The organism is Shewanella sp. BJSY2023SW007 (assembly GCF_047314525.1).
GTDB classification, from domain to species: Bacteria; Pseudomonadota; Gammaproteobacteria; order Enterobacterales; family Shewanellaceae; genus Shewanella; species Shewanella chilikensis.
In genome coordinates, this window is sequence record NZ_JBKORL010000020.1 from 1 (window position 1) to 43,654 (window position 43,654).

Consider the following 43,654-nt stretch of genomic DNA (forward strand, 5'->3'; position numbering starts at 1 on the left):
GGCGAGGGCGCGGCATAATAACCTCCTTGTTAAATGCTTAAACAAAGGATAGTCGGAGGCTAACTACCGCGCTATTAACGTTGGGTGTCCATATTTTTACAGTAAAACAATTAGCTTAAGGTCAAGTTTTTTAACAAAGGCAATAAAACCCTGATTTTGTGGGGGGGTGGCAACATAATTAGCTATTAAAACAACTTTGCCCGGCAAATCATATGAGCAATATTCCAATTGTTAAATTGCCTGTTTCAGTGCTTGATGGCTGGGGGCTATTTCAGTTGTTATCGCCGACCAATACCGCTAAGTCTACTTGGGTTTGTGTGCTCGTTGAAAACGGCTGCCAGGATGGGCATGAACGGGAACTGGCTTGGGGGAGGGCAGCTTAAAGCTGCTGCCAGAGAAGCTTTTCTATGTTAGCCTTGCCTTGTTTAAGAAGTTTATTGTCGTTTTGCCTTTGGCAAATAGTAAGATTTCAACTTGTATTCAGGGATGAAAAATGCAAATACGTTTGGCTACTGAAATGGATTTGGAACAACTGATCCTGCTGTTTGACGAGTATCGGCAGGAGATGGGGCAAGAGTCGGATCTCGTTTGCTGCCGTGAATTTTTACGGGCCCGCTTGCAGGAAAATGATTCGATGATCTTTATCGCCACCGAAGGCGATTTCCCATTGGCCTTCGCTCAGCTTTTTCCTTCGTTCTCTTCTTTATTACTCCAACCCTTGTGGTATCTCGATGATCTCTTTGTATTGCTCGATTACCGAGGTCAGGGAATTGCCAAAGAACTCACTCATAGAGCCCGCACTCTGGCTCAGGATGCCGAGGTGCTGGTGGTGAAACGCCAATTTGGTGAGCCCTCCATGCCGGCAACCGGGGATGACACAGAGCAAGGTCTGTATCACGCACTACTTTAATCTGCTGCCCCCTGTTTGCTACCATTAGCGGGTTTTAATTTCAGGGGATTTTAGATTGAAAACAGCAGTACAACAGACACCCGTGCTCGACAAGAGCGCCGTTACCAACCTATTGGCGCTGGCCATTATGCTTACCGGCTATGGCATGCACTCAGATGTGTTATTCAACATAGGCCTATTCGCCGTATCCGGCGCCATTACCAATTGGTTGGCGGTGCATATGTTGTTTGAAAAAGTACCGGGTCTCTATGGCTCAGGGGTGATCCCGGCTCGTTTCGAGCAGTTCAAGCAAGCGATCAGCGAGTTGATGATGGAGCAGTTTTTCTCCGAAGCGAATATCGACCGTTTTCTGTCGACTCGCTCGGACAAGCAGAGCCTGGATCTCTCCGGTGTTATCACCAAGGTAGACTTGGCTCCGGCCTTTGATGCTCTGGTGGCCACTGTGGCCCAGTCATCATTGGGGGGCATGTTATCTATGTTTGGCGGCGAGGAAGCTCTCACGCCGCTCAAGCAACCTTTTATTGAAAAGATGCAGCAGTCGCTGGCAGATATTGCCAAGAGTGATGATTTTTACGAGCTGCTCAAGGGTGAGCTGGAGCAGCCAGGAGTGATGGCCGATATGCGCAGCCAAATTCAGGATATCGTCGAGCAGCGGTTGGCCGAGTTAACGCCGCAGTTGGTCAAAGAGATGGTGCAGCAGATGATTAAAACTCACCTGGGCTGGCTGGTTGTCTGGGGCGGTGTCTTTGGCGGTTTGATAGGGCTGGTCAGCGTATACCTGCAGCGCTTGCTATAACTATAGATAGGTGAATTGTGGGCTGAACCTAACCTGCAGCTCAGCTAAATAATTGCTATTAAGTCGCCCAAGCGGCGGGAGGAAAGCCATGGCGTTACATCATACGATTAACTATCTTGAACTTCCCGCCCGGGAGCTGGAAGCCACCAAGGCGTTTTTTCAGGCGGTGTTTGGTTGGGGCTTTGTTGACTATGGCCCGGACTACAGCTGTTTTACCCAGGCCGGGATTGATGGCGGTTTTTTCCGTTCATCGGTGAACTTCGATACCCTCAATGGTTGCCCGCTGTTGGTGCTCTACTCAAACGATTTGAATGCCAGCCTGGAGGCCGTCAAGACCCATGGCGGTGAGATTAGTAAAGATATTTTCAGTTTTCCCGGTGGTCGGCGCTTTCATTTCCGCTGCCCGAGCCAAAACGAGTATGCCGTCTGGTCTGAATAAACCCGGACGTTTCTCCCTTTACAAGGAAGGATTATGCCTCACTGTATTATTGAGTATTCGGCGCCCCTGGCGCAGCAGTTGCCGGTTGCCAAACTGGTTCAGGCGGTGCACCAAGGTGCCATAGACTCAGGCTTGTTCACACCATCTGCCATCAAGAGTAGGGCACATGCCTGTGAGCATTTCCTGGTTGGGGAGGACAGCGCGCAAAGCTTTATCCATGTGCGTTTGGCCATTATGCCGGGACGCACCGATGAGCAAAAGCAAGCCCTGACCCAAAGCGTGTTTGCCGCACTGGAGCCGATTGCGGCCAAAGCCGACAGTGTATCGCTGGAGGTTACTGAGCTACATCAACCAAGCTACCTTAAGCGCGGTAGCTAAGAAGCTAATATGTCAGGGCAGCCAAAGCGCAGTAACAGGGTGGACTCTCCCTGTATTCGCCACTGCTGCCTGGACTTGCAGGATGTTTGCCTGGGGTGCTTCAGGACGCTGGAAGAAATTCTGGCCTGGCATCAGGCAACGGACAGCGAGCGGCAGGCTATTCTCGAGCGCTGCCGGCAGCGACAAGTTGATCGCCACCAAGCCGCTGCCGGGTTTAGAGTGATGAGAACAAGGCGCAAGTGAACAAGCTCAAAGCAAATAAAGCGGCACAGAAGCGAAGCTCCTATTTCCGCTAATGAATAAAGGCGCCATTTGGCGCCTTTATGGTTTTTACTTAAGCTCAATAAGATGCGGTATGCACAGAGCGCACCGCTCGGCCGGAAGGATCTATGATGCCTGACAGGCTCTCATCCCAGGCCAGCGCTTCCGGGGTAGAGCAGGCAACCGATTTACCCCCCGGTACAGTCAGTGCTGCCGACTCCAGCGGGAAGTGTTCTTCAAAGAAACAGCGATAGAAGTAGGCCTCCTTGGTTTCCGGCGTGTTGTGCGGGAAGCGGAAACGGGCGTTGGCCAGCTCTTTATCCTCCACCTGGGCGGCGGCATGTTCTTTCAGGCCATCAATCCAGGAGTAACCCACACCGTCACTGAACTGCTCTTTCTGGCGCCAGGCGACTTCGGCCGGGAGCTTATGCTCGAAGGCTTCACGCAGAATATGCTTTTCAATCCGGCCATCGCGCGACATCTTGGCTTCTGGGTTCAGGCGCATTGCCACGTCCATAAACTCCTTGTCGAGGAAAGGTACCCGGGCTTCCAGGCCCCAGGCTGCCATGGCCTTGTTGGCCCGTAGGCAGTCGTACAGGTGCAGCTTGTCGAGTTTACGCACCAGTTCCTCGTGGAAGGCGCGGGCGTTTGGTGCCTTGTGGAAATAGAGGTAACCGCCGAACAGTTCATCGGCTCCTTCGCCTGAGAGCACCATCTTGATCCCCATAGCCTTGATCTTGCGCGCCATCAAATACATGGGGGTTGCAGCGCGAATGGTGGTGACATCATAGGTTTCCAGGTGATAAATCACCTCCTTGATGGCATCGAGGCCTTCCTGGAAGGTGAAGTGCAGCTCATGGTGTATGGTGCCTATGGCATCGGCGACCTTTTGCGCCGCTGCCAGATCCGGCGCCCCTTTCAGGCCCACGGCAAAGGAGTGCAGCTGTGGCCACCAGGCATCGGAGGCATCGTTGTCTTCAATACGGCGCTTGGCAAAGGTTTGGGTAATGGCGGAAATCACCGAGGAATCCAGCCCGCCAGATAGCAAAACGCCATAGGGCACATCTGACATCAACTGGCGTTTTACCGCGGCTTCCAACGCTTCGCGCAGCTCTTCGCTGGAGGCGCTGTTTTGGGCTACCGCTTCATAGGCGCGCCAGTCACGCTGATAGTATTGCACCGGCGCGTCATCTTCACTGTATAGGTAATGCCCGGGGCTGAATACTTCCACAGTTTTACATACGGGGACCAGCGCCTTCATCTCGGAGGCGACATAGAAGTTGCCACTGGTATCGCGGCCGGTGTAAAGCGGGATGATCCCCATGTGATCCCGGCCTATGAGGTAGCAGTCCTTGGCCTTGTCATAGAGTACGAAGGCAAAAATACCGTTGAGCTTATCGAGAAAGTCGCTGCCATATTCCTGATACAGCGCCAGGATCACTTCGCAATCCGAGTTGGTCTGGTAGCTGTACTTGTTGCCGAGCTCGGCCTTGAGTTCTTTGTGGTTGTAGATTTCACCGTTGACTGCCAATACCAACTGGCCATCTTCAGATAACAGCGGCTGGGCGCCGTGTTCGATATCGACAATGGCCAGCCGCTCATGGGCGAGAATCGCTCTTGGAGTGGTATGAATACCCGACCAGTCCGGGCCGCGGTGACGCATCAGTTTGGACATCTCCAGCGCCGTGCTTCTCAGAGCGGCGGCATCAGACTGGATATCGAGAATGGCAAAAATTGAACACATGGTAAGACTCCAAACTTGGTGTTTCTTCAGCAATGGCTCCACTTTGCCTGTAGAATTCTCAAAAGCCAAGCTTTATTTTTGAATATAAATCATGAAATGGCTAAATTTGTAAATTATAATGTGTTTTTCGACCTATTTTTTTAAGGGTTAAACAATTTAATCGCTTAATTGGTGAAAGATCTGCATTTTAGCTCGCTGTAACAGCGTGCAAATTGGCACTTTCCTAAAGCCGCTGCTTTTATCGGCGATTGATTTATCTGCCCGGAAAACAACGCAAAAAGGCGCCGGAGGCGCCTTGGGGGATGGGGAAATGTGTCTGGTTAAATCGCCGGAGCAACGCCGGTTTCCGGCCGCAGGTTATAAAACTCTGTGCCCTTGAAATAACCCGGGCGGTCGGCAGAATCCGCCAAGCCTTTGGCGGCCTTGTAGTACACGGCCAGATCTTCCAGCGCGCCGGAGAGATCCCAGTTGGCATGATACTCATCGCAGAGGTTGTGATAGCAGCCTTTCATCTGCTGCTTCATCGCCGCTTTGTAGTCAGCGGTGGCCTGATCCACAGGTTCGCTGCCGCCACCGGCAAATACCGCAGGTACGCCATACTGGGCAAAACTGAAGTGATCCGAGCGGAAGAAACCGCCGGACTCGGGGTGTTTCTCTGCTGTGGCATAGCGGCCCTGGGTCTTGAGCGCGGCTTCCAGATAACGCTCCAGCTCAGACTTGCCTTTGCCCACTATGGTGAAGTCTTTGGTGCGGCCATAGATATTGGTGCTGTCGAGATTAATCACCCCTATGGTGTTTTCCAACGGGTAGGCCGGTTGAGCGGCATAGAAACGTGATCCCAGCAGACCTTGCTCTTCGCCTGTGGTGGCGATAAAAGTCAGCGAGCGCTTGAGGCGCTTGCCAGCCTTGGCGTCGGCGGCAAACTCACGGGCGATGGCCAGCATGCCGGCGATGCCGGAGGCGTTGTCCATGGCGCCATTGAACACCTTGTCGCCTTCGGCCGAACTGCTCATGCCCAGATGATCCCAGTGGCCGGTAAACAGAATATGCTCATTGGCGCGGCTGCTGCCCGGCAGAGTGGCAACCACATTGTAGCTGTCGCCATACTCGGCCTTGTTATCGAAAGCTATGCTGGCGGTTTGCCCCAGCGTCAGTTGCAGTGGACCGTGGGCAGCGCGGCTGATGGCGCTGTCCAGTTCAAGCCCGGCCTTGGAAAACACCTTTTTGGCGGCATCCAGGGTTATCCAGCCTTCCACTGCCACTCGCTCGTTGCCGGAATCCGAGGCCAGATCCTGCTGTGGGCCGGTCCAGCTGTTTTCCACTACAGACCAGGGATAAGCGGCAGGAGCCGTGTCGTGAATGATAATGGCGCCCAATGCGCCCTGACGGCTGGCTTCTTCATACTTGTAGGTCCAGCGGCCGTAGTAGGTCATCGCCTTGCCGTTGAATTTACCGAGATCCGGGCGGGCAAAGCCGGGGTCATTCACCAGAATAAGGGCGATTTTGCCCTTCATGTCCAGGCCCTGGTAGTCGTTCCAGTCGTACTCGGGGGCGTTGATACCGTAACCGACAAACACCAGTGGCGCGTTGGTGATATCGACGCGTTCGACATCATGGCGACTGCCGAGCACCAGATCTTGGGGATATTGAAAATCGATACCGGCTAACTGTATTTCCTGGGTTTCACTGGCGGTATAGCTCACCATGGGCACTTTTTGCAAAAAGCTGCCGCTGGCGCCGGGCTCAAGCCCCATAGCGGCAAAGGCCTTGCTGAGATAGTCCAGGGTCAGCTGCTCGCCGCGGGTAGTCGGCGCCCGGCCTTCAAATTCATCCGAGGCCAAGGTTTGGATGTCCTGGCGAAACTCATGTTCATTGAAGCTGACAACGCGGATGGGGTCGTCGACAGTATTATTTTGGCTGCAGGCACTCAAGAGTGCCAGGGTACACAGGGGGATCATCAAGCGCATAAGGGATCCTGTTGTTGCTTTTATTGTCAGGTATGAAGTGGCAACGGCTTTGCCCTTGCCTGTGCGCTATCATGGACGAAAAAACGCCCCCGGCACAAGCGGAGGCGGTAAAAGGAATGTTACCAATGGTTTCAGATCACGTCGATGTCGGCGGCGCAGGCAAACACATGGTTGGGACGGAAGGGCTCTTTCTCTATATCCTCCAGCTTGCTGACCCCACTGGTGACCAATATGGTTTCCAGCCCAGCCTGAAAACCGGCCAGAATATCGGTACGCATGTTATCGCCGATAATCACGGTATTTTCGGAATGACTATCTATATGGTTCAGCGCCGAGCGGATGATCCAACTGCTGGGTTTACCCACGTAGAAGGGTCTGCGACCGCTTATTCTCTCTATAGGCGCGCAGAGAGCGCCACAGGCGGGGCTATAAGCCGGGCCATGGGTATCCGGGTTGGTGGCAATAAAACGGGCGCCATCGGCAACAAAGCGGGCGGCCTTATGGATCATGTCCCAGTTGTAGGAGCGAGTTTCGCCGACGATAACAAAGTCGGGGTTGATATCGGTAATGGTAAAGCCGGCCTTGTAAAGTTCGTGGGTGAGGGCACCTTCACCTATGACAAACGCCTTGCTGCCTTCCTGGTGCCTGAGAAAGTCGGCGGTCGCCATGGCCGAGGTATAGAAGCACTCTTCGGGAATATGCAGCCCGGCGGCGCCGAGGCGGTTTTGCAGATCTTTGCCCGTCTGTACCGGATAGTTGGTCAAGATAACCAAGGGGTTTCCCTGTTCCAGCACCCGGGCGATAAACTTGTCACTGCCGGGGATTAATTTGTTGTCGTGCATCAGCACGCCGTCTATGTCGCAGATAATACTCTTCATGCGCGTCTCGTTCTGTCCTGAAAACTGCCTCTATCTAACGCCATTGGTCATAAAATTACAATTGGCCGCTGAAAAAAGCCGGTAACGGAGCGTCATATTCGGGTAAATTAAGCGGATAGGTAAGCTTGCGCCACGGACGTAATAGCCATTGTTGTAATAAAAAAGGAGCCGCACGGCTCCTTTTTGATGAATTAATCAACCTAAGTTTACTCAGAGATCAGTCCGGGGCGTAGCCGTTGGGGCCGATGGCTTCATCGTCGAGCCAGGCCTTACCGTCAACCATCTTCAGTCGGCCCTGGCAGAACCAACGCACCACTATCGGGTAGATGGCGTGTTCCTGCTCGTGCACCCTGGCCGCCAGAGTTGCCACTGTGTCATCGGCAAACACGGGGACTTTAGCCTGCAAAATCACCGGGCCACTGTCCAGTGCCGGGATAACAAAATGGACGCTGGCGCCATGTTCGCTGTCACCGGCTTCGATGGCGCGCTTGTGGGTATCCAATCCAGGATACTTGGGCAGCAGTGACGGGTGGATATTGAGCATCTTGCCCTGGTAACGGCTGACCAGCTCATCACTGAGAATACGCATAAAGCCAGCCAATACGATGAGGTCGGGCTGATATCTGTCGATAGCCGCCTGCAGTCTGGCATCATATTGGGCGCGGGACTCCTCTTTGCGGGCGATGACGCAACTGGTGTCTATTTCGGCATGATGGGCCCGGATCAGACCATAGGCATCGGCCTTGTTGCTGATCACTCCGACCACGCGCCCTGGCATCTTGCTATCACAGCTGTCGATAACAGCCTGCAAATTACTGCCATTGCCCGAAATCATTACCAATATGCGACAACTCTCCTGCATTAAAGGATCTCCACTTGCTCTTCTTGTTGATTACGATTGGCGATAGTGCCTATCTGCCAGGCGTTTTCACCTTTGGCCTTGAGTAGCTCAATGGCGGCTTCGGCTTCGGCCTGAGGCAGGGCAACTATCATACCGACACCACAGTTAAAGGTGCGGTACATTTCATGTTCTGTGATATTACCGGCTTGCTTGAGCCAGTTGAATACGCTGGGCCACTGCCAGGACTCGCCTTGGATAACGGCCTTGGCACCTTCTGGCAGTACCCTTGGAATGTTTTCCCAGAAACCGCCGCCTGTGATGTGTACCATGGCGTGAACCGGGTGTTTGTCCAGCAGTTCCAGCAAAGGTTTGACATAGATGCGGGTTGGTTCCAGCAGGTGATCGATAAGCGGCTTGCCGTCCAGATCTTGCTGTGGGTCAGCCTGGCTGACTTCCAGGACTTTACGGATCAGTGAGTAACCGTTGGAATGAGGACCACTGGAGCCCAGGGCTATCAGTGCATCACCGGCCTGTACCTTGCTGCCGTCGATGATGGCTTCTTTCTCCACCACTCCGACACAAAAACCGGCCAGATCATAGTCAGCGCCTTCGTACATGCCGGGCATTTCGGCAGTTTCACCACCGATCAGGGCACAACCGGATTGGAAGCAGCCTTCGCCGATACCTGTAACCACGTCGGTCGCCACATTGACGTCCAGCTTGCCGGTAGCATAGTAGTCGAGGAAAAACAGCGGCTCGGCGCCTTGAACCAGCAGGTCGTTGACACACATGGCCACCAGGTCGATACCGACAGTGTCATGCTTTTTGAAGTCAATGGCCAGGCGCAGCTTGGTGCCCACACCATCGGTACCGGAAACCAGCACAGGGTGCTTGTATTTGGTTGGCAGTTCACACAGGGCGCCAAAACCACCCAGGTTGCCCATGACTTCAGGACGGTGAGTGCGTTTGACTACGGACTTGATGTTATTGACGAGTGCGTTGCCTGCATCGATATCGACACCGGCGTCTTTATAGCTCAGTGGGGTAGGGGTACTCACTTGATCCTCTCGGGTACATCGTTATGGATTTTATGCGGCGATATTCTAGCAGTTTGCCGGGGGGCTCGAAAGCCAAGATTGCACTTTATTCATAGGGATATAAGTCACGATTTACCAGATTTATAAAACTTTCTGTTTTACCGCTGGAACAAATCAACTAAAATCTCACAAATTTGCCCAAATCCGGCTGGTTTGTGCTCTGCACGCCGGGAGCTGCCAGTCTGATTGCTCGTCCCGCCCGCAAGATCAGGAGAAAAAGAATGAAAGTTGTCGAGGTTAAACACCCGCTGGTACGCCACAAAATTGGTTTGATGCGTGAAGCTGAGATCAGCACCAAACGTTTTCGTGAGCTCGCCGCCGAGGTTGGCAGCCTGTTAACCTACGAGGCAACCGCAGGTTTGGAAACCGAAACTGTGACCATTGAGGGCTGGAATGGTCCGGTTGAAGTGGAACAGATCAAAGGCAAGAAAGTAACAGTAGTGCCTATCCTGCGTGCCGGTCTTGGTATGATGGACGGCGTACTGGAGAACATTCCCAGTGCCCGTATCTCTGTTGTCGGTGTTTACCGTGACGAAGAAACTCTGGAGCCAGTGCCTTACTTCGAGAAGCTCGCCAGCGATATGGAAGAGCGTTTGGCACTGGTTGTTGACCCCATGCTGGCTACTGGCGGCTCCATGATTTGCACCATAGACTTGCTGAAAAAGCGTGGCTGTAAGCATATCAAGGCGTTGGTGTTGGTTGCGGCGCCTGAAGGCGTTAAGGCACTGGAAGAGGCGCATCCCGATATCGAACTCTACACGGCTTCCGTCGATCAGTGCCTGAACGACAAGGGCTATATACTGCCTGGTCTGGGTGATGCCGGTGACAAGATCTTCGGTACTAAATAAGTCTCTTTAGTGAACATAAGAAAAGGCGCCTTCGGGCGCCTTTTTGCTTATTTCGACCTTACTTATTCCTTCTGTTCTTAGGCGGTTTTCATGGTGATAACCGCGGCGATAACCACGGCTATGCCGACCCAGCCTATGGGCTTGAGTCTTTGTTTGAACAGCAAGGCGCCGCCGATAGCCGTTCCCAAAATACCTATGGCGCCCCAGGAGGCGTAGGCGATGGCCAAGTCTATCTCTTTCACTGCCTGTGCCAGCAGAGTAAAAGCGCTCAGCACCAGCAGGATTGCCAGCGCGCCCCACAATTTACGCTTGAACCCATTGGAGCGGGTGAGCGCCATATTGGCGGCAATATCAATCAAAGCGGCCAGCACCACATAGCCAAAGGAGAGCGTCAGAAACTGGTTCATGTTCGCCTCCGTTACAGGTTACCGGCGGTGCTGTTTGCTCCCAAGCCGGTATCCTGAACTTTGGTTTTATCACCTTCATGACTCTCGCCCAGAGTCACCAACACTATACCCAGGATGGCCAAGGCCAGTCCGGCAAGCTCCTGCGGGTTGAGCCTGGAATCAAACAGCAGCATGGATACCAGGGTGATCAGGGCTATGCCTAAACCTTCCCAAACCGCATAAGCAACACCTATGGCAATCTTCTTCGCCGCCAGTGATAAAAAGAAGTATGACACACCAATCAAGAGGTACATCAACAGGTAGCCCCAGATAGAACCCTCAGGTCCCAGTAGGTTCATGGTACTGGTACCCGCCACTTCGGCGGAAATTGCAAACAATAGAAACACCCGTGCAAGGATCATAATTCACCTTCTACATGAAATGAAAAATATGCATAACGGAGAATCGCACATTACACCTGAATCTATCTGGCCAGATAAGTCATAAAAAACGGAGTAACAACAAATTAAGCGGCAATTCCAAACTTACACTGCTAGGTTAACTGTTCGGGTTTTAACTTGATAGGTAATTGAGATATTCAAATATGAATATCTATGACGTTCTAAACAGATATTGGTGTTGGTTGAAATGTGTTTTGTATAACTCTGTGCAAGTGTTGATGTAACGGATGATTACGGTAGGTCTGCAAAAAGCCGCCGGACACCACGAAGTGGCTGAACTCCCGATTGACCTGGGGCATGGGGAAGGAGGCCAGTTCCGGCATCAACCTGGCAGTACCTTGACTGGCGTACATGATGGCGTCGGTTTCCAGCAACATCTGGCAGGCGACCCTAAGATTGTAGGACTTGAGTAATACATGAGGCTGATAACCCATACGCTGATACTCAGATTCCACAGTACACTGAGGATTGTAGGAGGCCGGTGCAGGCAGGGAAACTATCGGCAGCGTGGACACTGTCTGCCAATCATTTTCATCGCCGAGCAGCGGATGATTTTTGCGTGCCAGGATTACCCGTTTTTCGGTGAACAGCGGCCGCATATAGATATCCTTGGACAGCTCGGTTTCCTGATCCAAAATGCAATAGTCATGTATGCCTTCGAGCATCTCATCATGGCTGTAACCATTCCAGCTGGAAAAGGTGAAGCTGGCTTTGGGAAAGGCCTGGTGACAGCTTTGCAGCAATCTTTGTCCCTGTTCATCCATCAAGTAGGGATCTGTCACTATGGCTATTTGACCTGTGTAGCTGTCGGCGCTGAAGTCTTCGAATTCCAGCAGCACTTTTTCGATAGGGGCCAGAATATTGTCAAACTCTTCTGCCAGGCGCAGCGCCATGGGTGAGGGTTCTACACCATGGGGTTTACGAACAAACAGGGGATCCTGGAAGGTTTGCTTAAGGCGCATTACACCGCGGCTGGCACTGGGCTGAGAGATCCCAAGTTGCATGGCGGCCAGCTTGATACTGCGATTGTCGACAACCGCCTTAAGCAGCCGCATCAGATTGAGATCCAGGGTGTCCAGTTCGTGAGCCATTTATCTATTAACCATAGTGTTATCAGGTGCCGCCTTGATTTGAGCGAACGGCAGAAGATAAAACATCCAAACCTGCAGTGGCAATGACGACAGAGAGCTTCAGAATAACACAACCCGTTTTAAAAGCGTGAAGCCAGGATGGTTTCATGCCGGACTTCACATCTATCACTAAGGAAGGTGATGACACAGTTGGCATGGGATTCAAATGGCTCCAGAGGCGTCGCTTAATCTTGATTGTTTTTGTAAAGGGAAAGGGGACATTCCCATAATAAGTTTAAGGGCTCCTTTCGCGGAGCCCTTGGTTTATCAGCGATTAAGTGCGATTAAATGTGAGGCGTTGGCCCAGGGTATTGTCGATAAAGCGACTGCCGTCAAACAGTTGTTTACCATTGACCCAGGTACCACTGATAGAGGCGGCAAACTTGTGGCCGGTGAAGGGTGACCATCCGCAGTGATAACGGGTGTTTTCCAGCGTGGCCTCGAAGGGCTTGTTGAGATCCACCAGTACCAGATCCGCCAGATAACCTTCGCGCAGATAGCCCCTGTCTTTGAGTTCAAAGCGCTCGGCCACCGCATGGCTGGTCTTTTGGACAATTTTTTCCAAACTGAAGTGCCCCTTGGCATGCAGATCCAGCAGGCCGAGCAGTGCATGTTGCACCAGCGGCAAACCGGACGGCGCCTTGAAGTAGCTGTTGGCTTGCTTTTCTTCCCAGGTGTGCGGCGCGTGATCTGTGGCGATAATGTCAATGATGTCGCGATTGACGGCATCTATCAGTGCCTGTTGATCGGCAAGGGTCTTGATGGCCGGGTTACACTTTATCTGGCTGCCGAGGCGGGCGTAGTCACTGTCGTTGAACGAAAGATGGTGTACACAGACTTCGGCGGTAATGTTGGCACCCTTGAGTTGTGCCAGTTGCTTGGCCGGCTCAAACAGATAGAGCTCGTCGGCGGTGGTTAAATGCAGTACATGCAGGCGCGCCTTGTGACGAATGGCCAGTTCGGTTGCCAGTTGAGATGACTTGAGGCAGGCTTCACGGGAGCGGATTTCGCCGTGCAGCTCCATAGGTATGGCATCACCGTATTTTTCACGCATGGCGGCTTCATTGGCGGCTATGGTGGGGCTGTCTTCACAGTGAGTGGCAATGACCACAGGAGAGTTGGCGAAGATGCCGTCCAGAGTGGCACTGTTATCCACCAACATATTGCCGGTAGAGGCGCCCATAAAGATTTTTACACCACAGGCCTGGTTGGGATCGAGACGTTTAATCTCTTCCAGGTTATCGTTGGTGGCGCCGAGATAGAAAGCAAAGTTGGCCAATGAACTTTGAGACGCGCGGGTATACTTGTCTTCCAGCGCCTGCAGATTGGTGGTTTGCGGGTTAACATTGGGCATTTCCATAAAGCTTGTGATACCCCCGGCCACGGCGGCGCGGGATTCACTGGCGATGGTGCCCTTATTGGGGAAACCCGGCTCGCGGAAATGCACCTGATCGTCGATCATCCCCGGCAGCAGGTGTTTACCCTGAGCATCTATGACCTGAGCCCCTGCCGGAGCCGTGATCTGGGAGGCAATCTGGCTGATGCGGCCGTTGTCGATCAGCAGATCCTGAGTACGGATTGTTCCTTCATTAACCAATTGGGCGTTGCAGATGAGGGTTTTCATAGGATACCTGATTAGCGTTATTAATATTGGCAGTGACTTGCGTATAATACCGGAAACTCAAGCAAAAAGCTGTGGAGCTTTTGGACAAGATCACAGACTTTTTGCGAAAGATACGTCAAGTGCCGATACCCTGGCCGGTATCGGTTCAATCGGTGCCAATATCGGCCGGCCGATAACACATGGGTGGACTGTTTATCTGCCTGGGAGCGAGAATGCAATTATTTGTCAAAGATTTAACTGTGGTTGATTTTTCTTACCTGTGCCCGTTTCGCGGCATGGTAGGCGAAAGTTGGATAGTCGATGTGCTGCTCGACGGTGGCCTGGATGAGCAAAACATGTTGCTCGACTTTTCCAAGGTCAAGCGCACTATAAAGCAAACCATAGATGAGGTGGCCGATCACCGTTTATTGGTGCCCACCGCCTGTAGCCAGGTACGCTGGCAACAGCAGGGCGACAAGGTGTGGATGGACTTCCATAGTCTGCGCGGCAGCATTCACCTGGCTTGCCCGGCGCAGGCTTTCGCCCTTATCCCCAGCGAGATTATCGACTTTGACAGCGTGAACCAGTTTTTGCACAAGGCGCTGACAGATGCCTTGCCGGACAATGTTCAGGGTATCAGCCTGACACTTCGCAACGAGGTGCTGGAAACGCCCTATTATCATTACAGTCACGGCTTGCGTAAGCACGACGGTAACTGCCAGCGTATCGCTCACGGCCACCGCAGTCCTGTCAATGTGTTTGCCGATGGTATCGCCGCGCCCAAATGGGATGAATACTGGGCCAAACGTTGGAAAGATATCTACCTTGGCAGTGAAGAAGATGTGGTTGGTGTCAGCGAGCTTGAGCTGTCACCCCAAACCAAGATAGATGACCAGAGCCATATAGGCTTCAGATACCAGGCGCCGCAGGGTGATTTCCAGTTGGCGATGCCAAGAGACTGCTGTGATTTGATCCCCCACGACACCACGGTCGAACTGCTGGCTCATTTTATGGCCGACAGCATGGCGGGCTTTGAGCCGGGCAAACATTTTAAAGTGGTCGCCTTCGAGGGCATAGGCAAGGGCGCCATCGCATCGGCGCAGCATCAGGGTGACTGATAGATACTGCCTGGCCTGAGAAGGGCCAAGAATAAAGCTAACCTAAAGGTATCTAAAGGCATCCGCAAATAGGCCGCACCTTGGGGTCTATGGGGCGTAAAGATAAAGAGGAGCAAGAGTGAAGTTCAATAACAGCAAGATGCCAATCCCATCTTTTAAGGCGCTGCCGCTGATGCTGCTGGGCACTTTGGTTGTGAGTCCTATGCTGCAGGCCGAATCCAAGTCTGAGCCTCAGCCCAACATGAAACCCGAGTCATCACGGGTGCAGTTTCAGGGCAAGTTTGAGCAGGGGGCTCTGATCAGAGCAAGAACAGAGCCGGGTACTGAGGTACAGCTCAATGGCAAGAGTATCACCCTGACGCCGGATGGCCGGTTTGCCTTTGGTTTTGAGCGTGAGGCCGCGCTCGAGCAAACGCTGACACTCAGTTACCCGGATGGCAGCAGTGAGAGCCGTAACCTCAAACTCGACAAGCGGGATTATCGCATTCAGTATGTTGAAGGGATCAGCAAGAAAATCATGAAGCCGGACCCCAAGGCCCAGGAGCGCGCCGCCAAAGACAGCGCCCAGGTCAAGGCGGCCCGCAGCCATTTCAGTACCCAGCAGGCGTTTGCCGACGACTTTATTTGGCCGCTGACCGGGCGAATTTCAGGGGTTTATGGCAGCCAAAGGGTATACAACGGCAAGCCAGGCACACCACACTATGGTGTGGACGTGGCTGCGAAAACCGGTACTGTGGTGGTTGCGCCGGCCGATGGCGTTATCAGCCTGTCGGTACCGGATATGTTCTATTCCGGCGGCACCATGATTATCGATCACGGCTATGGCGTCAGTTCCAGTTTTTTGCACTTAAGCAAGCTCTATGTCAAAGAGGGCGATAAGGTGAAACAGGGCCAGGCGGTGGCCGAAGTGGGGGCGACCGGACGAGCCACAGGGCCACATCTGGATTGGCGGGTCAATTGGTATCAGATGCGTCTGGATCCAACCACTTTAGTGCCTCCAATGAGTCAGGTATTGCAGCAAGCCAAGAGTGACGCGAAAAAGTAGCGCTTTACTTTGACTGACTCATTGGACTGACTCACCCTCGATGTCATACGCCGCCGGACTTAACCTCTGGCGGCGTTGTTTTTTTCTTTGGCTGCTACAGGGGTAGAACGGCTTGGCTATACTCATTTTTATGAATATTGCCGGAAGAATAAGTGACTGATTTGAAACGTTGGGGGCGAGCCGATTGGCTACTGCTTTTGCTTGGAGGGCTGCTCTGCTATCTCAGCGGCCGACTGGGCATGGCCACTCTGGTATTGCAGCCGAGCAATATTACCCTTCTATGGTTGCCTTCGGGGATAGGGCTTATTCTGTGCTTGCGTTTTGGGGCCGTGGCTATTATCCCTTTGGTTATCGCCTCCTTCCTGGCCAATTTCCCCGGACTCAATAACAGCAATCTGCAGCAGGCACAGTTACACACCTGGATATCCGCTGCAATTGATGCCCTGATGCCGCTATTGGCCGCCCGAATGTTACGCTGGACCCTGCCCATGGGGCTGCAAAGAGCCAGGGAGTTATTGCTCTTTGGTTTCTATGTTTGTGTTATCCCTGTGGCGCTGTCCAGTATTTTGCTGGCACTAAATCTTGTTTGGGGCGGTTATATCGACCAGAGTTACTGGCCAACGATGGCTGTGATGCTATTTTTGGCCGATTCTCTGGGGATTGTCTTGGTTTATCAGGTGTATCTGGGCTGGTCGGAGCGGTTTTTTATCAATCAACGGCAGATCCGGGCATCTCTTCTGTCAATTCTGGCTTTAGTCGTTATTTTTACTTTGGCATTTGGCAATCAACCCTGGGTCTTGTATTTACTGCTGCCTGTGTTGGTGATGCAGGCATTTGAGGGCAGTTTCCTGCTCACCTGCAGTCTCAGCAGTGGGAGCTTTGCTGTGGTTATTTATGTAAGTGCCAAGGGGCTGGGGCCTTTCGATGCCGGATTGTATTCGGCAGAAACGGCGGAGCTGGCTGCGTTTTGTTTTGCCAATGCTTTGGTTTTACTGGGGATTGCCCTGCAAAACCGCCAGTTGCGCCTATCTGAGCAGCACAGGGATGCCTGGCAGCAGGTAGCCTTTCGCGATCCGCTGACAGGGTTACTCAATCGCCGTGGATTCGAGCCGCAATTGGAGCTGGTGGATAAGCAGGCCAGGCTCAATCGTGAAGACTACAGCCTGGCGCTTTTGGACCTGGATCATTTCAAGTTAATCAACGACAGCTTTGGTCATGCCACCGGCGACAAAGTATTGAAGCAACTGGCCGGTTTGATGCAGGCTCAGTGTCGCCAGTCGGATGCCATTGCGCGAATTGGTGGTGAGGAGTTTGCTATCTTGCTGCCAAATTGCGCGCCGGCTCAGGCTGTTAATCTGATGGATCGGCTGCGGGCCAGAGTGGCCGATGAAGATTTCCATGATGACAGCGGCCAACCTATCCGCCTCAGTATCAGCGTCGGCCTGGTGTCCGGTCCTGCAGGTTGCCGCTCGGGTAAAGATCTGCAGGATAAAGCCGATCATTTTCTTTATGTTGCCAAGGCAGAAGGGCGCAACCGGGTCGTTCAAGGGTAAAGCGGCATCAGAGCCGCTTACTGCTCGCTGGCGATGATGGCCTGAATGCTGTGAGGGTGCACCTTGACGCAGACACCGCCAGCCTTGAACGCCAACGTCGGGTTGGCCAAGCGTTCGGCTTCGCCTTTGGGGCTGCTGGCCTTGAGTTTAATATCCGTGTCGCCATCGAGTGTGGCTTGGGTCCGGGGGCAGAGAGTACGCAGTTGCTCAGCCAGTTCATCACAGCTTTGGGCGCCACGGGGCAAAACCAGCTCCAGATGTTCCCATCCCTCTTCGGGATAGTGTTTATCGCCGGGGAATGGCAGCTCGACACAGGGAATTTGCCATTGACCCAATAGCAGAGGCTGCTGCAATCGTATGATCAGGATAGGGCGGCCGTTGATGATATTTTCTGAGATAATTTCACCACATTGAGCAAACTCGGCCTTGAGCTTTTCTGCCGCGGCGACAGAGTTGACCCTAAGCGCGGCGTGATCGCACTCGCCTAAACGCTCGAGTCCGAGACGCTTAATCAGGGGCATGATTTTGTCGGCAAAGGCTTGCCAGTCTGCCAACAACTGCGACAGAGATTGAAGGTTTTGCATATTTGATTCCTGTTTCAGGGCCAAATTTCTATTGGCGTGCCCGGCTCAATCAATTGCCAGAGTTCATCCATCTCTTTATTGGTGAGGGCAATACAGCCGTTGGTCCAGTTAAACTGCTGCGCCTCTTCCGGAGTTAATCCAGAGCGGGGATTTTGGCCGTGGATCATGATTTGGCCGCCAGGGCTAACCCCAAGCGCCTTGGCCCTGAGTCTGTCCTCGTCATTGGGGTAGGAGATGTGAATTGAGCGGTAAAAGGCGCTGTCGGCTTTTTTGTAGTCCAGCAGATAGCGCCCCTCGGGAGTGCGTTGATCGCCTTCCTGATATTTGTGGCCCTTGGGCATATCCCCCAAGGCGATGCGATATTCCTTGATGACTTTACCGGCCTTAATCAGGCTCAGACGTGAATCTGACTTGTTGACCAGCACCAAATCCACCTGTGCCGAGGCAAAGGGGCTGTACAACTGGGCAAACGCCAGCAGAAATATTGCATAAACTATATGACGAAACGATGGGCCCATGACCACTTGGCTCTGATTATGGTTATTTTGACGGGATAATAACTGATAAAGGGGGCGCTCTTGAAGCCCTTGAACAAGATTGTTGCCGAGAGTCGCAGAGCGTCAGCCAGAGAATATTTGGCACACTCGCCAATGCGTGGCAGACTTACGCCCCTGCCTTTGGGGCGCGGCGTCAAGAGACTCGAATGCATAATACCCGAAAGGGTAAAGATTGAGGTGCCGTTTGGTTGGAAAGTAAGGGAAGCTTAGCGCATGAATCAACATAAGGTGACAGATACGCCGCCGGAGCCGGAGCTCAAGCGTAAGCTCAGGATCATCATCTTTGGTACAGAAACACCCGCCGGCCGCTGGTTTGATATCGGCTTGATCATCTGCATTATTCTCAGTGTTGCTTTGGTTTTTCTCGATACAGTGGCCGATATCCATGCCCGTTTCGGACATATCATCCTGGCACTGGAATGGACCTTTACCTTGGTATTCACTTTGGAATATCTGCTGCGGCTCTATTGTTCCAGCAATCGTTTGAGTTATGCCCGCAGTTTTTACGGTGTAGTGGATCTGCTCAGTATCCTGCCCAGTTATCTGGCGCTGTTCTTCCCCGGGGCCAATTTTACCCTGGTGATCCGTATTCTGCGGTTGTTCAGAGTTTTTCGGGTACTCAAGTTGCTCAGATACTTGAGTGAGGGGAATCTGCTGCTCAAGGCGATGCTGCAGTCGAGTCGCAAGGTGTTCATCTTCTTTTTCTCTGTGAGTCTTATCATTATGGTGCTCAGCGCCATCATGTATGTGGTCGAAGGCCCGGACAACGGCTTCAGCTCGATCCCCAAGTCTGTCTATTGGACCATAGTGACCATTACCACAGTAGGGTACGGTGATATCACTCCCAAGACAGAACTCGGCCAGGCGATAGCGGCGTTTACCATGCTCTTGGGTTACTCGATAATCGCCATCCCCACAGGGATCCTCACCGCCGAAATCTCCCAGGAGATGGGCCGTAACCGCGATCTGCGCCGCTGCGCCAACTGCTTGAAAACCGGGCATGATCACCATGCTCTCTACTGTAACCGTTGTGGCAGTGAACTGGAGCCACCTCCGGAAGAAAACAAGGACTAGGGTGTCAAACAACCAATCATCTGCTAAGGCAGCCACTCAAGCCGTCACTCAGGCTAAGTTTGTTGAAGGCAATATACTGCGCCACATTTTGGTGATGAGCTCTACTGCGGCCGTTGGGATCTCGGCACTGTTTGTGGTGGATCTGCTGGATATTTTCTTCCTCAGCATGCTGGGAGAGCTGGAATTGGCGGCGGCCGTGGGCTATGCCGGTACTATCTCTTTCTTTACCACTTCCATAGGTATCGGCCTGTCGATTGCGCTGGGGGCACTGGTGTCCCGCGCCGTAGGTGCCAGAGACACAGAAGGGGCCAAGCGCTTGCTGCTGAATGCCGCCATGGTAACTCTGCTGGTATCCAGTCTGATGGCGATAGTGGTGACGGCTCTGATCCCTGAACTGCTGGCGCTGGTGGGCGCCAGGGGACATACCGCCGAGCTGGCCGCCGATTATCTGTATATTCTGGTGCCTTCGCTGCCGGTCATCTGTTTGGCGATGGCACTTGGCAGTGCCCTGCGCGCCGTGGGTGATGCCAGGCTCTCCATGCTATCGACCCTGGCAGGCGGCGCGGTCAATGCCGTATTTGACCCCATTTTTATTTTCTTGTTTGCCATGGGCATAGAAGGCGCGGCTACCGCCTCGGTATTGGCGCGCCTCAGTGTGCTGCTGATCGCGGCAAGAGGGGTGTTTATCAAACACGGCCTTTGGAGCCGTTTCGAACTTGCGAGCTTTCGCGGCGATCTACGCGCCATTTTTGCCATCGCCGGGCCGGCCATGCTGACCAATGTGGCCACCCCTATAGGCAATGCGGTAGTGACCCGGGCGATTGCCGACTTTGGTGACAGCTTTGTGGCAGGTTGGGCCGTCGTTGGGCGTTTGACCCCTGTGGCCTTTGGAATGATCTTTGCGCTTTCCGGCGCCATAGGGCCCATCATAGGGCAGAATTATGGCGCCAGGGCCTATGACAGGCTCAGCGAATGCCTGACAAGGGCGCTGCAATTCTGTATCGCCTATGTGCTTGGGATGTCATTGTTGCTGTGGCTGCTGCGCGAACCTTTGGTATTGGCATTCGACATGCGCGGGGATTCTGCCGAGCTGGTACGTTTCTTCTGCCAGTATATGGCGCTGTTTTTCCTGTTCAACGGCGCGCTGTTTGTAGCCAACGCCTCATTCAACAATCTGGGTAAAGCCAAGTATTCAACCGCCTTCAATGTGGGCAAGGCCACTATCGGGACGCTGCCATTTGTTTATCTGGGAGCCGAGCTAGGTGGGGTATATGGGGTCTTGATTGGTCAGGCACTGGGTTCAGTGCTCTTTGGTGTACTGGCGGTGATCACCGCCTATCGCTTGGTAGCCAGAGTGGCCGCCAATGGCCGCCAGCAAGGTCTTGAGGCCGACAGGCTTGATGAGGAGGAACTCTCCATGGCCTCCAGCAGTCCATTGTCGTCTTCCTGTACCCAGATGGGGCAGATGACTGAAGAACTGGAGCCGATAGCCAGTGCCCAGGCTACCTCGCCCCAGCGGGAGAGGCCTTAATGGCGGGAACTGCTCAGGTACTACTAAGGGGCGAACAAGTCTTATCTGTGGTCGGCGTCGACTTACAGGCCTGGGTGCAAGGTGTGGTTCGTAGTGATTGGCCCAAGCCCTTTGCAAGAAGTATTTCCTGAGGAGGGACTTGGCTACGCTTTATTGGGCGTCAGATTGGCAAGTCGCGGCAGTAGCGTTTTCAGCTGCGCCGTTACCTGGCTGCTCAACTGTATTGTTTTCTGCCTGCTCGGCGGCAGCGATTTTGGCGCGCTCAGCCTTGGATATGTAACCCTGTTTGGCGGGACCTGAATTGGGGATCTCTTTCTTGTTTTCCCGGGCTTTGGCACGCTTGGCCAGTTTTTTGGTCAGTTTTTGTCGCTTATTCATGCAAAATTTCCTGGTACTTCCCACTTGGGATAGGCAAAGGGCTGGCATTTTAGCCTGCCCGCGGCCGGGCAACAAGCTCAACCTGCTTCGTAGCAGGTTTTGATACTGTGGCGAAAGGGATTTTCTTAGAGGAACAGGGTCATAAAGACACCGATATAGCTCATGGAAACCGCGACTCCTATACTGAGTAGCGCCATATCCAACATCAGTGGCCTATCCGGCGTTTTGGCGGCCTTGATAAGCTCTATCACACTAGTGGGGATTACTATTAACCCCGAGACTATCAATAATAAAAAACCAGGGCGAAACAGACTGAGTTGCAGTGCACTTTGATCCTGCCAAAGGTGAGCATATTGATTGCCAAACAGCAATAACGCCATAGCAACCAGTGCCGATAGGCTGGTGGCCAACAACAACTGACGATTTACCCTGCTGCGGCTAATCGGCTCTTCTATCTCCTGAATAATTCCTGTGGGTTCCATCTCAAATACACCTAAAGCAGTAAACTGCGGCAAAACTAGCAAATTTGAAGCTCATATTCAAAAAAATTACTTGTTGTTGAAGCGGATCCTGTCCATTTCACTGGCGCCATCGTGGCATTCACCGCGGATTTCTCCCCAACTGGAATGAAGCACGCGGCTGAGTTCGTAGAAGCCCTCTTGGCAGTACTGATTCATCTTGAGGGTATTGTTGAGTCCAAGAACCAGCTGTTGTTCAAAGACGGCAAGCCGGGCTTCTCTGATAGCCAGTTGTTGGCGCATCTCCTTTGCCGTACGGGGAGCGGGGACACCGTCCTTGTCATTGCGGTCTATTCCTGGCGCAACCAAGCGCGCCTTATAGGTGAAGAGTTTCAAGCCATCAGTTTTGATATCTGTCTGGAAACTGTCTTTGATGGCACCGGCAAAATCGGCCGGATCTATGTTGGGTTTTGAGCTGCAGCTACAAAGCAGTAGGGGCAGTAATGACAGAAAAAGCGTGCGCATAAGCAGGGGCAGTTATCCTTATTATTTTTTGAGATACAAACTACCGTTAACTTACTGCAGAATAAGCATAATTGCATTAACTGCGTGATAAGTTAGCATAACGTCGTCGTTTACCGCCTTTAGTTTGATAACTGGATGGTCAATTATGTTCGAGTATCTTCAACCTCTTTGGGATCAAATCCAGTGGCAGCCGGATCTGGCTGATATCTTCTATTTGCTTGTGCTCATAGGTTGGTTTGCCTGGATTTGGCCTCAATGGGACTGGCAGCAACTGCTGGCTGACAAGAGCTTGCAATGGCGAGCGTTGTTTTGCACCTTGGCTGTTAATGGCCTTTGGCTGCTCAATGCCAGTGTAACCGAAGGTATTTATGTACATTTTCTGGCCTTAGTGACCCTGATGCTGATATTTGGCTGGCGTTTGGCGTCCGTATTGATGCTGCTGCCGGTGAGTTTCTTTTGCCTGTTTGTCTGTCACCAGCCTTGGATGTTGGGGCCCATGATGTTGTTTGGTGTTTGTCTGCCACTACTGTTGGCATTGACAGTACACAGTTTGAGCTATCATAAATTACCCAAGCATTTATTCGTTTTTATTTTCGTAGCAGGTTTTTTTAATGCAGGTCTTTCTGTGGTGAGTCATATCCTGGCATGGGCCGTTTATCTATGGTTTGATATGGATTACGGCGCAGCTTATCTGGTGGATAATTATCTGCTGCTTATTCCGCTGCTGGGGTTCCCTGAAGCCTTGCTTAACGGCATGGCAGTGACGCTGTTGGTGGTTTATCGGCCCGAGTGGCTCTACGATTACTCGGACCGGGTCTATCTCTGGCGCCAAAGATAGCCTGCATTCTTCCCTTATTGAGCGTTTCTAATCCTTGGGGGCGCGGATCACTAGGGTACCCGCCAGTTTGTCATGCCAGCTTTGTTTACGGGGATCGAAGGCCACCCAGATATAACCCAGGCCAAATAGCAGAGTTGAGGGAATATAACCCAGGTAACGTATTATCAGGCTGGCGCTTGATGGTTTTTGTAAAGTGTCGGCATCGACTATGATGGCTCTTAAGGCCATTTTCCCCGGAGTCGCCGACTTATAACGCCAAAATAAGATGACCAGAACTACAGGCAATAGGTAATTGATCAGCAGATCAAGTGGTCCTTTAATCAAGGTATTGCCCGTCATGATAGGGTCGATACCATAGACATATAGGGTCAGTGGCACTGTGATGCACATCAGCATGAGAGAGTCCAGCAGGGTTGCTGCAAGCCGCTCCCAAAACCCGACGTAAATGGGATAGCTGGATTCTGGAATTGATGTCTGTGCCGGCGCTTTGGCGTCAGGGGATTGTTCGTGATGAGCCAAATCTGGCTCGATACTCCGTGGGGTGGGTTCAGCTGTCATTCTCTCAGTCCCTGATTAGCAGTTATCTACTTGAGGACAATACACAGGAATAACAGCTGCAACAAGCATGACCTACCTTTGGTACCGGTAGGTCGAGGTTTGTTAACCGAAACGCTGATTAAGATAAGCTATGATGTCGTTGGACTCATACATCCATGTGACTTCGCCGGCTTGCTCAATTTTCAAACAAGGAACTTTCATGGTACCGCCTCGGTTTTGCAGTTCACTTCTGTGTGGCTCTTGTTTGGCATCCAGAGTCGTAATATTCAAGCCGTGTCGCTTCATGGCGCGCCTTACCTTGACACAAAAAGGGCAGGCCGGATATTGATACAGGCTTAGGGTACGACATTGTTCATCGATATCCGCCTGCTGTTCGGGTTGACGTTTAATACTCTTGGGGGAGAAAACAAAATTGAGCAGCAAAATGATCCGTCCCAGGATCCAACGAATAACAAACATAAGTATCCTCTATATAAGCTTGAAACGGCAGGCAGTTTAACTCAGTGGCAGCGAAACTCAAGCTCGGACTCAGCATGTCGGGATGATGAGGATTTAAAGCTTATCTTGGGGGAAGATAAAAACTGAGATCATAAGGCGTAGCGATAAAAATAGTTATCAGTTCCTTGATTCAGTGCCTGTTGAATCTCGGTTTCTTTTTCAGCCCCGCCAAAAGAACAGTCAACACTGCTCTTTTGGGGGATTGTGAGCCAAGTATCAGTTGGGCTCGGGGCTAACCACTATATGTTCCAACTCTACAGGCGCCACTGCGTGCAGGGCGTCCATGCTGGCTCCCACCAGTGAGATTTTGCCATCGGCCGATTCCAGCAGCAATGCCCGTTTTATTTCGCTGAAGCTGCGGTTATGGCGCAGCAGAGTCGACAGTGCCATCTGCATCGGCATCATAGAGGGGTTAAAGGCAGCGTTTTCGGCGTAACGGCCACAGAAGGTGGCGCCATCAGCCGTTTCCAGTACTACCGCACAATGACTCTTGCTGTACGGGGCATAGCTGAGGCTGGCGTGATCCAGCGCCTCAATCACCATAGGATCGGAGCTCTCAAGCGCCAGGTTTACCTGTTGTTTACTTAGCAAAGGCGTAGTGACATTGAGATCTTTGGGGCCAAAGGCGTAGGGCAGGTAATGACTCAAAGGCGCTGTAGGCTGTTTGGGCAGGTGAATACGGATCTCTTGCCCGGCCACTAACTCATTCATAAACTGACGGCAGTGGCCGCAGGGACTCTCGTTGACTATGATATCGACTACCTGGCTTTCACCGCTCAGCCAGGCATGACTGATGGCGCTTTGCTCGGCGTGAACCGAGTGGCACAAGGCTTCACCCGGCAGTTCGATATTGGCACCCATATAGATATCACCGCTCTTGCCTTTGGCGATGGCGCCGACATAGAACTCACTGATTGGCGGATTGGCCAGTGCCGCAGCAATAGGCAAGAGCGCCAGCAGTAACTCATCATCACCAAGGCCGCTGGCCTTGGCCAACTCACTCAGCTGCTGTGCATCCAGATGACCGGCGAACTCATCGTTGAGCAGTGGCACCAATTGCTCGGCAAGTGCTTTGGGCAACTGGTTCAGGCTGTTTACAAATCTGTCTTGCATTGGCCATTCCTTGTTAAATGTTAAGCTAATGGTTATCCAGTTTAGTCAGGAAGTTACAGTGGAAACGGGACTGGCTTCGCAAAATTCCGTTAAAGCGCCTGTAAGTATTGCACCAGAGCCTTGAGAAGTCGCTGGTGACTTTCATTTTCGGCAGTTTCTTCCAACAGATTTTCCAAGCGAATGACATAATCCGGATCGTTGAGCCTTTGCTGGCAGAATTCATGCCAGCGCAGTGTTTCTTTGTCCGTAAGTGTCGAAGGATAGTTGCGGGCGCGGTAGCGAAACAACATCTCCTTGAGTCTGGGGTCGTCAAAGCTGAGATCCAGCGCCGCCAGGTTATCGGGGGCGGTATGGCGGATCATCTCCATCTTGGCCTTATCCGCGGGAGAGAAGAATCCTCTGCTGTAGAGCATAAGATCCGGATCTGTACTTTGGTTGTCCCTTGGGGTATCAAACAGGCTTGCCAGCTTGGAGCGGATCTGCGGATGCTGGCGCAGGCGCTTGTATTGCTCGCGGGCAAAGGCCTTGTCAAATCCAATCCGCTTGGCGGCTTCATCGGTCAGTGTCTTGGCGGTGGCAATAAAGGGGCACTTATTGATATGCACCTGTTTGACAGGTATGGGTAATTCATCTTCTGCCAATTCGCTTCTTGGCGTATAGAGCCGCTCGCGAATGCTGTCTACATCCAATTCAATCAGCGGACTGATATCCATATGCAGGTTAACGCAGACAATGGCATTCTTGTTCTCCGGATGATGGGCCACAGGGGCTATGAGAGTGGCACAGCCCTGAGTCGCCGGGATTTTGGAGCTGATATGCACCAAAGGTTGCATATTGAGTACATCGATTTGCTCTGAGACTGCCTGCTTGCGTCTGAGTTTGAAATAGTAGTCAAACAGTCTTGGTTGTTTCTCTTTGATCAGTTTGGCCAAGGCTATGGTGGCATATACATCTGACATGGCATCGTGAGCCTTTTCATGGCCGAGTCCGTTGGCCTGGGTCAGATGTTCGAGCTTAAAACTGGGAGAGCCATCCTCTTTGGTTGGCCAGTTGATCCCGTCCGGGCGCAGGGCATAGCAGGCCCGAACCAGATCGATAATATCCCAGCGGGAATTGCCTTGCTGCCATTCTCTGGCATAGGGATCGATAAAGTTTCGGTAAAAACCATACCGGCTGACCTCATCATCAAATCGCAGCGAGTTGTAGCCGGCGACGCAGGTATTGGCTTGGCTGAACAGGGCATTGATCCGCCCCATAAATTCGGTTTCCGGCAGCCCTTTGCCATTGGCCAGTTGTGGGGTGATCCCTGTGATGAGAATCGCCTCGGGTGAGGGCAGGTAATCGCTGGCTATCTGGCAGTAAAAGGTCTCGGGCTCACCAATGATGTTCAGCTCCAGGTCGGTACGTATCCCGGCAAACTGCGCCGGCCTGTCTTTCGCCGGATTGGCGCCGAATGTTTCATAATCATGCCAAAATATGGAAGGCTGAGGTTGGGCTTGACTCATACTGATGACTTTTGCTCTTCAGACAAAAGCTTATCTTAACATTTTTTTCCGGGAATGGGATTTTGCTGGCATTATCGCTGGTATTTCGGTTAAAAGCCGCCCTTGGTGAATCGATGGCCTCTGGGTACAATATGTGCCTGCCGACAGGGACGACAAAGAGGTTCGGATGACCCTAAGGGATGCAGATGCATAGTCAGTTTTTCAGTTCGCCCACCATAGTCAATCTTTCTATGCCGACCAGGTTGTGCCTCAGCTTGCCGGAGAGTGTCAGTGATTTTGTGTTGTCGGAGGCTTTGCGTTCGCCACTGCTTGAGTGGGTAATGCTTGAAGGAGAAGACAAAGCTTCGCTGGGGCAGTTTATTTTGAGGCTGCAACCTTTTCTGACCAAACAATTGCTGCCTTTGGAATCCGTCAGGAAGGGTGGAGTGTCGCGCACCGCAGGTCAGGGCTTTAGACTCTACTGTGAAGTTGGGACCAGTACTTCAAGTTGTATTGCTGCTCTGAGGCAAGGAATATGTGTCGATTTTTGGCCAGGACAGACATTTCTCTGTTTGTTGCAAACCAGTAGATTCGAACTACTGCCTTTGGAACAAGATTTACGTTTGTCCCAGGAGGCAAGAGAGATCATTCTCGCCAAGGCCGCTTTAGCTGAACCTCAAGATTATCAGGCCAGCAGTGAAAAACTGGCGCTACAGCTCAATGAAGTCACCAGGGCAAGGATCCGGCTGGAAGCTTACCAGCAAGCGCTGAGAACTGAGTTACCCGAAGGCCTGCTCAATGAAGTATGGCATCTGCTTACCGGTCTGGCGCAGAAACGCCAATGGCTGCTGCGATGTTATAATCAGTCACTTGAACGTCCAAGTTACCGTTTGAGTGCCAACCAAGATATTGCTGAAGAAAAGCTCAGGCGTATGCTGGAGTGTTATGAGCAGTTGTCATCACCTGAGCTCAATGTCATGGTCAGGCAGTTGACCGACGAAGAGTAAAATCACCTGGGCACTTAGACCCAATTCTGATGGAAGTAATACATGTCTTATATTTGTCCCCTGTGCCGCAGCGAGTTGGTACAGGATGGAAAACAATGGCGTTGTAGCCAAAACCACAGCTTTGATAAAGCCAAAGAAGGTTATGTCAACTTGTTGCCTGTACAGAAGAAAAACTCTCGTGATCCCGGTGACAACAAGCAGATGATGCAGGCCAGGCGCAGTTTTTTAAATGCCGGCTATTATCAGGCTCTCAGCAACAGGGTTAACGAACTGGCGTTGGAATATGGTAAGACACAACCCGATATTTTGGATCTGGGTTGCGGTGAGGGCTACTACAGCCAACGTTTGCAACAAGCCATTGGTGGCGAACTCTATGGTTTGGATATTTCCAGAACTGCGATTCGCTACGCCGCCAAGGCACATCCACAGATGCGCTTTTGTGTAGCCAGCGCCTACGACATGCCTTTTGCCGATGCAACCTTTGATCTTATGTTGCGTATTTATGCACCATCAAAAGATCAGGAATTGGCACGGGTGTGTAAGCCCGGCGGCATTTTCATTTGTGTATCCCCAGGCCCAAGACATCACTTTCAGTTAAAAGAGATCATCTATAGTGAGCCAAGAGAGCATGAGCTGACCAAGGCAGAGCTACCAGGTTTTAGCTTGCTGCATGATGAGAGACTGCAGTGGCCGCTGGTTCTGCCGGCCGGACAGGTTTGCAATGATTTTCTGGAAATGACTCCCTACGCCTGGAAGCTCAGCGCTGAACAAAAGCACAGATTGCAGGCAGAAGGTTTGAGTTGTGAACTGGATTTCCACATTCAAATTTACCAACGTAATACATAAGAGCTAGAACTATAAGATAGGTTTCAACTTGTTACGGCAAATCCTAGAAATTTAAGTAAAAAAAACCTCAAGAGGGTCAATTAAGTTTGTTGACTTATCTACAGAATGATTTATAGTCTTCTTAGCTTGAAAGTTGGGCTTATTTTTATGTCTTCAATACGACCAGTTCGTCCTGTAAACATAAGTAATACCGGCATTTTCAGCTCCACCGCCGTTAAGGCTTAAAAGATAGTTTTATTTACAGGATTTATATCATGTCACAAGTAACTGGTGTAGTTAAGTGGTTCAACTCTGACAAAGGTTTCGGTTTCATCGAGCAAGAGTCTGGTCCAGACGTGTTTGTACACTTCCGCGCCATCAACTCTGACGGCTTCAAGACTCTGGACGAAGGTCAGAAAGTATCCTTCACTGTTACTCAGGGCCAAAAAGGTCCTCAAGCTGAAAACGTTTCTGTTATCGGCTAATCGCTTTTCGGGGTAACCCGAGCGATATAGTAATCAACCGCGCGAGCCTACACTACAAAAAGAAGTGTAAGGAAAGCGCGGTTTTTTTATATCCGCAGGCAATCGCTTCAACTTTACATTTTCCGTTATATCTTTCACTGAATTGTCAACCGCATGAATTTTGTGGGACACCCTCTCTTTCGCTATTCTTATATTGCTGTAAACCTTTGATACTCAGTTCTTAGGTGACTCTTTTCTCAAGAGCAACGCAGACGCTGGATTCGTTGTCGACACAGACGATAATTTGTTGCTGCTCCAATCGCTGATGATTTTGATAAAGCCTGGCATCAGATCTGCTTTGAGTACGTTATGGGCGTCATTGCTTTAAAAAGGCGTTGGTTAACTGTACCGGATTTCACTCAACTGATGACAAAAAGCATGACAACATTAAGTGTGAGCACACTGATTGCGAGTAAGGTGGCAAAACGGATAAGGCCTTCTGCTTTAGGGGGAGTTTGGAGCAGTGTTACTGGGTAGCCAAAGAAGATAGCAAGGTAAAGCAGGCTTCTTAAAGGATATGCCATACCCGAGAGATGGTACTCACGGCCGTTTTTCTGCTTAACTGTCGCGGCGTGAGCTCGTTTTCGCTCAAGCTGATGACTGTCATGATAGTCCACCCAGTGGAACACCAGACTTGCGATATCCTCTTTGGCAATAGCGATTGTTGTTCCTGTGAGATATTGAGGCAGGAAAATATGGGTTTGGTTTATCCTTATCTGCCGCTCGTCTTTGGCACTGCTTTTCACGCCTAACTGAGTCAGTATCCGGCTTTTACGTACCTGGATATATATTAAAAACCAGATGGCGCTGCAGGCAGGGAGCAGCAAATGACCCTTTCCCATAAATGATGCCAGCAGTGTGGCCAGCATTATAACGGGAACTAGGCTCAAAAGTAGCGGCAGCTCTTTTCTCCAGGGCAGAGCGAAAAAGCTCAAAGAGATGGGCAATGTGATTTCGCTCCCTAAATCCAGATTAGCGTATTTGCCGGTAAAGGTGCGATTGAACCATTTGTAATCGTTCAATAATTTGGATGGTGTCATCTGACTCATAATTCCTTTTACTTGTCGTGAACTTCAGCAAGAGAAGTGAACAAGGCAACTCGTCTTTGTTATTGCAACCAAAACGATAGCGCCCTTGTATCTACAGGGCACACGCTCAAGTACTGCCAATTACTTGGCATGAACTATTTCAATTTCAACATTGGATGGGAGATCGCTGGCAGGGGGCACAGGGGCAAATTGCTCGCCATAATACAGGTTAGGTTGGGGTTTAGCGTTGAAATAATGCTCAGGCTCGGCGCGGTTGCTGGTATCAACATCCACCAACCAGTTACCTTTTTTATCTTTGTGGCTGACTATAACGATTTTACCGGCAAACTCGCTCATGGGTTCTTCTGTGTCTTTCGGCGGGTGAAAACGCACCAGGTAATAGCCTATGTCGGTGGCGCTCTTGCCGTGCGTCTGACGTTGAACGACCCGAAAATCTACATCTATTCTGGCTTGTTTATGGCGGATGCGGTCAAAGAACTTTTGATATAGTTTGAGTACGTTTTCACGTCCCTGAACTATGGCAAGGCTTTGCTGTTCAGGAATATAAGTGGCATCCTCGGCGTATATGTTTTCCAGAGGGGCGGAGTTAAGTTCTTTAAATGCCCGGTTGAACATGACATAGACACGATTAAGGGCTGCTTGGTCTTTATCCTGTAATTCGGTAGCCTTGAGGGGCTGAAGCACAGAAATCAGGCAAACGAGCAATAGGGTTAAGAATTTCATTAAAATCATCTAAGCAGGCTCATCTGACCTCACTATAATAGAAGCCCTTTGGTAACAGAAGATTGATTTCTTTACAAAGTGTGTAAACCACGTCATAAGTTGGAGGAGTCGCATCATGAAAGCAGATGATCTGACACTTTTTATGCAAGAAATGGCCGATGTGGTGCCGCTCAAACAGCAACCTCAGGCAGTGACCAGAGCGAAACCTCTTTCCAGTGAGTCAAAACAGGCACGCAAAGCCGCCGCCGAAGCCCATGAGTATCTGCAGCGTCTGACCTTGGATTTAGCGCTGATCCCCAGAGTGAAACCCGATGATATGCTCAGTTACAAGCAGCAGGGGATCCAGGAGGCGGTATTCAAGAATTTACGTCTCGGCAAATACAAGATAGCCGCCGAGCTGGATATTCATGCCATGTCGGTGCGACAGGCCAGAGATTATCTGCTCGGTTTCATTCAGGCTCAAGTGGCTTTGGGCCACCGCTGCGTGCTGGTGATACATGGCAAAGGGCAGAATCGTAAGCCGTTTCCTGGGCTTATCAAGTCCTGTGTCAACTTCTGGTTGTCGCAGATAGATGAAGTGCAAGCGTTTCACAGCGCTCAGCGCGAACATGGCGGCTATGGCGCCCTCTATGTGATGTTGCCTAAATCAGCAGCGAAACGGCTTGAATCCCGCGAGACCAACCACAAAGGAGCGGGCTTTCGCTGAGCTGTCTGTGGCGGCAGATTATCTGCCTTGACCGTAGCCGAGATTTCGTTTGACATAAGTGTAACCAATGTTTAATTTAAACGAGTGTTTTAAATTAACTAAGGTCACGGAATGGCAAGTCGATCTGATACCAAGACAAGAATTCTCGATGCCGCGGAGAAGCTGTTTGCCGAGCGGGGGTTTTCAGAAACCTCCCTCAGGCTTATTACCAGCAAAGCAGAAGTGAATCTTGCATCTGTAAACTACCATTTTGGTTCAAAAAAAGAGCTCATCCGGGCGGTTTTGGCACGTTACCTGGATGTTTTTATGCCGTCGGCGTCAAACGCCATTAATGAGCTTATCGGCCGGGATAAACAGGCCTCTTTGGATGCTATTTTCTCCTCTTTGGTGGGGCCGTTGCTGGAACTTAACAAAGTTCGCAACGAAGGAACCAGTATTTTTCTGCAACTGCTTGGTCGTGGCTATATCGAAAGTCAGGGGCACTTGCGCTGGTTTATTACCACTCATTATGGCAAGCATCTGGATCAGTTTGTTCAGGCTGTGTCTGGCAGTGCACCTCACATTCCACCGGCAGAAATGTTCTGGCGCTTGCACTTTACCCTGGGAACCATAGTTTTCACCATGGCCTCAGCCGATGCGCTCAACGAGATAGCCGAAGCCGACTTTGGTGAACATAATGATATAGAGGCAGTGATCCGCAAGGTGATCCCTTACATGGCTGCCGGTGTGGCTGTGCCGTTGGTTTCTCAAGCAGAATAAAGGTCTGGTTATGAGCATTATCCTCTTAATAATAGTTGCCCTGATAGCGCTGTTCTTTGTGCGCAATATACGCCTGCAGTTTGTGACCCGGCCGGTATTGGCCTTCTTTCGCAAGGTGCTACCACCGCTTTCGGATACAGAGCGCGAAGCGATGGAGGCCGGTGATGTGTGGTGGGAAGCCGAGCTGTTTCGTGGGAAACCCAACTGGGAAAGCCTGCATGCCTATGGTAAACCGGCGCTGAGTGCCGATGAGAAAGATTTTATCGACCATCAGGTGATGACGGCGCTAAAAATGATTGATGACTATGACATAGTCAACAACCGCAAGGACTTACCGCCCGAGCTGTGGGAGTACTTCAAGAAAGAAGGCTTCTTCGCGCTGATCATCCCGAAAAAATACGGTGGCCGTGAGTTTTCTGCCTATGCCAACTCCACCATAGTCAGTAAGTTGGCGAGCCGCAGTGTCAGCGCCGCTGTGACTGTGATGGTACCCAACTCACTCGGTCCGGGTGAGCTGCTGACTCATTATGGTACCAAGGAGCAGAAAGAGCATTGGTTGCCGGCCTTGGCAAAAGGGGAAGAGATCCCTTGTTTTGCCCTGACCGGCCCCGAAGCCGGCTCGGATGCCGGTGCCATTCCCGATGAAGGGATAGTCTGCCGCGGTGAGTTCGAAGGCGAGGAAACTCTGGGGCTGAAGCTAAACTGGAACAAGCGTTACATCACTCTGGCTCCAGTGGCCACTGTGCTGGGGCTGGCATTTCAGATGCGTGACCCAGACGGGCTGTTGGGTGACAAGGTTAACTTGGGGATCACCTGCGCCCTGATCCCAACCGATCATCCCGGCGTGAAAATTGGTCGTCGTCACAACCCGCTCAATATGGCCTTTATGAATGGTACCACTCAAGGGGAAGAGGTGTTTATTCCGCTGGATTGGATCATAGGTGGCCCACAATACGCCGGCCGCGGCTGGCGTATGCTGGTGGAGTGCCTCTCTGCCGGGCGTGGTATTTCACTGCCGGCGCTGGCGACGGCATCAGGGCATATGGCTACCAAGACTACAACCGCTTACAGCTATGTGCGTAAGCAGTTCGGCATGGCCATAGGTCAGTTTGAAGGGGTTCAGGAAGCGCTGGCAAGGATCATTGCCAACACCTATCAGCTGGAAGCGGCTCGTCGTCTGACAACCACAGGCATAGATCTCAAGGTTAAGCCATCTGTGGTGACCGCGATTGCCAAATATCACATGACAGAGCTTGGCCGTCAGGTGATGAACGATGCCATGGATATTCAGTCCGGCAAGGGTATTCAGATGGGGCCAAAAAATTATCTGGCTCATGGCTATATGGCCAACCCAATCTCCATCACAGTGGAAGGGGCCAACATCCTGACCCGTAGTTTGATGATCTTCGGTCAGGGCGCGACCCGCTGTCATCCTTATGTACTGGCCGAGATGGAAGCTGCCGGCATGGAAGACAACAGTGAAGCGCTGGAGCGTTTCGACTCCTTGCTGATGGGCCACATTGGTTATGCGCTGCGTAACGCCTTCGGCTCTTTGGGTAACGCCCTCAGCCGTAGCTATTTTGAGCGCTCACCCGTGAGTGGCGATACCCGCGACTATTACAAGCAGATGGCCCGTCTGTCCAAGGCGCTGGCGCTGGTGACCGACTTATCGATGCTTATCTTGGGCGGCGATCTCAAGCGCAAGGAGATGATTTCGGCCAGACTCGGTGACGTTCTCAGTCAGCTGTATCTGGGCTCGGCCACATTGAAACTGTTTGAAGACAATGGCCGCCAGTTTGACGATCTGCCGATAGTCAAACATGTGATGGATACCCGATTGCAACTGGCTGCCAAGGCGCTTGAGCAGGCGATAGCCAACTTCCCCAATCGTCCGGTTGCCTGGGTCATGCGTGTGCTGGTATTCCCGCTGGGGAATCACTTCAACGGCCCGAAAGACAGCCAGTCCATTGAACTGGTCAAGAGCATGCTTAAACCGGGTCCGGCCCGCGACAGGCTGACCTTCCTCTGTCCTGAATTTGACGGCGACACCAGTGGTATTGCCGAGGTGGAAGCGGCATTCAAGGCTCAATATCAGTGCCGTGAACTGCACGGCAAACTGAGAAAGGCGCAAAAGGATGGTCGTTTGTCTGCCAAGCTGGCACCGCTATCTCTGTATCAGGCGGCATTGGACGCTGAGGTTATCAGTAAAGCCGAGTATGAGCAGTTGCTTGAGGCCGATAAACTGCGGTTGGCGGCAATCAATGTCGATGATTTTGAAACGCTGTAATTGAGATTGATTGGTATCTGAATTTCAGTTTGGTAAGCCTGTCCCAGGTGGGCTTAGCTCTGATGTAAACAAAATCACCAAGCCTGAAACAGAACAAAAGCAGTAGAAATAAAAAAGGTACGCCTCGGCGTACCTTTTCTGTTTTGTTATCAGCTTAGCGCTATTGGCAAGCCATTAGGCGACGATCAACACCTTGCAGGTATTGGTGCCACCTACGGTTTCCATGGCATCACCCTTGGTCATGAGCACCATGTCACCACTCTCCAGGTATCCCTTGGCCTTGAGGCTTTCAAGGGCCTTTTTCGCCAGTTCATCGGCGGCATAAACGGTAGAGTCAAACTCAACCGGATAGACACCCCGATAGAGCGCCATCTTGGCCAAAGTGGGCTGATGACGGGCGAGGGCGAAGATAGGCAGCGCCGAGCTTATCCGTGACATCAACTTGGGCGTCGCCCCGGATTCTGTCAGGGCGATAATCGCCTTGACACCCTGCAAATGGTTGGCAGCATACATGGTAGACAGCGCTATGGTTTCTTCTATGGAGCTGAAGCTTTCATCCAGACGGTGCTTGGATACCCGCACACTGGGATGTGCTTCGGCGCCAAGACAAACCCTGGCCATGGCCTGAACCGTTTCTTCAGGATAATCCCCGGCGGCGGTCTCGGCCGAAAGCATTACGGCGTCTGTACCGTCGAGTACGGCGTTGGCCACGTCCATGACTTCGGCGCGGGTCGGCATAGGGCTGCTGATCATAGACTCCATCATCTGGGTTGCGGTGATCACCACCTTATTGAGCTGACGCGAGCGGCTGATCAGTTTTTTCTGCACGGCCACCAGAGCCGGATCGCCGATTTCTACCCCCAGGTCGCCGCGGGCAACCATGACGGCATCGGAGGCGAGGATTACATCGTCCATCGCTTCATCGGAAGCTACGGCTTCGGCGCGCTCTACCTTGGATACTATCAGGGCGTTGCTGCCGGCCTTTTGCGCCAGTTCGCGGGCATAGTTAAGATCGGCACCGCTGCGGGGGAAGGAAACGGCCAGGTAGTCCACCTGAATTTGTGCCGCAGTGATGATGTCCTGCTTGTCTTTATCTGTCAGTGCAGCAGCAGACAGACCACCGCCTTTCTTGTTGATCCCCTTGTTGTTGGACAGGGGACCGGCAACAGTCACGCTGGTATGTACCTTACGGCCTTCTACCTTTTCGACTTTCAGTTGTACCCGGCCATCGTCCAGCATCAGGATATCACCGACAACCACATCGTCCGGCAGTTCCTTGTAATCGATACCCACCTGGGTTTCGTCGCCTTCGCCTTTACCCAGCTCGGCATCCAGAATGAATGGCTGGCCAAGCTTGAGTTGGACTTTCTTATTGTCCTTGAAGGTGGAAACACGGATTTTCGGACCCTGGAGATCGCCGAGGATGGCAACGTGTACACCAAGCTCTTTCGCAATGCTGCGGGCTTGGCTGGCGCGTTTTAGGTGATCTTCTGGGGAACCGTGGGAGAAGTTGAGGCGAACAACGTTGGCACCTGCTGCTATGATACGACGCAGGTTATCATCACGATCTGTGGCTGGGCCCAGCGTGGTAACGATCTTGGTTCTGCGGAACATAATATACTCCGTTTAAGTTTTAAAAAATCTTACGCTATATTAACAGACATCGGCTCAATATGTAGGAAACTTACAGACAAAATGATCTAACTCAAAGTTTTATTTTTGTGAGTTACGGCTAATTTTAGGCGTGGCTTGGGCAGTTGCCAATTTTGGTAACTGCCCAGGTGCTTACGGGAAAGGGGATTACAGTGGTTCGCTCTTATCTATGCGGGATTCCTTCAAAACTTCCTTGACCCGCTTGAGACTTTCCCTGAAGCGTGGGCCCCGGCGCAGGGTAAACCCGGTCGCCAGCACATCAATAATCACCAACTGAGCCAAACGAGAGGCCATAGGCAGGTACATATCTGTGTCCTCCGGCACTTCCATGGTAACCGGCAGGGTACATTCCTGCGACAGCGGCGAGTGACGCGCGGTAATACCTATCACGGCAGCGCCGTTTTCTCTGGCCAATCTTGCTATATCGATCAAAGACTTGGTGCGGCCTGTGTGGGAAATCAGCACCACTACATCGCCTTCATCACTATTGATACAGCTCATGCGTTGCATCAACACATCATCGAAACATAAAACCGGTACATTAAAGCGGAAGAACTTGTTCTGGGCATCGTGTGCCACTGAGGCAGAGGCGCCAAGACCGAAGAAAGAGATCTTTTTCGCTTGAGTCAGTATGTCTACCGCCTTGTTGATGGCCGTGGTATCTATGCTCTGGCGTGCAGTATCCAGAGAAGCCATGGAAGATTCGAAGATCTTGGTGGTGTAAGACTCGGGTGTATCATCTTCCTCAACGTGACGACTGACGTAAGGGGTACCATTTGCGAGACTTTGGGCCAGATGTAATTTAAAATCCGGGAAACCTTTGGTATCCAAACGACGACAGAAGCGGTTGACTGTAGGCTCGCTGACATCCGCCATCTTGGCCAGAGTTGCTATGCTTGAATGAATAGCTGTCTGGGGTGATGCCAGGATAACTTCGGCTACTTTGCGTTCTGACTTGCTGAAATGGGGGAGGTTTTTTTGAACCTTTTCTAGGGTATTCATACGCGTACGTCCGCTGGGTTGAAATTATGTAATTTTATTATTTCTTTGAGGCCTGAGCACTACAAAGTAGGGTGCAAACCAATCTTGACGTAAGTCCTGTATATACCGGAATGAAAACAGGCTAACTTCCGAGATAAGAAGGTTTTAAGCAGGAAAAGCATACCAGATTATTGCCAAACCTGCCTAGACTGGCCTCAAGGCTTTATTTGCAAATTATAGATGCATTTAATAAATACTGTTGTTATATTACAACAAAAGTGTGGAATTCTTCATCGCATAGTGGAACCACCACCGACAAAAGGAGAGCATTAAGCAATGGGCAAAACAACATCAGAGGCCAAAGCTTGTGATTTTGTACTCTTTGGTACCAAGGGCGACTTGGCAAGGCGCAAATTGTTGCCTTCGCTCTACCAGCTGGATAAGGCCGGTCTGCTCAATCGGGACACCAAGGTCATAGGTGTTGCCAAAGATGAATTCTCTGCCGAAGATTTTCGCGAACTGGTTAAAACGGCTCTGAGCACCTTTGTTAAAGAACCCCTGTGCGACACCACGCTTTCCCGCTTCCTCGAACGTTGTCATTATGTCGGTACCAACTTTACCGAATCTGAAGGATACAAAGCCTTCCACCAACTGCTCGAACCTGCCAAGCGGGTGATGGTCAACTATTTTGCTACGCCTCCGGCTATTTTCGGTGATATCTGCCGTTGCCTGCATGAACAACAACTGATCCATCCCGATACCCGGGTGGTGCTGGAAAAGCCCATAGGCTCAGATTTGCAGTCATCCAGAGTGATCAATGACCAGGTTTCTGCCTACTTCAGTGAGAGTCAGGTCTATCGTATCGACCACTATCTGGGTAAAGAAACAGTACAGAACTTGATTGCTTTGCGTTTTGCCAACTCACTGTTTGCCTCCAAGTGGGATAACCGCACCATAGATCATGTACAGATCACTGTGGCCGAAGAGGTGGGTATTGAAGGACGCTGGGGTTATTTCGACAAAGCCGGCCAGATGCGCGACATGATCCAGAACCACTTATTGCAGGTGCTGACCTTGATTGCCATGGATCCTCCGGTGAATCTGGATGCCGATAGCATTCGTGATGAGAAGGTGAAGGTGCTCAAGTCGCTGCGTCCCATCAATCAGGACAATGTATTTGAAAACACTGTGCGCGGCCAGTATTCGGCCGGGTTCCTCAAAGGATCGCCGGTTCCCGGTTATCTGGAGGAAGAGGGCGCCAACGTGGATTCCAACACAGAAACCTTTGTCGCCTTGCGTGTCGATATCGACAATTGGCGCTGGGCCGGGGTGCCTTTCTATCTGCGCAGCGGTAAACGTATGCCGTTCAAGAGTTCTGAAATTGTCATCTATTTCAAGAATCCACCCCATAACCTGTATCGTTCAAGCCATCGCAATCTGCCGCCCAATAAGTTGACCATACGTTTGCAACCGCATGAAGGGGTGGAGATCCAGATGATGAATAAGGTGCCCGGGCTTGAGCAGAAACAGCGACTGCAAACCACCAAGCTGGATTTGAGCTTCTCCGACACCTTCAAGAACGAACGTATCGCCGATGCTTATGAACGTTTGTTGCTTGAAGCTATGCTGGGTAATCAGGCATTGTTTGTACGCCGCGACGAAGTGGAGCAGGCTTGGACTTGGGTCGATGGCATTATTCAGTCCTGGGAGATGAGCAACGAAAAACCCAAGCCTTATCCTGCCGGTACCTGGGGGCCTGTGGCCTCAGTGGCCTTGATCACCAAAGACGGTCGCTCCTGGGATGAATAAGGAGACAGCATGATTAAAGAAACTGTATTCAAGTCTTTCGACAACCCCACTGCGCTGGAGGCCCAGTTGGCCGAACGTATTGCCGGCGCGTTGCAAAACGCGATAGATAACCGCGGCAAGGCCAGTCTGGTGGTTTCCGGTGGCTCGACGCCGCTGAAACTGTTTGCTGAGCTCAGCCATAAAATGATCGACTGGAGCGATGTTTACATAACGCTCGCCGACGAGCGCTGGGTGGATGCCGAAGACAAGGACTCCAACGAGCGCCTGGTGCGCGAGCATCTACTGCAAAATCGCGCCGCCAGCGCCAAGTTCCGCGGCCTGAAGAATATGTTTGCCACTCCTGAAGCGGGCTTGAGTATGGCCACAGAGCAGTTGGCCAACTTCCCGAGGCCTTTCGATGTGGTGGTGTTGGGAATGGGTAATGATGGCCATACCTGCTCTTGGTTTCCCTGCGCCCCTGAAGAACAACTGACCGAGGCGCTGGAAACCGATGCACTGCTGTGCGCTGTGCATCCGGGCAATGCGCCTCACGCCAGGATCAGCCTGAGCCGTAAAGCCGTGCTCGGCAGCCGCCAGATTTATCTGCATCTGGTCGGCGAAACCAAACTTTCCGTATATCACCAAGCTCTCGAGAGTGACGATCCCAGGGAAATGCCGATCCGCGCCGTGTTGGCGCAGCATAAGACCCCGGTCGATGTGTTCTGGAGCGCTTAAGGAGGCAAGATGCACCCAAGAGTTCAAGCCGTAACAGACAGGATTATTGCCCGCAGCCAAGATCACAGGGGTAAGTACCTGGCGGCATTGGCCGAAGCCAGAGCCAAGGGCGTGCACCGCAGCAGCTTGAGCTGCGGCAATCTGGCCCATGGGTTTGCTGCATGTCAGCCGGCCGATAAAGACAGCCTGCGCCAGCTGACCAAGGCTAATATAGGCATAGTGACAGCATTCAATGACATGCTTTCGGCGCACCAACCTTACGAACACTATCCTGAATTATTGAAACAGGCCTGCAATGAAGTGGGCAGCGTTGCCCAGGTGGCAGGCGGTGTACCGGCCATGTGTGACGGTGTCACCCAAGGCCAACCTGGGATGGAGCTCAGCTTGCTGAGCCGTGAAGTGATTGCCATGGCTACCGCTGTTGGTCTGTCCCACAATATGTTTGATGGTGCCCTGCTGCTGGGTATTTGTGACAAGATAGTCCCTGGGCTACTGATTGGCGCCCTGAGCTTTGGTCATCTACCCATGTTGTTTGTGCCGGCGGGACCGATGAAATCCGGGATCCCCAATAAGGAAAAAGCCCGTATTCGCCAGCAGTTTGCTGAAGGAAAGGTCGATAGAACCGCCTTGCTCGAAGCCGAATCTAAGTCCTATCACAGCGCGGGTACCTGTACCTTCTACGGTACGGCCAACAGCAACCAGTTGATGCTGGAAGTCATGGGGCTGCAGTTACCCGGCTCCTCATTTGTCAATCCGGACGACCCTTTGCGTGAGGCGCTCAATAAGGCGGCCGCCAAACAGGTGTGCCGTCTGACTGAACTTGGCAACCAATACAGCCCGATAGGTGAACTGGTTTGTGAAAAGTCGATAGTCAACGGCATAGTGGCTCTGCTCGCCACCGGTGGCTCGACCAATCTCACCATGCACATAGTGGCGGCGGCCCGGGCGGCGGGCATCATAGTCAACTGGGACGATTTCTCTGAACTGTCGGATGTGGTGCCGCTGCTGGCCAGGGTATATCCCAACGGTCATGCCGACATCAACCATTTTCATGCTGCCGGGGGGATGGCTTATCTGGTGCGGCAGTTGCTGGATGCTGGTTTACTACATCAAGACGTCAACACAGTGGCTGGCTTTGGTCTTGAGCGTTACACCAAGGAGCCCAAGTTACTTAATGGCGAGCTCAGTTGGGTGGATGGCCCGACCGAGAGTCTGGACAGCGAAGTGCTGACCTCAGTGGCCAAGCCGTTTCAGAGCAACGGCGGTCTTAAACTGCTAAAGGGCAATCTGGGCCGGGCGGTTATTAAGGTTTCTGCGGTTCAGGAGCAACATAGAGTGGTGGAAGCTCCGGCTGTGGTTATCGACGATCAGAATCAGCTCAATGAGCTTTTTACCAGTGGTCAACTGGATAAGGACTGCGTGGTGGTGGTCAAGGGGCAAGGTCCCAAGGCCAACGGTATGCCTGAGCTGCATAAGCTGACGCCTATTCTCGGGACCTTGCAGGACAGGGGCTTTAAAGTTGCCCTGGTGACCGATGGCCGTATGTCAGGAGCCTCAGGCAAGGTGCCTGCGGCCATCCATCTGACGCCGGAAGCGCTCGATGGCGGTATGATAGCCAAGGTGCACAGCGGTGATTTGGTGCGGGTCGATGCCGAAAAGGGCGAACTCAGTCTGCTTGTCGATGAGCAGCAACTGTCCGCAAGAAGTGCCGATAAAGTGGAATTGAGAAGTGTGCGTTACGGCATGGGTCGTGAGCTGTTCGGTGCGCTGCGGGCCAATCTCAGCAGTCCTGAAACCGGTGCTCGCAGTACCAGTGCCATAGATGACTATTACTAATCATTAAGGAATAAAGTACATGCTTGAGAATAACTGGTCCTTGCAACCTCAGGACATATTTAAACTGAGCCCGATCATTCCGGTAATGGTTATCAACAAGATTGAACATGCGGTGCCCCTGGCCAAGGCCCTGGTTGCCGGTGGCATTCGGGTACTGGAAGTGACCTTGCGCACCGATTGTGCCCTTGAGGCCATAGCACGGATTGCAACCGAGGTGCCGGAAGCCTTGGTCGGCGCCGGCACCATACTGAATGAAGCGCAATTGGCGCAGGCTGCAGAGGCCGGCGCTCAGTTTGCCATCACCCCAGGGGCGACAGTGGAACTGCTCAAGGCGGGTAAAGCCGGTAAGATCCCACTTATTCCGGGGGTGGCCAGTATCTCCGAAGTCATGGTGGGGCTGGGTCTGGGCTATACCCACTTCAAGTTCTTCCCGGCCGAGGCTTCTGGCGGGGTCAATGCGCTCAAAGCCTTCAGCGGCCCGCTGGCCGATGTCCGTTTCTGCCCAACTGGCGGGATCACTCCGAGCAGCTATAAAGACTACCTGGCGCTGGGGAATGTCGATTGTATCGGTGGCAGTTGGATAGCTCCGGTAGAAGCGATGGAGCAGGGCGACTGGGCCAGGATCACCAGACTATGCCAGGAAGCCATCGCGGCGCTGTGAGCATTTAACCAGAATGAATAAGGCTACCCGAGGTAGCCTTTTCTTTGCTCCGGTGTTTTTATTGGCAACAAAATCAACAATTTTAGTCCTTTAGGCTGGCTTGCACTGTTATTGGCTTTAGGGTAGCTTGGTTTGAAAAGAGTAAGTTATTGGTTTTTATTGGGCTGTTCTATTGCTGCTGTAATAGTTGTCGATGAATAAGCTGTATGATTCAGGGAGGAGCCTTTTATGAGATTCGAGCGCATCATCAAGCATTACAATGCCTGTCAATGTCCGACATGTTCATATCAGAGCGCAAATGGTCGTATCGCTGAGGCCTGCATCGATTTCGGTTTTATTGCCAACTGGCTAACAGTGCCGCTCGGGTTTGGCACCATGATTTTGCTTGGATTACAGCCCCTGCCTATTAGAATGTCTTGCCCTGTCTGTGGAAATACCTTTTTCGCCAGCGGTTTTCGTCACTAATCTATTCCGGATCTGATAAAAGGAGTCTTGTCATGTATGGCTCAGCGGTAATTCCGTACTCTGTTAGCCTGTCAAAAGTCAGTAATTTAAGAGAGTTATCTTCCAGGCTCAGATATTTGCTGGTGTTGGCTTTTGCTTGGCTCCTTGGCGGCTGCGGTCAGCCCTTGCCACTGGACAAGGCAGAATATGCCGGTGAGTGGCAGAGTGCTGACATGTATCTGCTTATTCAGCACGACGGCTCTGTAGAGTATCAGCGCTATGATGGCAACAGCAGCACCTCGATAAGTGGTGGTATCCAAAAGTTTGACGGTAACGACTTTGAAGTGGGGATAGGTTTTCTCTCCAGTCGTTTTGAAGTATCAGAGCCGCCACACAGGGTCGGAAGCGACTGGCAGATGGTGGTTGATGGTGTCCGGTTGACCCGGGTTTCCGATGTACAGTTTTATTGAACCTAAGTCTTGCTCAAGCTTAGGTTTAAGTAGAGATGGATATGGAAAAGGCGCCAATGGCGTAATGCCGATCAGTTAAGACAGATCGCTTGACGATCTCACTGAAAGGATCAAAATCCGATGACCCCATGTCATCGGATTTTTTTATGCAAC

The 43,654-nt window shown here is 51.9% G+C and carries 47 protein-coding genes; 25 read left to right on the forward strand and 22 right to left on the reverse strand.

Annotated features, from left to right (window positions below):
- Window positions 1-493 precede the first annotated feature (493 nt).
- From ACMHXE_RS04070 to ACMHXE_RS04090, 5 genes are all read left to right on the forward strand, one after another.
- On the forward strand, window positions 494-910 hold the full coding sequence (locus tag ACMHXE_RS04070) for a GNAT family N-acetyltransferase (RefSeq protein ID WP_413731459.1): 417 nt from the start codon (window positions 494-496) through the stop codon (window positions 908-910).
- A gap of 127 nt (window positions 911-1,037) precedes the next feature.
- Window positions 1,038-1,706 (forward strand): hypothetical protein, encoded by a 669-nt coding sequence (locus tag ACMHXE_RS04075; protein ID WP_052248236.1) that lies wholly within the window; start codon window positions 1,038-1,040, stop codon window positions 1,704-1,706.
- An 88-nt stretch (window positions 1,707-1,794) separates the two neighbouring features.
- Entirely contained in the window at window positions 1,795-2,145 is a 351-nt protein-coding gene (locus ACMHXE_RS04080; protein ID WP_226565063.1) for a VOC family protein, read from the forward strand.
- Window positions 2,146-2,178: 33 nt separating this feature from the next.
- On the forward strand, window positions 2,179-2,523 hold the full coding sequence (locus tag ACMHXE_RS04085) for a 5-carboxymethyl-2-hydroxymuconate Delta-isomerase (RefSeq protein ID WP_234556981.1): 345 nt from the start codon (window positions 2,179-2,181) through the stop codon (window positions 2,521-2,523).
- 9 nt (window positions 2,524-2,532) lie between these two features.
- Window positions 2,533-2,766, forward strand: a complete 234-nt coding sequence (locus ACMHXE_RS04090; protein WP_413731462.1) for a DUF1289 domain-containing protein — start codon at window positions 2,533-2,535, stop codon at window positions 2,764-2,766.
- 97 nt (window positions 2,767-2,863) lie between these two features.
- Here ACMHXE_RS04090 and asnB read toward each other — a convergent pair whose 3' ends face one another.
- From asnB to purM, 5 genes are all read right to left on the reverse strand, one after another.
- A complete protein-coding gene (gene asnB / locus ACMHXE_RS04095; protein ID WP_413731464.1) occupies window positions 2,864-4,528 on the reverse strand; it encodes an asparagine synthase B in 1,665 nt (554 codons plus the stop codon).
- 320 nt (window positions 4,529-4,848) lie between these two features.
- The gene (locus ACMHXE_RS04100) at window positions 4,849-6,495 is read right to left on the reverse strand and encodes a M28 family metallopeptidase (RefSeq protein WP_165565162.1); all 1,647 of its coding nucleotides are present in this window, start codon (window positions 6,493-6,495) and stop codon (window positions 4,849-4,851) included.
- Window positions 6,496-6,626: 131 nt separating this feature from the next.
- Window positions 6,627-7,373 (reverse strand): HAD-IIA family hydrolase, encoded by a 747-nt coding sequence (locus tag ACMHXE_RS04105; protein WP_101054542.1) that lies wholly within the window; start codon window positions 7,371-7,373, stop codon window positions 6,627-6,629.
- Window positions 7,374-7,590: 217 nt separating this feature from the next.
- Window positions 7,591-8,235 (reverse strand): phosphoribosylglycinamide formyltransferase, encoded by a 645-nt coding sequence (gene purN / locus ACMHXE_RS04110; RefSeq protein WP_039035483.1) that lies wholly within the window; start codon window positions 8,233-8,235, stop codon window positions 7,591-7,593.
- Window positions 8,235-9,272 carry a phosphoribosylformylglycinamidine cyclo-ligase gene (purM, locus tag ACMHXE_RS04115; protein ID WP_287591797.1) on the reverse strand — a complete coding sequence of 346 codons (1,038 nt, stop codon included), beginning with the start codon at window positions 9,270-9,272 and terminating at the stop codon, window positions 8,235-8,237. The genes purN and purM overlap by 1 nt, the downstream gene beginning before the upstream one ends.
- 260 nt (window positions 9,273-9,532) lie before the next feature.
- On the opposite strand from purM, the gene upp reads away from it, so the two are divergent.
- Window positions 9,533-10,159 carry a uracil phosphoribosyltransferase gene (gene upp, locus ACMHXE_RS04120; protein ID WP_101054539.1) on the forward strand — a complete coding sequence of 209 codons (627 nt, stop codon included), beginning with the start codon at window positions 9,533-9,535 and terminating at the stop codon, window positions 10,157-10,159.
- A gap of 77 nt (window positions 10,160-10,236) precedes the next feature.
- Here upp and ACMHXE_RS04125 read toward each other — a convergent pair whose 3' ends face one another.
- The 4 genes from ACMHXE_RS04125 to ACMHXE_RS04140 all read right to left on the reverse strand — a co-directional run bounded on the left by ACMHXE_RS04125 (window position 10,237) and on the right by ACMHXE_RS04140 (window position 13,760).
- Entirely contained in the window at window positions 10,237-10,566 is a 330-nt protein-coding gene (locus tag ACMHXE_RS04125; protein WP_028781645.1) for an SMR family transporter, read from the reverse strand.
- Window positions 10,567-10,577: 11 nt separating this feature from the next.
- A complete protein-coding gene (locus ACMHXE_RS04130) occupies window positions 10,578-10,967 on the reverse strand; it encodes an SMR family transporter (protein ID WP_025011949.1) in 390 nt (129 codons plus the stop codon).
- A gap of 200 nt (window positions 10,968-11,167) precedes the next feature.
- Window positions 11,168-12,097 carry a LysR family transcriptional regulator gene (locus tag ACMHXE_RS04135; protein WP_101054535.1) on the reverse strand — a complete coding sequence of 310 codons (930 nt, stop codon included), beginning with the start codon at window positions 12,095-12,097 and terminating at the stop codon, window positions 11,168-11,170.
- Between the two features lie 313 nt (window positions 12,098-12,410).
- Window positions 12,411-13,760: a dihydroorotase gene (locus ACMHXE_RS04140; protein WP_413731468.1), complete on the reverse strand. Its 1,350-nt coding sequence runs from the start codon at window positions 13,758-13,760 to the stop codon at window positions 12,411-12,413.
- A gap of 212 nt (window positions 13,761-13,972) precedes the next feature.
- Here ACMHXE_RS04140 and ACMHXE_RS04145 point away from each other — a divergent pair, with 212 nt between their 5' ends.
- The 3 genes from ACMHXE_RS04145 to ACMHXE_RS04155 all read left to right on the forward strand — a co-directional run bounded on the left by ACMHXE_RS04145 (window position 13,973) and on the right by ACMHXE_RS04155 (window position 17,455).
- Complete coding sequence (locus tag ACMHXE_RS04145; protein ID WP_093982754.1) at window positions 13,973-14,857, forward strand: 6-carboxytetrahydropterin synthase; 885 nt, start codon at window positions 13,973-13,975, stop codon at window positions 14,855-14,857.
- Between the two features lie 202 nt (window positions 14,858-15,059).
- Window positions 15,060-15,902: a M23 family metallopeptidase gene (locus ACMHXE_RS04150; protein ID WP_413731484.1), complete on the forward strand. Its 843-nt coding sequence runs from the start codon at window positions 15,060-15,062 to the stop codon at window positions 15,900-15,902.
- A 152-nt stretch (window positions 15,903-16,054) separates the two neighbouring features.
- On the forward strand, window positions 16,055-17,455 hold the full coding sequence (locus ACMHXE_RS04155) for a sensor domain-containing diguanylate cyclase (protein ID WP_165565159.1): 1,401 nt from the start codon (window positions 16,055-16,057) through the stop codon (window positions 17,453-17,455).
- Window positions 17,456-17,472: 17 nt separating this feature from the next.
- Here ACMHXE_RS04155 and ACMHXE_RS04160 read toward each other — a convergent pair whose 3' ends face one another.
- Together ACMHXE_RS04160 and ACMHXE_RS04165 are read right to left on the reverse strand one after the other, a co-directional pair.
- Window positions 17,473-18,039, reverse strand: coding sequence for a VOC family protein (locus tag ACMHXE_RS04160; protein WP_052248229.1), 567 nt, complete (start codon window positions 18,037-18,039; stop codon window positions 17,473-17,475).
- Between the two features lie 14 nt (window positions 18,040-18,053).
- Complete coding sequence (locus ACMHXE_RS04165) at window positions 18,054-18,557, reverse strand: L,D-transpeptidase family protein (protein WP_039035474.1); 504 nt, start codon at window positions 18,555-18,557, stop codon at window positions 18,054-18,056.
- Between the two features lie 252 nt (window positions 18,558-18,809).
- On the opposite strand from ACMHXE_RS04165, the gene ACMHXE_RS04170 reads away from it, so the two are divergent.
- From ACMHXE_RS04170 to ACMHXE_RS04180, 3 genes are all read left to right on the forward strand, one after another.
- Entirely contained in the window at window positions 18,810-19,670 is an 861-nt protein-coding gene (locus tag ACMHXE_RS04170; RefSeq protein WP_101054519.1) for an ion transporter, read from the forward strand.
- A gap of 94 nt (window positions 19,671-19,764) precedes the next feature.
- Window positions 19,765-21,201 carry an MATE family efflux transporter gene (locus ACMHXE_RS04175; RefSeq protein WP_226565088.1) on the forward strand — a complete coding sequence of 479 codons (1,437 nt, stop codon included), beginning with the start codon at window positions 19,765-19,767 and terminating at the stop codon, window positions 21,199-21,201.
- A complete protein-coding gene (locus ACMHXE_RS04180) occupies window positions 21,201-21,332 on the forward strand; it encodes a hypothetical protein (RefSeq protein ID WP_268249211.1) in 132 nt (43 codons plus the stop codon). The genes ACMHXE_RS04175 and ACMHXE_RS04180 overlap by 1 nt, the downstream gene beginning before the upstream one ends.
- Window positions 21,333-21,351: 19 nt before the next feature.
- Here the strand turns inward: ACMHXE_RS04180 and ACMHXE_RS04185 are convergent, their stop codons facing one another.
- The 3 genes from ACMHXE_RS04185 to ACMHXE_RS04195 all read right to left on the reverse strand — a co-directional run bounded on the left by ACMHXE_RS04185 (window position 21,352) and on the right by ACMHXE_RS04195 (window position 22,562).
- The gene (locus ACMHXE_RS04185) at window positions 21,352-21,579 is read right to left on the reverse strand and encodes a DUF2986 domain-containing protein (RefSeq protein ID WP_101054512.1); all 228 of its coding nucleotides are present in this window, start codon (window positions 21,577-21,579) and stop codon (window positions 21,352-21,354) included.
- Window positions 21,580-21,704: 125 nt separating this feature from the next.
- Window positions 21,705-22,061, reverse strand: coding sequence for a hypothetical protein (locus ACMHXE_RS04190; RefSeq protein ID WP_413731472.1), 357 nt, complete (start codon window positions 22,059-22,061; stop codon window positions 21,705-21,707).
- A 66-nt stretch (window positions 22,062-22,127) separates the two neighbouring features.
- The gene (locus tag ACMHXE_RS04195) at window positions 22,128-22,562 is read right to left on the reverse strand and encodes a hypothetical protein (RefSeq protein ID WP_224866334.1); all 435 of its coding nucleotides are present in this window, start codon (window positions 22,560-22,562) and stop codon (window positions 22,128-22,130) included.
- A 145-nt stretch (window positions 22,563-22,707) separates the two neighbouring features.
- Here ACMHXE_RS04195 and ACMHXE_RS04200 point away from each other — a divergent pair, with 145 nt between their 5' ends.
- Window positions 22,708-23,400: an energy-coupling factor ABC transporter permease gene (locus ACMHXE_RS04200; protein WP_101054503.1), complete on the forward strand. Its 693-nt coding sequence runs from the start codon at window positions 22,708-22,710 to the stop codon at window positions 23,398-23,400.
- 27 nt (window positions 23,401-23,427) lie between these two features.
- Here the strand turns inward: ACMHXE_RS04200 and ACMHXE_RS04205 are convergent, their stop codons facing one another.
- From ACMHXE_RS04205 to sbcB, 4 genes are all read right to left on the reverse strand, one after another.
- Window positions 23,428-23,958: an RDD family protein gene (locus tag ACMHXE_RS04205; protein ID WP_101054499.1), complete on the reverse strand. Its 531-nt coding sequence runs from the start codon at window positions 23,956-23,958 to the stop codon at window positions 23,428-23,430.
- Between the two features lie 102 nt (window positions 23,959-24,060).
- On the reverse strand, window positions 24,061-24,417 hold the full coding sequence (locus tag ACMHXE_RS04210) for a glutaredoxin family protein (protein ID WP_101054496.1): 357 nt from the start codon (window positions 24,415-24,417) through the stop codon (window positions 24,061-24,063).
- A 255-nt stretch (window positions 24,418-24,672) separates the two neighbouring features.
- Window positions 24,673-25,569, reverse strand: a complete 897-nt coding sequence (gene cdd / locus ACMHXE_RS04215) for a cytidine deaminase (protein ID WP_045283753.1) — start codon at window positions 25,567-25,569, stop codon at window positions 24,673-24,675.
- An 89-nt stretch (window positions 25,570-25,658) separates the two neighbouring features.
- Window positions 25,659-27,074, reverse strand: a complete 1,416-nt coding sequence (gene sbcB, locus ACMHXE_RS04220; RefSeq protein ID WP_413731475.1) for an exodeoxyribonuclease I — start codon at window positions 27,072-27,074, stop codon at window positions 25,659-25,661.
- 185 nt (window positions 27,075-27,259) lie between these two features.
- Here sbcB and ACMHXE_RS04225 point away from each other — a divergent pair, with 185 nt between their 5' ends.
- The 3 genes from ACMHXE_RS04225 to ACMHXE_RS04235 all read left to right on the forward strand — a co-directional run bounded on the left by ACMHXE_RS04225 (window position 27,260) and on the right by ACMHXE_RS04235 (window position 29,370).
- Window positions 27,260-28,060 carry a hypothetical protein gene (locus ACMHXE_RS04225; RefSeq protein ID WP_146225964.1) on the forward strand — a complete coding sequence of 267 codons (801 nt, stop codon included), beginning with the start codon at window positions 27,260-27,262 and terminating at the stop codon, window positions 28,058-28,060.
- A 42-nt stretch (window positions 28,061-28,102) separates the two neighbouring features.
- A complete protein-coding gene (gene rlmA / locus ACMHXE_RS04230) occupies window positions 28,103-28,906 on the forward strand; it encodes a 23S rRNA (guanine(745)-N(1))-methyltransferase (protein WP_101054367.1) in 804 nt (267 codons plus the stop codon).
- A gap of 254 nt (window positions 28,907-29,160) precedes the next feature.
- Window positions 29,161-29,370, forward strand: coding sequence for a cold-shock protein (locus ACMHXE_RS04235; RefSeq protein ID WP_025009607.1), 210 nt, complete (start codon window positions 29,161-29,163; stop codon window positions 29,368-29,370).
- Window positions 29,371-29,768: 398 nt separating this feature from the next.
- Here ACMHXE_RS04235 and ACMHXE_RS04240 read toward each other — a convergent pair whose 3' ends face one another.
- Window positions 29,769-30,449 (reverse strand): hypothetical protein, encoded by a 681-nt coding sequence (locus ACMHXE_RS04240; RefSeq protein WP_413731477.1) that lies wholly within the window; start codon window positions 30,447-30,449, stop codon window positions 29,769-29,771.
- 129 nt (window positions 30,450-30,578) lie between these two features.
- Window positions 30,579-31,181: a YybH family protein gene (locus ACMHXE_RS04245; protein ID WP_101054361.1), complete on the reverse strand. Its 603-nt coding sequence runs from the start codon at window positions 31,179-31,181 to the stop codon at window positions 30,579-30,581.
- A 115-nt stretch (window positions 31,182-31,296) separates the two neighbouring features.
- Here ACMHXE_RS04245 and smrA point away from each other — a divergent pair, with 115 nt between their 5' ends.
- The 3 genes from smrA (at window position 31,297) to ACMHXE_RS04260 (ending at window position 34,933) form a co-directional block, all read left to right on the forward strand.
- A complete protein-coding gene (gene smrA, locus ACMHXE_RS04250) occupies window positions 31,297-31,887 on the forward strand; it encodes a DNA endonuclease SmrA (protein WP_101054358.1) in 591 nt (196 codons plus the stop codon).
- Between the two features lie 111 nt (window positions 31,888-31,998).
- Window positions 31,999-32,646 carry a TetR/AcrR family transcriptional regulator gene (locus ACMHXE_RS04255; RefSeq protein ID WP_101054355.1) on the forward strand — a complete coding sequence of 216 codons (648 nt, stop codon included), beginning with the start codon at window positions 31,999-32,001 and terminating at the stop codon, window positions 32,644-32,646.
- Window positions 32,647-32,656: 10 nt separating this feature from the next.
- Window positions 32,657-34,933, forward strand: a complete 2,277-nt coding sequence (locus ACMHXE_RS04260) for an acyl-CoA dehydrogenase (RefSeq protein ID WP_413731480.1) — start codon at window positions 32,657-32,659, stop codon at window positions 34,931-34,933.
- A 174-nt stretch (window positions 34,934-35,107) separates the two neighbouring features.
- Here ACMHXE_RS04260 and pyk read toward each other — a convergent pair whose 3' ends face one another.
- Entirely contained in the window at window positions 35,108-36,547 is a 1,440-nt protein-coding gene (pyk, locus tag ACMHXE_RS04265) for a pyruvate kinase (protein ID WP_101054350.1), read from the reverse strand.
- Between the two features lie 186 nt (window positions 36,548-36,733).
- Window positions 36,734-37,588 (reverse strand): MurR/RpiR family transcriptional regulator, encoded by an 855-nt coding sequence (locus ACMHXE_RS04270; RefSeq protein WP_028781506.1) that lies wholly within the window; start codon window positions 37,586-37,588, stop codon window positions 36,734-36,736.
- 315 nt (window positions 37,589-37,903) lie between these two features.
- Here ACMHXE_RS04270 and zwf point away from each other — a divergent pair, with 315 nt between their 5' ends.
- From zwf to ACMHXE_RS04300, 6 genes are all read left to right on the forward strand, one after another.
- On the forward strand, window positions 37,904-39,376 hold the full coding sequence (gene zwf, locus ACMHXE_RS04275; protein ID WP_025010246.1) for a glucose-6-phosphate dehydrogenase: 1,473 nt from the start codon (window positions 37,904-37,906) through the stop codon (window positions 39,374-39,376).
- 9 nt (window positions 39,377-39,385) lie between these two features.
- Window positions 39,386-40,090 (forward strand): 6-phosphogluconolactonase, encoded by a 705-nt coding sequence (pgl, locus tag ACMHXE_RS04280; protein ID WP_101054347.1) that lies wholly within the window; start codon window positions 39,386-39,388, stop codon window positions 40,088-40,090.
- Between the two features lie 9 nt (window positions 40,091-40,099).
- Complete coding sequence (gene edd / locus ACMHXE_RS04285) at window positions 40,100-41,926, forward strand: phosphogluconate dehydratase (protein WP_234555752.1); 1,827 nt, start codon at window positions 40,100-40,102, stop codon at window positions 41,924-41,926.
- A 19-nt stretch (window positions 41,927-41,945) separates the two neighbouring features.
- Window positions 41,946-42,587, forward strand: coding sequence for a bifunctional 4-hydroxy-2-oxoglutarate aldolase/2-dehydro-3-deoxy-phosphogluconate aldolase (locus tag ACMHXE_RS04290; RefSeq protein WP_165565154.1), 642 nt, complete (start codon window positions 41,946-41,948; stop codon window positions 42,585-42,587).
- 228 nt (window positions 42,588-42,815) lie between these two features.
- Window positions 42,816-43,052, forward strand: a complete 237-nt coding sequence (locus tag ACMHXE_RS04295; RefSeq protein ID WP_165565153.1) for a hypothetical protein — start codon at window positions 42,816-42,818, stop codon at window positions 43,050-43,052.
- A gap of 32 nt (window positions 43,053-43,084) precedes the next feature.
- Complete coding sequence (locus ACMHXE_RS04300) at window positions 43,085-43,501, forward strand: hypothetical protein (RefSeq protein WP_224866330.1); 417 nt, start codon at window positions 43,085-43,087, stop codon at window positions 43,499-43,501.
- Window positions 43,502-43,654 lie beyond the last annotated feature (153 nt).

What these genes read in the sequence shown, in the direction of transcription:
- ACMHXE_RS04210 (WP_101054496.1), bottom strand. Translation starts at nt 24,417, where the DNA reads ATGTTTGTTATTCGTTGGATCCTGGGACGGATCATTTTGCTGCTCAAT.
- asnB (WP_413731464.1), bottom strand. Translation starts at nt 4,528, where the DNA reads ATGTGTTCAATTTTTGCCATTCTCGATATCCAGTCTGATGCCGCCGCT.
- ACMHXE_RS04225 (WP_146225964.1), top strand. Translation starts at nt 27,260, where the DNA reads ATGCATAGTCAGTTTTTCAGTTCGCCCACCATAGTCAATCTTTCTATG.
- ACMHXE_RS04170 (WP_101054519.1), top strand. Translation starts at nt 18,810, where the DNA reads ATGAATCAACATAAGGTGACAGATACGCCGCCGGAGCCGGAGCTCAAG.
- ACMHXE_RS04300 (WP_224866330.1), top strand. Translation starts at nt 43,085, where the DNA reads ATGTATGGCTCAGCGGTAATTCCGTACTCTGTTAGCCTGTCAAAAGTC.
- ACMHXE_RS04160 (WP_052248229.1), bottom strand. Translation starts at nt 18,039, where the DNA reads ATGCAAAACCTTCAATCTCTGTCGCAGTTGTTGGCAGACTGGCAAGCC.
- cdd (WP_045283753.1), bottom strand. Translation starts at nt 25,569, where the DNA reads ATGCAAGACAGATTTGTAAACAGCCTGAACCAGTTGCCCAAAGCACTT.
- ACMHXE_RS04205 (WP_101054499.1), bottom strand. Translation starts at nt 23,958, where the DNA reads ATGACAGCTGAACCCACCCCACGGAGTATCGAGCCAGATTTGGCTCAT.
- ACMHXE_RS04255 (WP_101054355.1), top strand. Translation starts at nt 31,999, where the DNA reads ATGGCAAGTCGATCTGATACCAAGACAAGAATTCTCGATGCCGCGGAG.
- ACMHXE_RS04235 (WP_025009607.1), top strand. Translation starts at nt 29,161, where the DNA reads ATGTCACAAGTAACTGGTGTAGTTAAGTGGTTCAACTCTGACAAAGGT.
- ACMHXE_RS04260 (WP_413731480.1), top strand. Translation starts at nt 32,657, where the DNA reads ATGAGCATTATCCTCTTAATAATAGTTGCCCTGATAGCGCTGTTCTTT.
- pgl (WP_101054347.1), top strand. Translation starts at nt 39,386, where the DNA reads ATGATTAAAGAAACTGTATTCAAGTCTTTCGACAACCCCACTGCGCTG.
- ACMHXE_RS04200 (WP_101054503.1), top strand. Translation starts at nt 22,708, where the DNA reads ATGTTCGAGTATCTTCAACCTCTTTGGGATCAAATCCAGTGGCAGCCG.
- ACMHXE_RS04150 (WP_413731484.1), top strand. Translation starts at nt 15,060, where the DNA reads ATGCTGCAGGCCGAATCCAAGTCTGAGCCTCAGCCCAACATGAAACCC.
- ACMHXE_RS04290 (WP_165565154.1), top strand. Translation starts at nt 41,946, where the DNA reads ATGCTTGAGAATAACTGGTCCTTGCAACCTCAGGACATATTTAAACTG.
- ACMHXE_RS04135 (WP_101054535.1), bottom strand. Translation starts at nt 12,097, where the DNA reads ATGGCTCACGAACTGGACACCCTGGATCTCAATCTGATGCGGCTGCTT.
- ACMHXE_RS04175 (WP_226565088.1), top strand. Translation starts at nt 19,765, where the DNA reads ATGAGCTCTACTGCGGCCGTTGGGATCTCGGCACTGTTTGTGGTGGAT.
- ACMHXE_RS04105 (WP_101054542.1), bottom strand. Translation starts at nt 7,373, where the DNA reads ATGAAGAGTATTATCTGCGACATAGACGGCGTGCTGATGCACGACAAC.
- ACMHXE_RS04295 (WP_165565153.1), top strand. Translation starts at nt 42,816, where the DNA reads ATGAGATTCGAGCGCATCATCAAGCATTACAATGCCTGTCAATGTCCG.
- smrA (WP_101054358.1), top strand. Translation starts at nt 31,297, where the DNA reads ATGAAAGCAGATGATCTGACACTTTTTATGCAAGAAATGGCCGATGTG.
- ACMHXE_RS04085 (WP_234556981.1), top strand. Translation starts at nt 2,179, where the DNA reads ATGCCTCACTGTATTATTGAGTATTCGGCGCCCCTGGCGCAGCAGTTG.
- ACMHXE_RS04075 (WP_052248236.1), top strand. Translation starts at nt 1,038, where the DNA reads ATGCTTACCGGCTATGGCATGCACTCAGATGTGTTATTCAACATAGGC.
- ACMHXE_RS04140 (WP_413731468.1), bottom strand. Translation starts at nt 13,760, where the DNA reads ATGAAAACCCTCATCTGCAACGCCCAATTGGTTAATGAAGGAACAATC.
- zwf (WP_025010246.1), top strand. Translation starts at nt 37,904, where the DNA reads ATGGGCAAAACAACATCAGAGGCCAAAGCTTGTGATTTTGTACTCTTT.
- ACMHXE_RS04130 (WP_025011949.1), bottom strand. Translation starts at nt 10,967, where the DNA reads ATGATCCTTGCACGGGTGTTTCTATTGTTTGCAATTTCCGCCGAAGTG.
- ACMHXE_RS04145 (WP_093982754.1), top strand. Translation starts at nt 13,973, where the DNA reads ATGCAATTATTTGTCAAAGATTTAACTGTGGTTGATTTTTCTTACCTG.
- rlmA (WP_101054367.1), top strand. Translation starts at nt 28,103, where the DNA reads ATGTCTTATATTTGTCCCCTGTGCCGCAGCGAGTTGGTACAGGATGGA.
- ACMHXE_RS04070 (WP_413731459.1), top strand. Translation starts at nt 494, where the DNA reads ATGCAAATACGTTTGGCTACTGAAATGGATTTGGAACAACTGATCCTG.
- ACMHXE_RS04165 (WP_039035474.1), bottom strand. Translation starts at nt 18,557, where the DNA reads ATGGGCCCATCGTTTCGTCATATAGTTTATGCAATATTTCTGCTGGCG.
- sbcB (WP_413731475.1), bottom strand. Translation starts at nt 27,074, where the DNA reads ATGAGTCAAGCCCAACCTCAGCCTTCCATATTTTGGCATGATTATGAA.
- pyk (WP_101054350.1), bottom strand. Translation starts at nt 36,547, where the DNA reads ATGTTCCGCAGAACCAAGATCGTTACCACGCTGGGCCCAGCCACAGAT.
- ACMHXE_RS04090 (WP_413731462.1), top strand. Translation starts at nt 2,533, where the DNA reads ATGTCAGGGCAGCCAAAGCGCAGTAACAGGGTGGACTCTCCCTGTATT.
- ACMHXE_RS04190 (WP_413731472.1), bottom strand. Translation starts at nt 22,061, where the DNA reads ATGGAACCCACAGGAATTATTCAGGAGATAGAAGAGCCGATTAGCCGC.
- ACMHXE_RS04180 (WP_268249211.1), top strand. Translation starts at nt 21,201, where the DNA reads ATGGCGGGAACTGCTCAGGTACTACTAAGGGGCGAACAAGTCTTATCT.
- ACMHXE_RS04270 (WP_028781506.1), bottom strand. Translation starts at nt 37,588, where the DNA reads ATGAATACCCTAGAAAAGGTTCAAAAAAACCTCCCCCATTTCAGCAAG.
- upp (WP_101054539.1), top strand. Translation starts at nt 9,533, where the DNA reads ATGAAAGTTGTCGAGGTTAAACACCCGCTGGTACGCCACAAAATTGGT.
- edd (WP_234555752.1), top strand. Translation starts at nt 40,100, where the DNA reads ATGCACCCAAGAGTTCAAGCCGTAACAGACAGGATTATTGCCCGCAGC.
- ACMHXE_RS04240 (WP_413731477.1), bottom strand. Translation starts at nt 30,449, where the DNA reads ATGACACCATCCAAATTATTGAACGATTACAAATGGTTCAATCGCACC.
- purN (WP_039035483.1), bottom strand. Translation starts at nt 8,235, where the DNA reads ATGCAGGAGAGTTGTCGCATATTGGTAATGATTTCGGGCAATGGCAGT.
- ACMHXE_RS04125 (WP_028781645.1), bottom strand. Translation starts at nt 10,566, where the DNA reads ATGAACCAGTTTCTGACGCTCTCCTTTGGCTATGTGGTGCTGGCCGCT.
- ACMHXE_RS04185 (WP_101054512.1), bottom strand. Translation starts at nt 21,579, where the DNA reads ATGAATAAGCGACAAAAACTGACCAAAAAACTGGCCAAGCGTGCCAAA.
- ACMHXE_RS04245 (WP_101054361.1), bottom strand. Translation starts at nt 31,181, where the DNA reads ATGAAATTCTTAACCCTATTGCTCGTTTGCCTGATTTCTGTGCTTCAG.
- ACMHXE_RS04195 (WP_224866334.1), bottom strand. Translation starts at nt 22,562, where the DNA reads ATGCGCACGCTTTTTCTGTCATTACTGCCCCTACTGCTTTGTAGCTGC.
- ACMHXE_RS04080 (WP_226565063.1), top strand. Translation starts at nt 1,795, where the DNA reads ATGGCGTTACATCATACGATTAACTATCTTGAACTTCCCGCCCGGGAG.
- ACMHXE_RS04100 (WP_165565162.1), bottom strand. Translation starts at nt 6,495, where the DNA reads ATGCGCTTGATGATCCCCCTGTGTACCCTGGCACTCTTGAGTGCCTGC.